We start from the raw sequence: 57,671 nt of genomic DNA, 5'->3' as shown, positions 1-57,671 counted from the left end.
GAAAAACGCTGGGTGTGCACCCAGCTGCTGTGCTGGTGGCCGCCCTCATCGCCGCCAGCCTGCTGGGCTTCGTGGGCCTGCTTCTGGCCGCCCCCGTGCTGGCCAGCCTGCAGCTCCTGCTGCGCTTTGCTTTGCGCAAAATGCTCGATCTCAACCCGTGGCCAGAGAAAGAGGTTCCCTTAGCTCCCAGGGACTCCCTGGCACAGCGCTTGCATCAGATCTGGAAGCAGTTGCGCAGCTTGGCGACACGTTGGTACAAAGCCGCGCGCAAACGCATCAAGCAAAGTTAGCCACCCAAACTGGGTAGTTAAAACCAGCCGGGTTTGACTTATACTTACTTGCCCCCCTAGGGGCTATTTTTGACGTCTATGACCAAGCAAGCCATCATTCTGACGCCCAGCAAAGGCTTTGGCGAAATGGTTCGCCAGCTGCTTGCCGATGCGGATAAGCTGCAGCCGCAGCTGTTGTCCTCGCCTGCCCAGGCGTTAGCCGCCGCGGCCAGTGGGTTGGATCTGCTGGTGCTGGATACTGATTTTGCGGATATGGATATTGCCGGCTATCTGGAGCAACTGCGCCAGATTGCCCCTGACTTCAAGCTGATCCTGATACTGACCGAAGATACTCCTGCGGATGGCTGGGAGCATGTGGGCGCGCGGGCTGTGCTTTCGCAGCCCTTCTATTTGCCGGACCTGGTCGCCGCGCTCGAGAAACTCTACGGCCCGCTGCACGCTGCCCAAGCCGCTCCCAAGGCCCAGTATGGCAACGCCCCAGTGGCAGCTAAGCCTACGGAGGCCGCTGCCCACTCTACGCCTGCGTGGCTGGCAGACACCAAGCTGTCTGCCCAGCACTTGGCCCAGCTTTCACTGGAGTCTGCCTCCCAGGCCGCGCTGATCACCCGCGGGGCTGAGCTTTGGGCCTACGCCGGCGAACTGCCGCGCGCCGCCGCCGAAGAGCTGGCCGCCGCCGTCTCCAACGGCGGTGACGCGGGCGCCGACCTGGCCCGCTTTGTACGCCTGGAAGCGACGCAGGCCGACTACATGCTGTATGCCACCCCCATTGGCAGCGAACACAAGCTGGCGCTTGTGTTTGATACCCAGGTGCCTTTTAGTAAAATGCGCAGCCAGGTTGATCGCATGGCCGCCGCCATGGCGGTTACCAGCGAAGCCAGCATGGCTGAAGTGGCTGTTCCGGCGGCACAGGCCGTCAGCCGCGGCCAGCAGGCCGCTGCCCCGGTTGCCCCGACGCCGCCCAGCCCGCCGCAGACAGAACCCGCTCCCGCTCAGCCGCGGGTGCGCTGGCTGCCCGCCGCCCAGGCTGCCGCTGGCGGTAGCGCCTTGCTGAGCTATGCGTATGTATTGGCCCCGCGCCTGCCTGAGCATCGTTTGGAAGGCGACTTGGCGGAGAAGCTGGCCGCCTGGCTACCGCAGCTGTGTGTAGCATTCGCCTGGCGCCTTGAGCATCTCAGCCTTCAGCCCGGCTTTGTGCAATGGATGGTGAGCCTGCCCGCTGAGACCGCGCCGGAGAGCGTTGTGCACACGCTGGAGAACCATTTGTCTGAGCGCATCTTTGACGAGTTCCCGCGCTTGAAGCGCGATAATCCCTCAGGCCAGTTCTTTGCGCCGGGTTTTCTGGTAATGAACGGCGGCCTGCCCACCGATGTGCAGGTCAGCGATTTCATTGCCCATACGCGCAACCGCCAGGGGATTCCAAATCAGTAACAGTTGATTTTTGGGCGGGCATTTTTTCCTGCTCGCTCATGGTTCTTCAGTCTCACACATTCCCTACAGTACAATCCAATAATGCCCCAAACGCTATATCTTATTGATGGCCATGCTCTGGCCTACCGCACCTACTTTGCGCTCACCAGCGCGGGAGCGGGTAGCAGCCGCTGGACCACCAGCGCTGGCGAGCCCACTGCCGGCGTGTTTGGTTTCACTTCGGTGCTGCTGCGCATCCTGGAGCAGGAGCGCCCCGAATACATGGCAGTTGCCTTCGATGTAGGCAAAACCTTCCGCGATAAGCGTTACCCCGACTACAAGGCCACCCGCGAAAAAATGCCGGATGATCTGCGCGTGCAGATGGAGCGTATCCGCGAGATGGTGGATGCGTTCAACTTTCCGCGCCTGGAGCTTGAAGGTTTCGAGGCCGATGATGTCATTGGCAGCATCGCCAAGAAGGTGGCCGGCGAAGGAGTGGGCGTCAAGATCATTACCGGGGATAAAGACCTGCTGCAGCTTGTTGACAAGCGCATCATTGTCAGTCTGCCTGGCAAGCAGTTGGCTGACGGCAAAGATTATGCGCCGCAGGATGTCTTTGAATTCCTGGGAGTGATGCCGGAGCAGGTGGTGGACTTCAAGGCCATGATCGGCGACAAATCTGACAACATCCCCGGCATCCCCGGCATTGGCGAGAAGACCGCGGCTGGCTTGCTGGCGGAGTACAAGACGCTGGAGAACATTTACGCCAATCTCGATAAGCTCAAGCCTTCCCAACGCCAGAAGTTCGAGGACGGGCGCGAGAAAGCGGATCTGAGCCTTGAGCTTTCGCGTATTGTCACTGACCTCGATATAGACTTTCACATCCAACAGGCGCGCACCGATCACATCAAGTCTCAGGATGTTCTCGAGTTGTTTCGCCAGCTTGAGTTCCGCTCGCTGATGAAGCGGCTCAATACCGTGCTGGAGCTGGGCAACATGCCCCAGGACACCAAGCTGGGCCAGCTGGGCATGTTCCCCGAAGAGAACCCGACCCCGCGTGGCCCGGCGGTGGATATTGACGTAGAGGTCGTGGATACGCCCGAGGCACTGGCTGCGCTGGCCAAAACGCTGGCCGCCGCCAAGTACATCTCCTTTGATACTGAGACCAGCAGCACCAACCACATGCAATGTGACCTGGTGGGCATCTCGTTCTCAGTGGAGGAGGGTAAGGGCTATTACATTCCGATCGGACACGAACGCATACTCGGCTCCCAGCTTCCCATTGAGGAGGTAGTGGCTGCCCTGCAAGGCCCGCTGACCGACCCCAAGATCCCCAAGTTTGGCCACAACCTAAGTTTTGATTACGTGGTGTTGGCCCGGCATGGCCTGCGTGTGCAGCCACTCAGCATGGACAGCATGATCGCCGAATGGGTGGCCGACAGCGGCTCACGCAATCTCGGCCTCAAAGGCCTGGTGTGGGTACGCCTGAACAATGAGATGACCGAAATTCAGGATCTGCTGGGCAAGGGTCGCAAGCAGATCACCATGGCCCAGGTGCCGATCCAGCAGGCGGCCGAATATGCCGCCGCGGATGCCGAAGTGGTGCTGCGCCTGCAACCCGTGCTAACCGAACGCATGAAGGCCGTCAGGGGTGAGCAAATCTTTGACCAGATCGAAATGCCGCTGGTACGCGTACTCTCTGATATGGAGATGACGGGCATCATGCTGGACACAAAGTTTTTGGCCGGCATGGGCGCCGAGCTCAATAAGGACTTAGAGCGCATCGGCACAGAGGTGTATCAGCAAGTAGGCGAGGAGTTCAATCTCAGCTCGCCCCAGCAGTTGGCTCATATGTTGTTCGATCGCCTCAAGCTGCCGCCTCCGCCCGGCGTGCGCAAAACCGCCTCGGGCGCATATTCAACCTCGGCGGACATTCTGGAAGCGATGAGCGAGCAGCACCCGATCGTGGACCTGATCCTCGACCATCGCGAACTCTCCAAGCTGAAGACCACCTACGTGGATGCGCTGCCGTTGGAGGTGAACCCGGCAACCAACCGAATACATACCTCGTACAACCAGGCGGGTACAGTGACCGGGCGCATTGCCTCCAGCGAACCAAACCTGCAAAACATCCCCATCCGCACTGAGCTGGGGCGCCGCGTGCGGCGCGCCTTTATCGCAGCCTCTGGGCACAAACTGCTTGCGGTGGACTATTCTCAAGTCGAGCTGCGCATTGTGGCGCACATTGCCCAGGACGAAGCGATGTTGAGCGCCTTCCGCAACAATGAGGACATTCACATTACTACGGCCGCGGCGATCCTGGGCATTGCGCCTGACAAGGTGACCGGTGAGCAACGCCGCAACGCCAAAGCTGTGAACTTTGGCTTGATCTATGGCATGAGCCCTTTTGGACTTACCCGTAGCACGGATCTGACCTTGGCCGAGGCCGAGAACTTTGTCAAGGCGTACTTTGAGAAGTTCCCCGGTGTACGTGCATACATTGATAGTACGAAGAAGAAAGCGGCCGAGCTGGGCTATATCGAAACCCTGCTGGGCCGCCGGCGCCAGTTCCAGGCGCTGAAAGAGGGCACCAACTATGTGCTCAAGAGCCGCCTGGAGCGCGAAGCGATCAACAGCCCCATTCAAGGCACTGCGGCTGACATCATGAAGCTGGCCATGCTGCGCGTAGATGCTGCCCTCCCCAAGGCCAAGCTGGGCGGGCGAATGCTGTTGCAAGTTCACGATGAGCTGGTGCTGGAAGTGCCTGAGGCGGAACTGGACAAGACAGCCGCGCTGGTGCGCGACGAGATGAGCAAGGCCTACCAGCTAAGCGTGCCTCTGCAGACCGAAGTGAAGGTCGGCAAGAACTGGGGCCAGATGGACGTGGTGGGCTAGGGGGCTACTGCCGCACGAACATCAGCCCAAAGCCATCTTCGTATACTAGTTCATAGCCAGGGATTTCGTCCAGCAGCGCACCCCGGTAGAACAGGTGCATGCCGCGCAGGCGGTCAGGGTCGGGGGCGCTGTCAAGATAGTCAGCCGCCCCGTATGCTTCTACGTTCTCACGCTCCAGCAGTAGCACATTCGGCTGCTCGCTGTTGAGCATGTCATGACTAGCCAAATCCCAATCCATGAAAACAGATATGCCAGCTTGGTTAGGGAAGTAGACCTTCCAATCCCGGTAGACGACAACAGGCGCTTCGCCAGCCAGCATGGGCTGAACGCTGCGATAGAACTGCAGGCTGGGCGAGGTATCTTCACGCTGCAGCGTGTGAGTATATTGCCGTACATCCTGTCTTAGGAACAGCCCGGCTTGTACTAAAAGCAGCGCCAGCGCGGCCCACTGCAAAAGCTTCCTGGCGGCCAGTGGCCTTCGGGCTAGATGGTTTAGACGTTCGGGGAGAACAAATACCAACGCGGTGATAACGGGCATCATTAACGGTAGCCAATAGTGGGTGCGGAAGGATGAGGCGCGCAGGACAGCTGCCAGGTTGGGAAATATCCAGGCAGTAAGTAGCAACGCTTGGGTCCGTGTATCTTTTTTGTAAAGTCCAATAATCAGGGAGATGGCAAGTAGCAGCAGGAATAGCCCAGTGCCAAAATTCTCGGTTAGCCAGGTTGGCAACCTCCCATCTTGAAAGAAATCAGGCTGGCTGACAAAGATACCCTCGCTGGCTTCGCGAAGAATGATCTGCTGACGCAGAATGAATTCGCCGCGCTCGGCTGCGAATAGCAATACAGGGTTGCTGACTACAAAGGTAGCCAGCATCAGCGCAACGAAGCCTATCGCTCGCAAGGTGGCCTGCTTCAAACTTTGAGTTGCCATTTGCGTGCCAAGGATCAGATATGTGGGGATAACAAGAACGAACAGTGCACCCAGGAACTTGACTCCAAGGGCCAGTCCCGCCGCGATTGCAGAAAGCCAAAAGAACCTGCCAAACTTAAATCGGTCAAGCCGCAAGAAGAAAAAAACCAGCGAGATGAGTAGTAAACCCGCGCCATCAGGATGCCACCACAGGCTGTTGCCTAACAAGCCGGGAAGCAAAAGCAAGAGGGTGAAGACAACAATGGTTCTCACCCTTGACCTGAATTCGGTGGCTGTATAAGTAAGCAACCAGATGCTGATCAGATTGGGCAGCACGCTGACAAATTGGCGCAATATTAGAACAATTAGCTGAGTTTGCTCAGCCCATTGACCGCCAGCCGCCAAACGCAGCGGAAGCAGACTCAGGCCCGAGAGAAGATAAAAAGGATAACCGTAGTGATAATGTTGGTAGGCCACAAACTTGCGCAGCCCATCCGCAAAGGTTCCTCCACCGCCGGCCATGCGCACAGCATGTTCATATTGCGCATACTCGTCCACTTCAAAGATGGACAGCATGTCGGGGGTTTGGGCGCCGGTGGCGTTGGGGAAGATCAGCAGGACAAAATACAGCGCACTGCAAGCGAGCAGCAGCCAAACTGTACGTGATGGTTTGGACAGCGTATCAGACGTGCTTTTTTTCATAGCATGCCGAGTCAAAGAACTTCCCCTGACTCCGGAAGAAAATGCTGGAGAATTCTATCCCCCGCCTTATTCGATTGTATAGGCAGGGAGTACTATGGCTTGGCGCGGTTGAACAGCAGCAGCCAGGCGCCCCAGGCGGGGTCGCCGGCATCGGTGATGCAGGCGGCTGGCTGCAAGCCCGCCAGCGTTTCGGTGCCTGCGATCGAGAGAATGTACGTGTTCCCTGGGGTCATTTCGTATTCGGCATAGCCCGGCCCGAATTCGGGGCGGGCGCCAGTGAAGAATTCACTGCTCTCTTCGCCATCGTGCATTGCGATGCGAACACCAGCCTGGGCTTGCCCGTTCTCATCGAAGATGAATAGTTTGACCAGCGGCGGTGCCTCGCTGCTTTCGCACAGTAGTTCGCGGCTGCTGAGCGTGTACACGCCGCCCTCATCGGCTACGAAGGGCGTCGGGGCGGCATCCACATCGTCTGGATTAGGCGTGTGGATGGCGACCGAGGTGGACTGGGCGCTGGCCTGGAAGGTATCAAGGTCACGGGCCAGGCTGGCCAGCGCACGCGCCTCGCGCTGCGTGGCGCTGTTGCCCAACGCCAGCTGCGCCTGGGCGCTGAGCGCTCGGGCAGGGTCCGCATCGCCCAGCTGGGCCAGGCGCGCCTGCGCCCGGCTGATGTCGCCGCTGGAGGCGTACGCCAATGCGATCATCAGGCGATACTGGTCTTGATGTTCCTCCGCCAGGTGGCTGGGCCCAACACTGGCAACCTGCAACGGGAAGGCGATGAAGGACAGTATGCAGCCGAGGAGGAGGCCGATCACCAGGCCAGTCAGCAGATACAGCGGCGGCCGCTTGGCCGGCTCTTTGGTCATCATGGGGTGGGCGTATGGGAGAGGCTGGGCACCTGGTCGCGCAGGGCGCCGGCCAGGTTGGCGAGCAGGTTGAGGTCAGCCTGGGAGTAGCCATGCTCCTGCCCGAATTCCATCGCGGCTACCAGAGGGAGCAGAGCATTGTCAGCATTCAGGAGCTCCAAGTGCTCCATAGCGCGGCTCAGGCTACCGTCAGCGGCATAGGCTTCGGCGGCCATCAACGCGTAATCGGCGGCGTAGTCCTCGCGCAGCAGACTGGGGTCAGCGTCGGCCGCAGACAGCGGACGCAGCTCCCAGCCCAGATAAAGGCTGGCGATCAGGCCTAGCAGGATGGTGAGGCCGAAGATGGCGTAACGGGTGACCATTTGCGTATCAGAGTGCAAGAATGCGGCCAGTATTTTGGCCGAGCTTGCAGGCTGCAAGTGTAGCCAGTTTTAGAGCTTGCGACTGCCCGAAAAGCAGCTGGATTGTTAGCTGATGTTGCTGATATAGCTGCCCAGTGCGATCAGTCCAAATCCGCCAAAGAACCATAGCAGGCCCGGCCGGAAGGAGCGCAGAATGTGTGCGAGATCTTTGGGGTTTGGCCCCTCTGGGCCGCGCAGTAGCACCCATGCTCCCAGCACACGCTGCAAGTACCCGCCAGAATGATGGGGATGCCGACTACATTGGCAAAGAAAGCCAGCCATTGTTCGGCGCGCAGCAGTGGCAGTAAGGTCTCATAAAAGATGGATAGGATAATGCTGCTGACCAGCCCAATAGCAATCAGGATAAGCAGGGTGTTGAAAGAGAAGAATCGTTTCACTTACCCTAACTTTTCGCCTACCCACTTTGCGGCCATGGCCAGCGCTTCGTCCAGCTTGCCGTTGTCCACGCCGCCGGCTTGCGCCAGCTCCGGCTTGCCGCCGCCACGGCCATCCAGCACGGAGGCGGCTTGCTTGGCCAGCTCGCCAGCCTGCAGGCCGCGGGCCACTAAGTCTTTTGTGACTGCGGCGATGAGGGTGACGCTGCCATCCGCCACCGCCGCCAGCAGGGCTACGCCGCTGGCATGCTGCTGGCGGAACTTGTCGGCCAGGGCGCGCAGCGCGTCGGCATCGGCGCCGGGCACGGCCGCCGCCAGCACCGGCACGCCAGAAACTTGCGGCAAGTTGGTCAGCAAATCACCTAGGCTCTGTTGTGCTTGAGCGCGGCGGGCGGCGGCCAGCTCTTTGTTGAGCTGGCTCAGCTCGCTCTGCAATGCAGCCGTCTTGGCCGGCACATCGTCTGGGGTGGTCTTGAGGGTGCGGGCTGCCTCTTGCAGTGCGGCGTTGCGCGTCTTGGCCAGCGCGTAGGCCTCGCGGCCGGTGACGGCTTCGATGCGGCGGATGCCAGCGGCGGCGCTGCCCTCGCTGACGATGAGGAACAGGCCAATATCGCCGGTGTGTTCTACGTGCGTGCCGCCGCACAATTCATACGAGAATGGCGCGTCCTCCTGCCCGATGGCAATGGTGCGCACCCTGTCGCCATATTTTTCGCCGAAGAGGGCGGTGGCGCCTTCCTTTTTGGCTTGTTCCAGCGATTTGGTTTCTTTTTCCAACTCGTAATTGTCCAGCACCCAGGCGTTGACCTGATCTTCGATCTGGACGATGGCGTCTTTGCTGACGGCCTCGGGATTGTTGAAGTCAAAACGCAGGCGGTCGGGCGCCACCAGCGAGCCAGCCTGGCGAGCGTGTTCGCCCACGACCTGGTGCAGCGCAGCGTGGAGTAAATGCGTGGCGGTGTGGTTACGCATAATGTCCTGGCGGCGGCGGGCATCCACGCGGGCGATGGCGGCATCACCAACTCTTGGCGCGCCTTCCACCACTTCGCCGATGTGCACGATGGCGCCGGCGGCGGGCTGCTGCATCTCGCTCACACGGATGGCCCAGCTGCCATCGGCAGCCTGGATCACGCCGGTGTCGCTCACCTGACCACCTGCAGCGATGTAGAAGGGTGTCTTGGGCAGGATGATAGCGACGGTGTCGCCGGCGGCGGCCTGCTGCAGCGGCTGGCCGTTTTTCACCAGAGCCAGCACTTCGCCCTTGGTGTCCAATTCGTCCAGATCTTCGTAAGGGTCGTACTTGACGCCCTTGTCGCTCAGTTTGCCGTCGGCCTGCAGTTGCTGCACTACGGAGGCAAAGGCTTCAGCCTGCTCGCCGCCCAGCGCGCCCATGGCCTGGCCCGCTCCGGAGGCGGTGCGGTGCTGCTCCATGGCGGCGTGGAAGCCGGCTTCGTCTACGCCGTAGCCGCGCTCGCGGGCCACGTCACGGGTCAGCTCCAGCGGCAAGCCGTAGGTGGCGTACAGGTCGAAGGCCTGAGCGCCATCCAGTGTGCCGCCCGCGGGCAGCCCGGCGAACAGCGCGTCCAACTTGGCCATGCCGCTTTCAACGGTGCGCTGGAACTGCTCTTCTTCACGCGTCAGGCCATCCAGGATGGCGCTGCGGTTCTTGACCAGCTCAGGATAGGCTTCGCCATAGTGCGCAATGATGGCTTCAGCGACCTGGGCCATGAACGGCTCGGTGAGGCCGAGCTTGGTGCCAAAGCGAGCGGCACGGCGGATGATCATGCGCGCCACGTAGTTGCGGCCCACATTGCCCGGCACGACGCCTTCGGCGATCAAGAAGGTGGCGGCGCGGGCGTGGTCTGCGATCACGCGGTAGGGGGTGAAGTTGGCATCCCGCTCGGCGTCCGTCTGCCCGGCCAGCTCCTGCACTTTCGCGATCAGCGGCGTGAACAGGTCGGTGCGGTAGTTGCCTTTGGCCTGCTGCAATACGGAGACGATGCGTTCCAGGCCCATGCCGGTGTCGACATGCTTGGCGGGCAACGGCTTCAGGTCCTTGGGGCCGGTGCGGTTGTACTGGATGAAGACCAAGTTCCAGATCTCGACAAAGCGCGGGCTGTCGAGGGCGAGTTCGCCATCGGTGTTCTTTTGGATCTCGCCGTACTCCGGCCCAAAGTCGTAATAGATCTCGCTGTTGGGGCCGCAGGGGCCAGTGTCGGCCATCTCCCAGAAGTTGTCCTTGCGGCCGTAATAGACCAGGTGCTCAGGCACGAAGCCGGGCTGGGCCAGCCAGTTATCGGCGGCCTCTTTGTCGGTTTCGATCTCGCCCTGGTCATCCTTGAATACGGAGGCGTACAGGCGGTCTGCCGGCAGGCCCCATGTTTGGGTCAACAGCTCCCAGGCCCAGGCGATGGCTTCTTTTTTGTAATAATCGCCAAAGGACCAGTTGCCCAGCATTTCGAAGAAGGTATGGTGGGTATCGTCTGTGCCCACGTCCTCGAGGTCGTTGTGTTTGCCGGCCACGCGCAGGCACTTTTGCGAATCCACGGCGCGGTTGTAGTCACGCTTGTCGGTGCCGAGGAAGACGTCTTTGAATTGCACCATGCCGGAGTTGGTGAACAGCAGGGTGGCATCGCCGCCGGGCACCAAGGGGGCGGAGGGTACCTCGGTGTGGCCGCGCTGGGTGAAGAAATCTAAGTAATCTTGACGAATCTGGTTGGCAGTTTTGGGCATAGTCTCTCTTCTTAGAGAGGGAATTATACGCAATGAAGAGAACAAAGCTGACCCTAGGACAGCAAGAACATAGACTTGGAGATTGCTTCGTTGCTCAGCGGCTGCGCCGCTTCACGTCCTCGCAATGACGGGAGTGCGGGGATCCAGGCTTCTATGCCAAAAACTCCAGCAGCGCGGCCTGCTCGGTGTGGGTCAGCTCGTGGCCCCCAGGATGCGAGAACGCGTCCACGTCGGCGCCGCCGGCTTGCAGCACGCTGATCACGCGCTGTGCCTCCCCCGATGGCATCAGAGGGTCATGCTCGCCGTAGGTAACGAGGAAGCGTTTGCTCATCAAATTCAGCTGCGGTGGGTCAAAAGGCAGCATGCTGTGCAGCAGGGCCGCGTTGGTGATGACGCTGGGATGGCGGAACAAGGTGGCCAAGATCATGTTGGCACCGTTCGAGTAGCCGACGAAGGTGGCTGACTTGGCATCCGTTTTGTGTTCGGCGTACCAACGGGTCAGGAAGGTGGCCAGCTTATCAGTCTCGCTGGCGATGCTGTCCATGTCGAACACGCCCATGGCCAAGCGGGCAAAGAAGCGCGGCATGCCGCCTTCGGATACATTGCCGCGCAGGCCGACGATGTTGTAGCTCTCGCGCACCGGGTCGACCAGCGGGATGAGGTCGTGCTCATCGCCGCCGGTGCCGTGCAGCAGGAACAGCGTGCGGGCCGCGTTGTGGTCCTGATGGATGTAGATAAATTCGCTCATCGTCAGGGCAGCGGGCGCACGGTGACAGGGGTAAGGCCGGCTTCGATCTGTTCTCGATGCGGCTCCAGGAACGGCGGCAGCGAAAGTTTCTCGCCCAGGGTTTCCAGCGGCTCGTCGGCGGTGAAGCCTGGCCCCATGGTGGCCAGCTCGAACAGGATGCCAGCCGGTGTGCGGAAGTAGACCGACTTGAAATAGAAGCGGTCGATCATCTTGGTCGGATAGAGGCCCATGCCGGCGATGTTTTGGCGCACGGCCTGCTGGGCGGCCTCGTCGGCCACGGAGAAGGCGATGTGGTGCACGGTGCCGGAGGCGTTGAAGCCAGCTGGCTTGCTGGGGTCTTCTTCCAATTCCACAAATTCGGCACGTTGCCGGCCGGGCAGGTGATAGCGGGTCAGGTTGCCTTCGCTGCTCTCGACGGCGTAGCCGAAGGCGAGCAGGATCGGCTCGACCAGGGCTTTGTCGTGCACGCTCAGCAGGGCGGAGTGGAACTGGCGGATGGCATGCTCGGCGCCGACCTGTGGCGTGGTCCATAGATCTTTGTCATCGAAATTGGCCGGGTCTACTTCTACCAGCTCGAGGCGCTGGTCATCGTAGTCGTAGAAGACCAGGCGCTGCCAGCCGAGCTGGGTGGCGATGCCTTCGTGCTTGACGCCCAGCTCATCGAAGCGCTCTTTCCAGAAAGGCAGGGCGCCTGCCGGCATGGCCAGGCTGATGTTGGTGACCAGCCCGTTGCCGCGGCTGCCGGGGGTGGGCGGCATGAAGGTGAAGAAGGTCAGGTCCATGCCCGGGCCGCCCTCGCGGTCACCAAAGAAGAGGTGATAGGCGCTGACGTCATCTTGATTGACGGTCTTCTTGGCCAGGCGCAGGCCGAGGATCTGGGTGTAGAAGTCTACAAGGCGCTGCGGGTCAGAGCCGATGGCGGTAATGTGGTGGATGCCGAGGGTAGAGGTCATGTGTGCTCGCTTTCGTGTACGGATACTGACTAGATGAGTGCGGCGGGCGGGCTCTTACATCAGAGATATGTTAGCAGATGTGAAGTTTGCACCTGGGTTAATACTTTCCCCCGTAAAGTTTGCACTTTTAACTTTCCGACGAATTGGTTAAAACTTTTCGCTTTGTCGGGATTGGATGGAGCAGATGGTGGCATGTGTGCGAATGTAGCAGGAAGTTTGGAGACAGTAAGGAAATGGGTTGGTTTGTCAAGCCGTTAGCGGTGGTGGAATCAGGCTAGACCTTTCTTGCCCTAAAGGATTCCTCTCTCGCTGCATAACTGCTTTGGGAACAGCGCTCCTCGCGAAGCACAGGGATATGCGTAGGCAGGTGAGTCCCGCCCTTACGACCTATGCGAAGGTGACGCCTTCAAGCTTGAGCAGGCTGAGCTTGCGCTGGTCACGCATGCGGCCGCCGTAGCCGCCCAACGTGCCGTCGGAGGCCACCACGCGGTGGCAGGGCACCACGATGGGGATCGGATTGCGACGCAGGGCCTGGCCTACGGCGCGCACCGCCTTCGGATTGCCGATGCTGTTGGCGATCTCGGCATAGGTGCGCACCTGGCCGCGCGGCACGCGGCGGGTCTCTTGCAGGACGCGCTGCTGGAACGGGGTGAGATGGCTGAGATCCACCGGCAGGTCTACGGCGTGGGTGCTGCCGAGCAGGTACATGCGTACTTGCTCGGCGGCGGCAGCCACCCGCTCCGCCGAGCGCACGGGCTGGCCGCCCAGTTTGAGCAAGTAAGCGCGCAGGCTGGCTTCGCTGCTTTCGTATTCGATGGCCACCAGGCCATGCTCGCCCACGGCGACCCATAGCGGGCCGAGCGGTGTGTCTTGCACATAGTCGTAATACATCGGCTGGCCGGTGTTGGCGGCCAGCGCCCGGCGCACGGCGGCCTGCGCCCGCTGGGCGGCGGCTGCCGGTGGCGCGGCGTAGGCCGCGTCGAGGGCGTGTTCGAGTGAAGTGCTGGCGGGGCGACTGGTTTCCAGCCAAGAGTCTGTTTTAGTCATGGTCTTCCTCGCTAAACTGGGCGCGCAGCTTCTTGAGCGCCTGGTAGACATGGGCGCGGGCCGCCGGCTCGCTGCAGCCGAGGGCGGCGGCCACTTCGCCATATTCGAGGCCCTGATATTTGCGCAGCAGCAGGGCAGCCTGCTGCTGGCGCGGCAGGCTGCTAACGGCGGTGCGCACGGCAGCCAGGCTGATACGCTGCTGCACCTGGGTCTCGATGCGCGCTTCACCGGAGTGCAACTCATCGTGCAGCTCGGCCTGCTTGGCCGCATGGCGGCCGTTGCGTTGCTGGCGGGTGCGGGCGGCGTTGGTTGCAATTTTGTACAGCCAGGCGCGCAGGTTGTCATTGCTCGCCCGCGCATAGGCCTTGTAGGCGCGCAGATAGGTATCCTGCAGGCAGTCCTGCGCCTCGGCCTCGTCGCCCAGCAGGCGCCACAGGTAGCCGAACAGCTCGCCGCTGTGGGCTTCGACTAAGGCTTCGAAATCAGGCTTGGTGGCCACGAGCATCACTACCTATAACCATGATAGCGGGGAAATGTGAAATCTACGCTGCAAAGCAACGTACGCTGCTTCGCAGCGTTTGTAGAAGCTATTCGGCTGCGCCGAATAACGCTTCTACGCGTGGAATTAAGGCTGGAAAGTGCACTGCTTCGCAGCGTTTGTAGAAGCTATTCGGCTGCGCCGAATAATGCTTCTACGCGTGGAATTAAGGCTGGAAAGTGCACTGCTTCGCAGCGTTTGTACAAGCTATTCGGCTGCGCCGAATAACGCTTCTACGCGCGTGAGTAATGGACGAAATGGACGCAGCATAGAAGATAAGACTATAAGGATTCTTCCCTGGTCGGGCTTCAGCGGTCTGGTGTGTGGATGCAGAAACCCGGTCAGAATGACACGGGGTTGGCTGGCCGCTGAGCGCTGAAAGCTATAATCCACCCCATGACCCGCCGCTATCTCACCTTCGCCGTATTCGCTTCTGGCCTCACCACGCTCGGCGTCGAACTGACCGCCTCGCGCCTGCTGGGTAACGTATTTGGCACCAGCAACCTGGTGTGGGCCAGCATCATTGGCCTGATTCTTATTTATCTCACGCTGGGCTACTTTATCGGCGGCCGCTGGGCTGATCGCTCGCCGCATTTCGAGACCTTTTACAAGATCCAGATCTGGGCCGGCTTCACGGCCGGCATTGTGCCGCTGGTGGCGCGCCCGGTGCTGCGCGCTGCGGCGGACGCCTTCGACCAGTTGCAGGTGGGCGTGCTGGCCGGCGCGTTGGTCTCGGTGCTGGTGCTGTTCATCGTACCCATCACACTGATGGGCACGGCCTCCCCGTTCGCTATTCGTCTGGCCATCACTGATCAGAAGGAGGCCGGCCGCACCTCGGGTCGCATCTATGCCTTCTCAACCCTCGGCTCGGTGATCGGCACCTTTTTGCCGGTGCTGGTGCTGATCCCGGTCTATGGCAGCACGGTCACCATCCTCATCTTCAGCTTCGCGCTGATGGCGGTAGGGCTGGTGGGGCTGGGGCTCTCGGTCAGCTGGCGCAAAGCGGCCGGCTGGCTGGCGCTGCCGCTGCTATTGGCGGCGCTGGCCGCGGTGTGGGCGCAGGGAAACCTGAAGGCGACCACTGGCCAGATCTATGAAGACGAGACGGCCTACAACTACATCCAGGTGCTGGAGTTCAACGGCGTGCGCTACCTGCGCCTGAACGAAGGGCAGGGTGTGCATTCGATCTATCATCCGGATGTGCTCGATTTCCGCGGGCCGTGGGAGCAATTCCTGGTTGGCCCGTTTTTCAATGCGGGCTACGAGCCTGAGGACATCTCGGCCATCGCCATCATCGGCTTGGCGGCAGGCACCAGCGCCCGCGGCGCCACCGCTGTGCTGGGCGAAGGCGTGCCGATGGATGGCTACGAGATTGACCCCGACATCATCGCGGTGGGGCGCGAGTATTTTGGCATGACGATGCCCAATCTCACCGCATTGGCGGTGGATGGGCGCTGGGGGCTGGAGCATAGTGAGCGCACCTACTCGCTGATCGAGATCGATGCCTACCGCCCGCCGTATATTCCACCGCATCTGACCACTGTGGAATTCTTTAGCCTGTGTCGCCAGCGTCTCACGGACGATGGCGTGCTGGCCATCAATGTGGGCCGCGCCCCGAATGACCGCCGCCTGATCGATGCGCTGGTCGCCACGCTGGGGCAAGTGTTCGCCAGCGTGCACGTGATGGATATTCCCGATACGTTCAATTCGCTGGTGTACGCCACGGTGCAGCCCACCCGTTTTGAAGACCTGCAAGCTAACTATGCGCGCTTAGCGGCGAACCCGGATAGCCATCCACTGTTGTTGGCTGCCATGCAGCGTACGCTGGAGCACCGCCGCGAGACGCCCACCGGCGGCGAGATATTGACGGACGACCGCTCGCCGATCGAATGGATCATCAATAGTATGGTGCTGCGCTTTGTGCTGTCTGGAGAAGTGGAGCAATTGCAATGAAGTTCTTGATCCGCTATGTCGTGCCGCTGCTGGTGCCAGTGGTGATCGTGCTGACTGCCACGCGCCTGCTGCTGACGCCGCTGTTCGTCAACATTGAATACAACATGCCGGGCTTCCCGGCGGACCCGTACGGCATGACCCAGGCCGAGCGCCTGCGCTACGCCCCGCTGGCCTTGGACTATTTGCTGAACGATGAGGACATCTCGTTTTTAGGTGAGCAGACCTTTGACGACGGCACGCCGCTCTACAACGAGCGCGAGCTCAGCCACATGCACGACGTCAAGATGCTGACCCAGCAAGCGCTCAAGGTGTGGGTGGGCGCGCTGATGGCGCTGGCGGGCATCAGCATCGCCGCCTGGCGCCTGGGCCTGCAGGCGCAGCTGCGGGCGGCCCTGGCGCAAGGCGGAGCGCTGACCGTTGCGCTCATTCTGGCGCTGCTGGTGCTGATCGCGTTGAGCTTTGACTGGCTGTTCACCGAATTTCACGGCGTGTTCTTTGAAGGCGATAGCTGGCTGTTCTTGTACTCAGACACGCTCATCCGCCTCTTCCCCATGCGCTTCTGGCAGGATGTGTTCCTGGCGCTGGGCGGGCTGTCGCTGCTGGGTGGGATTGGGTTGTGGCGCGGGTTTGGACGGAGATAAATGCAGAACAGTAACCAAGTCAATATACAAAATCGAGGAAAGCCGTCGCGAACTTTGAGTGCTCTTCGCAATAGCAGATTTTCCGCGATGGTTAGTTTTGCGTCTGTGCCCCATGCATTTCTTGTTAATCTTCGTATTTGCTCTCTCGTCTTCCAAAGCTTGATTTGAACGTAAGCCATATTGACTGTAAAGGATTCAGGACATCAAATTCAGGATGCTCCTGTTCTCCTTTTTCGATTATCTTCACCCAGATCGGGAGAGGGCTGGCTGTTGGGGAAGTTATCTTGACTCTCACATAGAATTCCTTGTCAAGTATCTTAAATTCTGGGCGGAATGGGTCAAACTTTTTAGTTCGCCTTATATAACTGTCATAGCTGAATACATGTAAACCTTTCTGACCAATCTCGCGTGAGATTAGGCATAGTCCTACGAAACTGCCGTTTGCGGCTATGACTACGGGTGGGCCTTTAGGAAAATCACGTGAAGCCGGAGGGCCGTCGAACCAAAATGGTTTTTCGTGACTAATCCCCTTCCGCGGCCTTAAGTCTGTTGAAAAATAATCAATATGGACATGCAAAGGTTTAGTGTCCTCTACTGGCAAAACGTTCGCATGTTTCTGAGCAACAGAAAGTACCTGGCAACCCAGTACACGCGATGACCAGTGTCAATATCGAACGGCGGCTCTAGATTAGGATTTACACCATCAGCAACTATATTTGGTTGTTGAACTCTCTCAACTGTAAGCCAAAAACAAGCCCAACCAAGTGCCGCTATTACGTGGTTGTGATTTTGGGACTGTAAGTCAGGGCCAACTCGTCTGGCCAATTCTAAAATGGTGAAGGCCACTGGAGCATAGATAAACAGCGTACGGACTAGCCTTGCCATATCAAACACCCCCAAAAATAAAAAGAAATTCTAAGCCTCATGTCCGTATCCATTCCCACTTTAGTCTATTCGCTGTTTGCTAGGTACTACGCCCCGAATTTTTCCAGTCGGCCGGCATGAGCCAGGGCCAGAGCCATCAGTTCGGTGGCCGGGATGGTGCCCAGGCCGCCCTGCATGCAAGCGCGTTCGCCGAAGCGGGTCTGCTCATCCGGCAGGCCGCGCTCCGGCGCCCAGAACAGTAGCGGCACCGGATGCCACGAGTGGGCGCGCATCTTCACCGGTGTGCTGTGGTCGCCCGTGACCATGAGCACGTCTGGCTTGAGCGCCAGCAGGACGGGCAACGCCTGGTCCACGCTTTCGATCACCTTGACCTTGCCATCAAAGTTGCCGTCCTCGCCCATGCTGTCGGTCTTCTTGATGTGGATGAAGAGAAAGTCATAGTCGTCCCAGACCTTGGCGGCCGCGGCGAACTCGTCGGCCGGGCTTTCACCGTCGAACAGGATGGTTTGCATGCCCACCAGCTTGGAAACGCCGCGATACATCGGGTACACCGCCACGCAGGCGGCCTTAAGGCCGTAGGCGTCCTGATAGCTGGGTAGCTGTGGGTCGCCGCCGAAGCCGCGCAGGGTAATGCCATTGGCTTTGGGCTGGCCGGCCATCACTTTGTGCGCCTCGCTTACCCATTGATTGAACAGTTCGGCCGTTTTAGCAGAGCCGGCCTCGCGCGCCACCGCTGGCAGCGGCTTGACGCCGGTCACCTGCGGGTCGGTATCGTCGATCTCGCCCTGCAGGCCATCGCCGTGAATGACCACCGCGAAGCGGTACTCCTTGACGTGGCGCACTTCGATTTTCACGCCGGGGATCGCGATCGTCTTGAGTTGCTCCACGATGGGCGCGGCTTCTTCGGAGGAGATGCGCCCGGCGCGGCGGTCCGTGATGTTGCCGTCGGCGTCCAGCGTGCAGAAGTTGCCGCGGGCCGCCACCGCGCCCGGGCCAACTTCCAGGCCCACGCCCAGCGCTTCCATCACGCCGCGGCCCACGGGGTAGTGCAGCGGGTCGTAGCCGAACAGGGCCAGGTGGGCCGGGCCGGAGCCGGGGGTGATGCCGTGGCGCACCGGGATGGTGCGGCCCAGGGTGCCCTCGGCGGCGAGCTTATCCAGATTGGGAGTCTGCGCCGCCTCGAGCGTAGTGGGGCCGCCGGGCACCAGCGGCAGGCCGCCGAGCCCGTCCAATATCAGCAAGACGATCTTGCTGGTGGATTTTACAAGCAGGTCAGGGACGTAATCGTAAGGCATAAAGAATTCCTCTTGTTTTTACCAAGTGTTGTTGCCAACAAAAAAGGCGTAATGCGCAAAGCGCATTACGCCTTTTGTATCACAAATGATACAGCTTACCGGATGGCCTGCTCGGTTTCCTTGTCGAACAGGTGCAGGTTGCTGGTGTTGAACACCACCTGGGCCTTGTCGCCCACCTTGTACTCGGAGCGGGGGTCAACGCGGGCCACGAAGTCTGTGTCGGCTGCTTTGAGGTAGGCCACGATCTCGTTACCCATCAGCTCGACGATATCCACCTTGGCTTCCACCTGGGCCGGGGTGATGTCGGCCGGGGTGAACTTGGCGTTGTGGATGTCTTCTGGGCGGATGCCCAGGGTCACGGCTTTGCCGGCATACGCCTCAGCGGCCTTGTTGCCCTTGGGCGCTTCCACCTGGAATGCGCCTGCATCGGCCACCAGCTTGCCGCCATCTTTCACCAGCTTGGCGTCAAAGAAGTTCATCGCGGGCGAACCGATGAAGCCGGCCACGAACTTGTTGGCCGGGCGCTCGTACAGGTTGTGGGGGGTGTCGATCTGCTGCAGCACGCCGTGGTTCATCACCGCGATGCGAGTGGCCATGGTCATGGCCTCCACCTGGTCATGGGTCACGTAAATGAAGGTGGTCTGCAGGTCCTGGTGCAGCTTGCTGATCTGGGCGCGGGTTTGCACGCGCAGCTTGGCATCCAGGTTGGAGAGCGGCTCGTCGAGCAGGAAGACGTTGGGCTCACGCACGATGGCGCGGCCCACGGCCACACGCTGGCGCTGGCCGCCGGAGAGCTGGCGCGGCTTGCGCTGCAGCAGCTCCTGGATGCCCAGGATGGCGGCGGCGTTGTCTACCCGGCGCTTGATCTCGGCTTTTTCCATCTTACGGAGGCGCAGACCAAAGGCCATGTTGTCAAAGACCGACATGTGCGGATACAGTGCATAGGATTGGAACACCATGGCGATGTCACGGTCTTTGGGCGCCAGGTCATTGACTACCCGGTCACCGATGCGGATCTCGCCGGAGGAGATCTCCTCCAGGCCGGCCAACAGGCGCAGGGCGGTGGACTTGCCACAGCCGGATGGGCCCACCAGCACCAAAAATTCTTTGTCCTCTACGTGAATATTCAAGTCGTTTACAGCGAGGACATCTCCGAAACGCTTTACTACATGGTCATACGTTACGCTTGCCATTGTCTGAACCTCCGTTTCTCAAGAATATAGTGATCGGATTATAAGGCTTTTTCCGCAGGTGAACCCAGATGCTCAGAGTGATGAATCGGTTTCGATATCTGGGCTTAGCTGTGGACTGCTTTCAACGGTTAGAATTTCGCCCATGAGCAGCGAAGGCTCGCTGAACGAGAACATCACCCCGGTACGCCAGCAATATCTGGATATCAAGCGCCAGCACCCTGGGGCGATTTTGTTCTTCCGCCTGGGCGATTTTTACGAGACCTTTGACGAAGATGCTGAGCTGGTGGCGCGCGAGCTGGACATTGTGCTCACCTCGCGCAATGTCGCCAAAGGGGCGCGTGTGCCGATGGCCGGCGTGCCCCACCACGCCGCCGAGAGCTACCTGGCCCGCCTGATCGAGCGCGGTCACCATGTGGCCATCTGTGAGCAGGTGGGGACAGAACCCATCAAGGGCCTGATGCCGCGCGAAGTCGTCCGCATCGTCACCCCCGGCACCGTGGTGGAGCCTGGTTTGCTGCCTGGCGATGGCAACAATTACCTGGCCGCCGCCCTGGTGCATGAGGGTCGCGCCGGCCTGGCCTATGCTGACCTGACCACCGGCGAGTTCGCCGCCACCGAGCTGGACGCGGCCACCCTGCGCGCCGAATTGGGCCGCCTGGCGCCTGCTGAGATCTTACATATTGAGAATGGGCTCGACCTGGCCGGCTTGCCCGGCCATGGCAGCCCCTGGCCCGGCTACCGCTTTGAGCCGGCTCGCGCCCAGGATTCGCTGCTGGCTCATTTCAAAGCAAAGAGCCTGAAGAGCTATGGGCTGGAGGAGCGCCCGCTGGCGGCGCGTGCTGCCGGGGCGTTGCTGCAATATGTGCAGGAGACGCAACCCGCCAGCCTGAGCCTGCTCAGCAGCTTACGCGCTTATACGCTGGACGAATTCATGAACCTGGACGCCTCGGCGCGGCGCAATCTGGAGCTGACTGAGACCCTGCGCGGCGAGCTGGCCGGCTCGCTGCTGGGCACGCTGGACCGTGCCATCACGCCGATGGGGCGCCGTCTGCTGCGCCAATGGGTGGGCAAGCCGCTCTTGGACCTGGATTCCATCCACGCCCGCCAGGAGGGCGTAGCCTGGCTGCATGGCGACGGCATGCGCCGCGCCGAGCTGCGCACGGCGCTCAAGCCACTGGGTGACCTGGAGCGTTTGGTCAACCGTATGTTGGGCGGCACAGCCCAGCCGCGCGACCTGGCCGCCATGCGCAGCACGTTGGAAGCACTGCCGGCGGTGCTGAAGCTGGTTGGCTCTAAATCGCCCGCGGCGAGTTTATTGCAAGGCTTGTCTGAATGCGCCGCAGAGTTGAAGCTTCTCCAGTCCGCCCTGGCTGACGAACCGCCGGCCGTGCTCGGCCACATGGGTGTCATCCGGGCAGGCTACGCCGCTGAGTTGGACGAACTGATGGCCGCCACCAGCCATGCGCGTGATTGGATCGCCAACCTGGAAGCCGCCGAGCGCGAGCGGACTGGCATCAAGTCGCTCAAGGTGGGCTACAACAAAGTGCACGGCTATTACATTGAAGTCACCAAGGCCAAGGATGATGGCAATCTGCCGGCAGAGTACATCCGCAAGCAGACGTTGGTCAATGCTGAGCGCTATATCACTCCGGAAATGAAAGACGTTGAAACGCAAGTGCTCAATGCCGAGGAGCGCATCCTTGCGGTGGAGGCGCGCTTGTTCAAGGAGCTGTGCAGCCAGTTGGCCGCCAGTGCCGCGCCCCTGCTGGTCAGCGCGCGTGCGCTGGCCACGCTGGATGTGCTGGCTGCGCTGGCCGAGGTGGCCGCGCTGATGGGCTATGTGCGCCCGGTCGTTGAAGACAGCCGGGTGTTGGAAATTACCGCCGGGCGCCATCCGGTGGTGGAGCGCCTGCTGCCCGCTCAGGAACGCTTTGTGCCCAATGACACTGTCTTCGAGGATGGCGAGTGCGTGCGCCTGATCACCGGCCCCAACATGAGCGGCAAATCAACCTATCTGCGCCAGGGGGCCCTGATCGTGCTGCTGGCCCAGATGGGCAGCTTTGTGCCTGCCGAGAGCGCTCGCATCGGCCTGGTGGACCGCATCTTCACCCGCATCGGCGCACAGGACGAGATCCACGCCGGGCATTCCACCTTCATGGTCGAGATGGTCGAGACCGCCAGCATCCTCAACCATGCCACCGCGCGCAGCCTGCTCATTCTGGATGAGATCGGGCGCGGCACCAGCACCTACGATGGGCTTTCCATTGCCTGGGCAGTCATCGAGCATATCCACAGCGAGCCGCGGCTTAAAGCGCGCACGCTGTTCGCTACGCATTATCATGAGCTGACCGCGCTGGCCGCCAGCCTGCCCGGCGTGCGCAATTACAACGTGGCAGTCAGTGAAGGGGAGGGTACTGTGGTTTTTCTACACAAGATCATCCCGGGCGGGGCTGACCGTTCGTACGGGATCCATGTGGGCGAGCTGGCCGGGCTGCCACGTCCCGTGCTGCAGCGCGCGCAGCAGATCCTGGCCGAGCTGGAGTCGAATGGGCAGCAGCCGACGGCTGGGCTGCAGGCTAGCGAACAGCAGGCGCCGCTGTTCGCCCTCGAGCATCCGTTAGTGGAGGAGCTCAAGAAGCTGGACGTGGACGGCCTTTCGCCGATCGAGGCGTTGAACAAGCTTTCGGAGTGGAAAGGGAGGCTTGATACAAGAAACACCTAAGATTTTTTGCTGAGCCATTCAATCTTCTCCATCTGCGCTATGCAAGTTTTGCTTCTTTGTTCTCCTTCTTCAAATCCGTAAACGTTATCAAACGTCTGAATTGTTGCGGATAAACAGAAGTTCAATGAAAAAGAATCGTTATAAGCTGATTTGCAATATTCTTTTCAAATAATTCTAAGTCGCGAGTAGGCTCTTTATTAGGCTGTGTCAGTCCCAGCATGTATAAACTACCAAACAAAATTCCATGTATTATCTCTGAAGAATGTCGATAAGTATGAACCTTGCAGAATGAAGCTTTGCCATGTTATATGGATTTGTTCGGACAGGAGATTTCCTAGCAGTTTAATATCTTCATGGCCGCGAGGAGATTGATCTTTACTCTTTGACATCTAGTACCTCCTGCTCCACACGCCAGTAAATTCCGGCACGCGGCGCCAGTCGTTGGCACGCACGCGCTCGGCCAACTCCTCGCCGAAGAAGAAACTGCACAGCTCCGCAGCGCGTTCCACGCTACCAAAGTCGTAGTCGGTGGCAACGGTGGTGCGCACGAAGCCGTGCTCGTTCTCCAGCCAGGCGTAGTAGGCAGCCAGGCCCGCATGCGGGGGAGCAGGCTCCAGCACGCCAGTGCCCAGCGTTTCCATGATGATCAGCGTGCCCCCTGGCTTGGCCAGGCGTTGCATTTCGGCTATGGCGCGGCCGGCGTGCTGCTGCCAGGCGTCCGCATACCAGCCCACCAGGTGACCGAAGGCCCAGCCAGCGGTCACCATATCCGCCCAACCTCTGGCGAAGGACGTAGCGCGGCCATCGGCCTGCACCAAAGCCCAGTTTCCGTTCACCAATCGCATCTGCTCCTTCTGCTCAAGCAGCATGGCGTGATGCAGGTCAGATGCGATGATCTTACAGCCCAGGCCGCGCAGAAGCAGCGGAATGCGCCCGCTGCCGCTACCTAGATCCAACACACGGGCACCTGCCAGCGGCGCGATGGCTTGCAGCGTGGGCAACAGATTGCCGTCGGCATCCTCGGCGGCAATCAGCTCATGGTACGCGGCGGCTTTGTTTGTGTAGACGTTGCGGAAGTGGTCCATATGTATTTTTATCCACAGATAAACACAGATGCAAAGTTTTTATCGGCGTTTATCCGCGTTCATCTGCGGTGATCAATCCTTTTAAATGAGCGATGTGCTCTGGCGTGGTGCCGCAACAGCCGCCGATGATCTTGGCGCCATCGGCCAGCCATTGGCGCGCAAACTCGGCGTAGCCTTCGGGCTGCTCAGCGGCGGTCGGGTCCCAGTTCACATAATCCTCAGTTTCGCTGGGGTTGGCGTAAGCGCAGATAGGCAGGCTGGTAGCGGCGCGCAACTCGCGCAGCGCGTTGTGCAGGTAAGGGGCGGCGGTGCAATTGATGCCCACGAAGGCCGGGCCGTGCGGCTCAATGGCGCGCACCGCATCGGCAATGCTCTCGCCGGAGAACAAGCGGCCGTCCAGCTTGCAGATGAAACTCACGCCGTAGGGCAGGCCGGTCGCCTTCGCGGCTTCGGCAGCGGCTTCGGTCTCGGCAATGTCCTTCATGGTCTCGAGCAGCAGCAGGTCTACACCGGCGGCGGCTAGCGTGCGGGCGATCTCGCCGTGCTCCTGCAGGTACACGGCCCGCGGCAGCGGGGCCATCGTGTAGCTGTCCTCCAGCGGCGCAATGCCGCCGGCCACATAGGCGGGCTTGCCGCTGGCGCGCACCGCCGCCTGGGCAATCGCTACTGCCAGGGTGGTCAAGCGGGCGGCTTCCTCGCCCAGGCCGACCTGCTCCAGGTTTCGCCGGTGAGTGCGGAAGGTGTTGGTGATAATGATCTCGGCGCCAGCTTCCAGATAATCACGGTGGACTTGCTCCACCAGCTTGGGTGACTCCAGCAGGGCCAGCGCGCTCCAGATCGGTGTGCCGGTGTCAATGCCGCGGTGCTGCAGCTCGGTGCCGGTGGCGCCATCCAGTAGGATCGGGCGCGGTTCGGCCAGGCGCTGTAAGAAACGGTTCATCGTTGGATTCTAACCACAGATGAACAAAGATAAACACAGATGCATCTGTGTTTATCTGTGGTGATTCTCCTCGCTTTATAATTCTTGCCATGTTCAAACGTCTGCTCTCCCGCGAGAACTTCTACGCGTTGTTGCTATGCCTTATTGCGATCTTGCTACTGATCATGACCAGCGACAGCGCGCCGTTATGGATCTATCAGGGTTTCTAGGTTGACCCTTCAACAGATCTTCGTCTTCGCCGCGCTGGGCCTGTTGGCGGGCCGCCTGTATAGCCGCATCAGCCGGCCCCGGCTGCTGTTCGCTGCCTCGGCGCTGGCCGTGTTCTGGCTGCAGCCCGCCGCCCTGGTGCGCGGCTTTGACTTCTGGCTGCCCGCCGCCAGTCTGAGCCTGGCCGCTCTCGTGTGGGCGCTGACCCTGCCCGCCGGCGCCAGCATGAGCCGTGAGAACAAGCTGGCGGCCGCGGCCTTGGCGCTAGGCGGCCTGCTGCTGGCGGCTACGCGCTATCTCAACACGCCACTGCTCACCGCCAGCCGCCCACCGCAGGTGGAACTAGTGGCCGCCTTGGTGGCCGTGCTGGCTGGGCTGGCCTGGCTGGCCGCTCGTAGCCTGCGCGGGCGGGCCGCCGTGTTGGGCGCTGCCAGCATTGCCATCCTCGCTGTCCTCATAGCGCTCAAGGCCGAGCCGCTGGCGCGCGGCCTCAGCGCCTGGCTGCGCAGCCTGGGCGGGCAGGACCCGGCGCTGGCCACGGCGCTCGACATAAACTGGCTGGGCTTCTCCTATATCGCCTTCCGCCTGGTGCACACGTTGCGTGACCGGGCGGCTGGCCGCCTGCCGCAGCTGGGCCTGCGTGACTTTGTGACCTATATCGTCTTCTTTCCAGCATTGACCGCTGGCCCGATTGAGCGCGTCGAGCGCTTTGTGCCCCAGTTGCATGAACGCTTCCTGCTCGGCGCAGCCGAGCTGCAGGCCGCCGGCCAACGCCTGGTGACGGGCCTGTTCATGAAATTTGTGCTGGCGGATGCGCTGGCCTATTTTGCGCTCAATCCCACCCTCGGCGCGCAGACCCACTCGACGGTGTGGATGTGGGTGCTCCTCATCGCCTATGCCTGGCGCATCTTCTTCGATTTTGCCGGCTACACTCACATCGCCATTGGCCTGGGTTTGCTGTTCGGCGTGCGCCTGCCAGAGAACTTTGCGCGCCCATACAGCCAGCCCAACTTGACCGCGTTCTGGAACAGCTGGCACATCACGCTGGCCCAATGGTTCCGCGCTTATTTCTTCAATCCGTTGACGCGCTTCTTGCGCACGCACAATTGGCCGGTGTGGGCTGTCATTCTGGTGGGGCAGGTCAGCACGATGGCCTTGATCGGTCTGTGGCACGGCGTCACCCTCAACTTTCTGATCTGGGGCCTGTGGCATGGCGTTGGTTTGTTCCTGCACAGCCAGTTTGCCGCAGCACGCAAAGGGAGGCCGGCACCGGCCCGTTGGCAGCATGCCCTCTCCGTTGCAGGCACTTTCCTTTATGTGGCATTGGGCTGGGTATGGTTCGTGCTGCCGCAGCCGGCCCAGGCTTTGCATGTGCTGCGCGTACTGTTTGGATCGGGCTAGTGATGGATACGCAAACCATTTCCCCGTTGCGCCTGTTGGCCAAGGCCGCCGTTCTGTTCCTAGCGCTTAACCTGCTCTTCGGCGCCATCAACCCGCTGCCGGCGCTGGTCCAGATCAGCTTGTACAACACGTTGCTGCCCGGCCGCCAGCGCCTGCCGTACGGTGACGACCCGCAGCGCGCCTACAACCTGAACCTATATAGCGTGGAGGCGATGTTTGCCAGCCATGTCCTCACGGCCGCGCCCAAGCCCCCTGATGAGTTCCGCGTCTTTGTCATCGGCGACTCCTCGGTATGGGGTTTCCTGCTGGAGAACAAAGATACGCTGACCGCCGCGCTCAATTCCGCCAACTTGCACAGCGCCGATGGACGCCAGGTCGTCTTCTACAATCTCGGCCATCCCACCATCTCGCTCACCAAAGACCTGATGCTGCTGGACGAGGCGATGCAGTATGAACCTGATCTCATCCTTTGGCCCACAACGCTGGAAGCTTTCCCGTGGGATAAGCAGCTTGCCTCGCCCCTGGTGCAAAACAACCCGCAGCGCGTTTCTATCCTGGTTAGCAATTATCAGTTACCAATAATCACTGACCAATTGCCCTCCCAATCTCCACTCTCCAATCCCTTCTTTGTTTCCCAGCGCCGCAACCTGGCCGACCTGCTGCGCTTGCAGCTCTACGGCTTCGCCTGGGCCGCTACGGGCATAGACGTGCACATCCCCGACGAATACGAAAGCCACGCAATAGACCTGGAAGCCGATGAAAGCTACGGCGGCCTGGAACGGGAACTGGAGCGCGGCGAGCTGGCCTTCGAAGTCCTCGCCGCCGGCGTGCAGCGGGCTGGCGGCGTGCCGGTGCTGATCATCAACGAGCCCATCTTCGCCAGCGACGGCGCCAACAGCCACCTGCGCTACAACTCCTTCTATCCCCGCTGGGCCTACGACGGCTACCGCAGCCTGTTGGCTGCCGAAGCCGAGGCGCAAGGCTGGCACTATGCCGACCTATGGCAAGCCGCCAGCAATGCCGAGTTCACCAACACGCCCATCCACCTCACCCCGCGGGGTACGCTACAATTCGCGGATGCGATCATCGAAGCCCTTTCCGCTCAGTTTGACCTCAACCCTTAAATTCGCTCTCGTCGCAATGCTGCTGGCAGCCTGCTCTGGCGGCGCGGCCGGTTCCCCCCAGGCCGCCGTCGAGGGTTACCTGCAGGCGCTCGTCTCGGTAGATGAGGTCGGCGCGGTCAATGCCGCCTGCTCCGCCTGGGAAGCCCAGGCCCGCCTGGAAGCGGCCGCCTATCAGGGCGTGCAGACCGAGCTGGAGAACCTGGAATGCAGCCTGCTGGCCCAGGATGGCGAGTCGGCTTTGGTGAGCTGCACCGGCCAGGTGCGTTACAGCTATGCCGGCGGCGAAGACCAGCTGGACGAGCTGGGTGGCCGCGTCTTCAGCGCGGTGGTGGATGGCGGCGAGTGGAAGATGTGCGGCCTGGCCAGCAATTCGCAGGTCGCCGAGGCGCAGGCCACGGCGACCGCCCTGCCTGACGAAGCAGCCAGCAGCACGCCCGTGCCCGCCACGGCCACCCCAGACCATACCCCAACGCCGGATACGCGCGCGCTGCCCGCCGATTGGCGCGCCTGGCCCATCATCCCCACGCCCAGCCAGTGGCTGGCGCAGGTCTATGCCGATGGGCTGGCGCAGGGCAACAACCCGCAGCACTTTTCAGTAGCCGGTGATTGCCAGAACATTCCCGAAGCTTTCATGGGCGTATATGACATTCCCGCCCGCTTCTCTTTCCCTCCTAACGAGCAATATCTACTTCAGACCGTGGAGCACTTCACCGGCTCTTTCAATCGCGATGGCCTGGCTGTGGATGGCGGCTATAACTTCCCCGCCATCTTCACCGCCCTGCGGGCCGACCCGGGCCAGTGCGACAATGGCGAGACCCCGCTCGCCTGCGAGATCCGCACCTGGCAGCCTTCCTTCATCTTCATCTCGATGGAGTTTGTATACGAGGGCCGCACTGCCGAGAACTATGAGCAGTACCTGCGCCAGGCGGTGGACTATGCGCTGGAGCACAAGGTCATTCCCATCCTGCTTACCAAGGCAGACAATGTGGAAGGCGGCCACGCCATCAATGAGGCCACGGCGCGGGTCGCGTATGAATACGACATCCCGCTGATCAACTGGTGGCGTGCCGCCCAGCCGCTGCCCAATCACGGCTTGGACCTGGACCGCGACAAGAATTTGCAGCCGCCAGACTTTCACATCACTTACGAGGCCTGGAGTGTGCGCTCCTACGTTGGCCTCAAGACCCTCGATACCCTGCGCCAGTCTTTGATAGACTGGGGCGTGGAGAAACCATGACCGACAAGAATGAAATCATTGCCAAACTGAACGACTACATCACCAAGGAAGTCCTCAAGCGCCCGGATAAAACCATTGGCGCCGACGAACCGTTGATCTCGGGCGGTCTGATCGATTCTTTCTCGCTGGTGGACCTGGCCCTCTTTGCTGAGCAAAGCTGGGGCGCGCGCATTGATGACACCGAGCTCAACGCGCAGACCTTTGACTCGCTCAACCAGCTGGCTGACCTCATCGCCGCCCGCGCCAAGTAGCTTGTCCACCCTCGTATCCACCCTCACCGCCCGCGCCGCCGAAGCCCCGCAGCGGCCAGCGCTCACCTTCATTGAGCGCGGCGGCGAGCAGACCATTACCCGCGGCGAGTTCTTGCGATCCGCTCAGGCCTACAGCGGCCGCCTGGCCGCCGCGGGCCTGGGGGCGGGAGACCTGGTCGTCCTGGTGTTGCAGCACTCGCTGGATCTGGTCTACGCCTTCTGGGGCGCCGCCCTCATCGGCGCGGTGCCGTCCATCTTTCCCTTTCTGACCGAGAAGCTCGATCCCGACCTGTACCGCCAGCGCATCAAAACGCTGGTCGAGCACTCAGGCGCCAAAGTGGTCATCACCTATCCGGAGTTTTATGACTCGCTGCGTGAGTTGTTGGCGGGGCTCGATTGTGCCGTGCTGAGCGTGGCACAGGCCGCTGAAAGCAGCCTGCCTACCGCGCCCGCCATTGACCCCGATGCCATCGCGCTGCTGCAGCACAGCAGCGGCAGCACGGGCTTGCAAAAGGGCGTAGCCCTTTCGCACCGCGCCGTGCTGCGCCAGGTGGAAGCGTATGGCAAGGCCATCCAGTTGGATCCGCACACAGACGTCATCGTGAGCTGGCTGCCGCTGTATCACGATATGGGCCTCATCGCGGGCTTCGTCATCCCCATTCTCACTGGTACGCACCTGGTGCTAATGTCGCCATTTGAGTGGGTGCGCCAGCCCACCAGCCTGCTGGAGGCTATTGACCGCCATCGCGGCACGCTGTGCTGGCTGCCCAACTTTGCCTATAAGCTCATCGCTCGTAGCGTGCGCCCCGGCGCCGAGTTCGACCTGACCTCGTGGCGCGGCGTGATCAACTGCTCCGAGCCGGTCTACGACGAAAGCCATCAGATATTTGCCGAGAAACTGGCCCCGTTTGGCTTCTCAGCCAATGCGCTGGGCGTCAGCTACGCCATGGCTGAGAACACCTTTGCCGTCACGCATACCGCGATGGGCCAGCCGCCTAGGGTGGATGTGGTCGAGATCGGCGCGCTGCAGGAGCGCGGCGAAGCCATCCCCGCCGCCGAGGGCAAGCGCGTGGTGAGCTGTGGCGCGCCGATCGAGAGTGTGGAGCTGGGTATCTTTGATGCACAGCGCAATCTGCTAGCGGAGCGCAGGGTGGGGGAGATCGGCCTGCGCTCGGAGTTCATGCTCAGCGGCTACTACAAGCGGCCTGACCTGAGCGCCGAGGCCATCACCGCCGATGGCTGGTACCTGACCGGCGACATGGGCTACCTGGCTGACGGGGATCTGTATATCAGTGGTCGCAAGAAAGACCTGCTGATCGTTGGTGGCAAGAACATCTATCCACAAGACCTGGAAGACATCGCCAACCGCACCGCCGGCGTGTACCCCGGCCGCGCTGTGGCCTTCGGTGTACTGGACGAGCGCCTTGGCTCCGAGAAAGTCGTCATCATCTGCGAAACACAGGAGGGCGCCGACCTGGCCGCCGCCGAGCAGGAGCTGCGCGCCAAGGTGGTGCAGGAGACCGAGGTGACCGTGGGCGACCTGCGCTTTGTGCCGCGCGGCTGGATCCTGAAGACCTCCAGCGGCAAGCATGCCCGTACGGATAATCGGGAGAAGTACCTGCGCGAATTTGAGGGATAAGGAATCGGGAGTTCAGCACAGGGTATATAGGGCTTAGCATGCTCGCCCCTATGTGGTCTGAGTGAAAGTATCAGGAGAAGACGCAAGACCAACTTGCTCAGCTTGCAATGACCTAAAGGATTCCTCCCCCTCGCTTCGCTCGGGTTCGGAATGACGGTGTATTTTTGCACTCCTGTCATTCCGAGGCGGCGTTTTTGACTTTATCTCAGCGCGCAAGATCGTACAGCCGAGGAATCCTTTAGGTCAAGAAAGACCCAGTTGGCCGCAATGCGCTTAAAGCATTGCTCTCCTCGCTTTGAATAGCATAGAGAAACAAAAAGGCCAGGCGAATGCCTGGCCTTCTTTTATGCGTTGGCTGCTACTTGGCGCTGCGGCCGTTGGTAGCGCCGACGAACACCGGGGTACCGCCGACACGCTTGCTGGCGGCGGGCATCAGCTTCTCGAACTCGTCGCGGGAGAGCGTTTCGACTTCAACCAGCTTCTCGGCGATCTTCTTCAGCTCCTTGCGGTACTTGGTGAGGATCTTCTTGGCGTGGGCATAAGCATTAGTGACCAGCTTGAGCACCTCACGGTCGATCTCTTCAGCAATGGCTTCAGAGTAGTCCTTCTGCTCAGAGATCTCGCGGCCCAGGAACACCAGCTCTTCCTTCTGGCCGTAGACACGCGTGCCCAGCTTCTCGCTCATGCCCAGGCGCATCACCATCTGGCGGGCGATCTGGGTCACGGTTTGGATGTCGCTGGAGGCGCCGGAAGTGATGTCGTCAAACACCAGCTCTTCGGCGGCGCGGCCGCCGAGGGCCACCACCATGCGCTCGATCAGCTTGTTGCGGCTGACCATGTCGCGGTCTTCGTCGGGCAGGGCCAGCACGTAGCCGCCGGCCTGGCCGCGCGGCACGATGGTGATCTTGTGGATCGGGTCTGCATTCGGCAGCACGTGGCCCACAATGGCGTGGCCGGCCTCATGGTAGGCCACGATCAGCTTCTCTTCCGGGCTGATGATCTTGCTGCGCCGCTCAGGGCCGCCCAGCATGACGCGCTCGACCGATTCCTCCAGCTCCTGTTGCCCGATGGTCTTCTTGTTGCGGCGGGCGGAGAGGATGGCGGCTTCGTTGACCAGGTTCTCAAGGTCAGCGCCGACAAAGCCAGGGGTGGCGCGGGCCAGGGTAGGCAACTTGACTTCCTTGGCCAGCGGCTTGCCGCGCACATGCACCTTGAGGATGGCTTCACGGCCCTTCACATCGGGCGGGTCCATCGTTACGCGCCGGTCAAAGCGACCGGGGCGTAGCAGGGCCGGGTCCAGAATGTCGGGGCGGTTGGTGGCAGCGATCATGATGATGTTGGTGTCGGTGTCGAAACCGTCCATCTCAACCAGCATCTGGTTAAGGGTCTGCTCACGTTCGTCGTGGCTTCCGCCCAGGCCGGCGCCGCGTTGGCGGCCCACGGCGTCAATTTCGTCAATGAAGATGATGCAGGGGGAATGGCGCTTGGCCTGATCGAACAGGTCGCGCACGCGGCTGGCGCCGACGCCCACGAACATCTCAACGAATTCGGAGCCGGAGATGGAGAAGAACGGCACGCCGGCTTCGCCCGAGACGGCTTTGGCCATCAGGGTCTTGCCGGTGCCGGGCTGGCCCACCAGCAGCACGCCTTTGGGGATACGCGCACCGAGGGCAATGAACTTCTCAGGTTCTTTGAGGAATTCAACAATTTCCTGCAGGTCCACCTTGGCTTCGTCGGCGCCGGCCACGTCATTGAAAGTGACGGTGGGGTTCTCACCAGAGAACATGCGGGCGCGGGATTTGCCAAACGACATGGCGGCGTTGTTGCTGCCCTGGGCCTGGCGCATGACAAACCAGAAGATGAGGCCAACAAAGATCAGCGGTCCCAGGTAGGTGAGCACGGTGAGGATGCCGAACCACGCGCTGGGCGGGCGCACCTCGAGCTCGATGCTCTGGACGCTCAGCTCCTCTGCGGTGACACCCAGATCCAGCAGCTGCTGGACGGTGGTCTGGCCGGGTTCGCGCAGGGCGGTACGTTCGGTGCCGTCCTGGTAGACCAGGCGCAGGGTCTCATCATCGGTAACCAGGCGGCTTACCTGCCCGGCCTTGATGTCTGCGGCGACCTGGTTAAGGGTCAGGATCTCTTGTGCGCCGGATTGCTGCTGGAAGCTGAACACTAAAAAGAAGGCCAGCGCGGCGATAAAGAGGATATAGATAAGGGATACACGACTACGAGGGCTGTTCAAACTGGGCCTCCGGAAAGTAGAACAATCGCGGGATTATACCAACCCTGCCCCCTCTTGTTCAACGTGGGCCTACTTCTTACACATCTCTTACGGTTGAAGCCTGGTAATTGAGCATGAAGATATTATTGCTGGAATCAGGGAGGGGGTCAAAAGTTATTACTAACAACTTTTGCCTTCCCGGGTGTGGTGGTTGGTCATGCTGGCCTTATAGCACAGGCTGGGCGCTCATCAAGAGTGCCAGGCGTTTTGTCAAGTCATTGCGAGGCTTGCCGGCACGAAGCAATCTGCCCACGGCACGGACTGAACCCAGATCTCCACGCGCGCAAACCGCAGAGCGGTCTGCGTGCGGCGGCACTCTATGACTCAGGCAGCGCGCCGGCGGGGCGGGCGGCGGGGCGTTGGTGGCGCAACCTGGCCAGGGCGCGGCGCAGGGGCGGGATGCGCATTGCGAGCAGGATCGCCAGCAGGATGAGATAGAGCCATATCTCAGTGGCAGCTTCCGGTTGCTGCATGGCTACAAACTTGTGCCCGGTTTCCAACAGCCCGTGCAACAAGCCCAGGATGCCGGCGGCGTAGACGCTTTTGTGCAGCCGCTTCCACCATTTGCCCAGCTGCCGCTGGGCGGCATTGGTGGAAGTGAGCGCCAGTGCGGCCAGAATTAGCAGCGCCACAAGGCCCAGGCCAGCGTTCAGATTGGGGATGGGGTTCATAAGCCAGTTGCGCAGATTGTCCAGCACGTAGTAGGCGAAGTGCAGGGTGGCAAAGGCAAAGGTCCACAAGCCGGCGGTGCGCCGCAGCGGCAGCAGGCTGCGCCAGCCGAAGAGGGTGTTGAGCGGCGTGATGGCGAGGGTGATGAGCAGCAGGCGCGCCGCCCATATGCCGGCGGCGATCATGGGCTCGCTTACGCCCAGGAATTCACTGCTGCTCGACAGGCTGAGGGTGCTGGCCAGCGCGGCCAGGCAGGCTGCGTGGAGCAGCGCACCGCGCCAGTGGGTACGTATCCAGGTTTGCATCGAAGCCTCTGTGATAGATACACCTGCAGTGTTGGTAAGGTTCCATGCCGCCAGCCATCCATGCCATCGTGCATCCCGAGCGCAGCGAGGGATCCTTGCTACGCGTATGAGCAACTGAGGCCCTACACAGAAGGCATGCCTGCGAGGGTCCTTCGCTGGGCCGGCCTCTGCGTCCTGATGTTGGCCAATTCACCCGCTCAGGATGTACGCGGCGTAGCGGTAGGGGCGGGGTTTCAAAACCCGCCCCTACAGTTTGCGAGTTGGCAGAGCGGGAGCAGTGGCCTACGGATATAGGTTGTGGCTCGCATGACGGTGCAAGAAAATAAAACACGCTGCCGAAGGCAGCGTGTTTTGGTTTCGTGTTTGGGCAAGCTATCAGCCTCGGCGGCCCCAGAGCAGGCCTTCGATGCGGCGCCAGATGCGGCGCATGAGCGAACGCAGCCAGGCGAAGCGGGTGTAGCGACGGATGCGAATGGGCTCGGCTTGCTCGAAGGGCCCGGTCCATTGCAGGGCCAGCGAGCCCCAGGTGAGGCCGGCGCCGAAGCCAACCAGGACGGAGTTGTCGCCTTTGGTCAGCAGACCCTCTTCCACCGCTTCACAGACCGCGATGGGGATCGAGGCGGTGGAAGTATTACCGTAGCGCTCAATGTTGACCATGAAGCGCTCCATGGGCAGCTTGAGGCCGCGAGCAGCGGCCTGGATGATGCGCAGGTTGGCCTGGTGCGGCACGATGAGGGCCACGTCTTCCACGTTCAGATTGGCCTTGTCCATCGCCTCTTTTGAGGCGGCGGCCATGACCCGTGTGGCGAAGCGAAAGACTTCGTTGCCGTTCATGTGGATGAAGTGCAGGCCCGCGTCAATGGTGGCCTGCGAGGCGGGCTTGGCGCTGCCACCTGCCGGGATGGTGAGCAAATCACCGCCCGAGCCGTCGGAGCGCAGCACGGAAGACAGCACACCGCCCGGCGTTTCGGAGGCTTGCAGCACAAAGGCGCCGGCGCCGTCGCCGAACAGGATGCAGGTCGTGCGGTCGCTCCAGTCCACCAGGCGCGAGAGAGTCTCCGAGCCAATGATGAGGGCGCTTTTGATGGCGCCGGCGCGGATGGACTGCGAGGCCATGCTGACCGCGTAGATGAATCCGGTGCAGGCGGCCGAAAGGTCAAATGCGCCAGCGTGGTCTGCGCCGATGCGGTCTTGCACCAGGCTGGCCGTCGAAGGGAACAGATGCTCGGGCGAGGAAGTGGCGACGATGATGAGGTCGAGCTCGTTGGGCGGCAGCTTGGCCACGCGCAGGGCGTTGATGGCCGCCTCGGTGGCCAGCGAGGCGGTGGTCTGCCCCTTGGCGGCGATGCGGCGCTCGGCGATGCCGGTGCGCTCGCGGATCCAGGCGTCGTTGGTCTCTACGATCTTGGCCAGGTCGTCATTGGTCATGACCTTTTCTGGCACGGACATTCCCCAGCCGGTGACGTGTGCGTAGGGCATCAGGCGGCCGCTTTCACATCCTCGGCGGAGCCCAGGATGATGGTTGCATTGTGTCCGCCAAAACCAAAGGAGTTCGACATGATGGTCTTCATTTCTTTGCGGGCGGCCGTGTTGGGCGTGTAGTTCAGGTCACACTCCGGGTCGGGCACTTCGTAGTTGATGGTGGGGGGCACTATACCGTCACGCATGGCGAGCAGCGAGAATACCGCTTCCAGTGCGCCGCCGGCACCCATCAGGTGGCCGGTCATAGACTTGGTGGAGGAGATGGCCATGTCGTAGGCGCGCTCGCCGAAGACGGATTTGATGGCGGCGGTCTCGCTCTTGTCGTTCAGCGGCGTGCTGGTGCCGTGGGCGTTGATGTAATCGATCTCGCCGGGCTGCACGCCAGCGTCGTTGAGCGCCATACGCATGCAGTCGGCTGCGCCGCGCCCGTTCTCAGACGGAGCGGAGATGTGGAAGGCGTCGTTGGTGCTGCCGTAGCCTAGCACCTCGCCCAGGATGCGGGCGCCACGCTTGAGGGCATGCTCCAGCGATTCGAGCACCAACACCGCGGCACCTTCGCCCATCACGAAACCGTCGCGCTCTTTGTCGAAGGGGCGCGAGGCGTGCTGAGGGTCATCGTTGCGGGTGCTGAGGGCGGTCATGTTACCCAGGCCGGCCACCGAGGGCTGCACGATGGCGGCCTCAGAGCCGCCGGCCAGCATCACATCGGCCTGGCCGCGGCGGATCACCTCGGCGGCTTCGCCGAGGGCGTTGGTGCCGGTGGCACAGGCGGTGACCACGGCGAAGTTGGGGCCCTGGATCTGCATATGGATGGCGATCATGCCGCCGACGGTGTCGGCCAGCATCATTGGCACCATGAATGGGCTGACGCGGTCGGGGCCTTTTTCCACCAGAGTCTTAATCTGTTCATAGAGGGTGTGGGCGCCGCCGATGCCGGTGCCCACAATGGCGCCGATGCGCAGGCGGTTCTCATCGGTGACCTTGAGATCAGCGTCCTGCACGGCTTGCTGCGCGGCGGCTACGCCGAGCTGGGTGAAACGGTCCATGCGGCGGGCCTCACGCGTGCCGTACAGTGCCGCGCCGTCGAAGCCCTTAACCTCGCAGGCGATCTGGGTCTTGTAGCCCGTAGGGTCGTAGTGGGTGATGCGGCTTGCGCCGGAGACGCCGGCTACGGCGTTCTTCCAGGAGCTGGCTACATCATTGCCAAGCGGGCTTAGGCAGCCTAAGCCGGTAATTACGATGCGTTTTTTCATATTTTGTGGCCCTTCGTGGAGCTTTGAACTCTATAACCCAGCCTGATAGGCAGGGATACGGGCTAATTCGGCTGGGTTTTGGCAGCCTGCCGGGTTCTAGGCTTCCACTGCACCAATACTGTACCCGCTGCGGCGAGTAGCAGGCCGAGACCCTGGAGCGGGGAGATGCGCTCGCCGAGGAAGACCCAGGCCAAGATGGCGATCTGGATCAGCATGGTGTTGTTGATCACGCCGGATTCGGCGGCGGTCAGGGTGCGCAGGGAATGGTTCCATAGCGTGAATGCGAAGGCGGTGTTGACCGCGGCCAGCCATAAGATGATGAGCCATTCGCGCCCGCTGAGCGTGGGCCACGGTTCGGTCAGCAGGCCTAGCACCAGTAGGGCTGCCGAGCCTACGCCAATGCTCACTCCGGTGACGGTGAGGGCAGAGAGCTTGGCCTGCCGGTTGAGCGCCCGGCCCTGGATGGCTCCGATGGAAGTGGCCAGCAGGTTGAGCACGCCGACCGCCAGCCCAAACGTGGAGACCGTGCCAAGGCGGCCGAAGTAAATGAGGGCGCCGATCAGCGTGACGGCCACGCCCATCCACTGGCGGCCGCGCAAACTCTCGCCCAGGAACATTACGCCGAGGAAGGCGATGGACAAAGTGCTGAGGCTGAGCAGCAGGCTGAGGGTATGGGCGGGTATATGCGCCAGCGCAATGAACTGGGCGCCTTGCGTGATGGCGATGATCACAAGGCCCAGCAAAGCCAGGGCCACGAGGTCATTGCGCTGCAGGCCAGCCAGCTCGCGCCGGCTGGCGGGGCGCAGCAGCCATGGCAGCATGATCACGAAGGCCAGGCCGTAGCGCAGCCCGGCGAACAGCAGAGGCGGGATCTGGCCAAGGCCGATCTTGATCAGCACCCACGAGGTAGACCACAGGAAGGTGACGAATAAGGCGAGCCATATGGCGCGGGTGTGAGTTTGCGCGTGCTGCTCACGCGCGTTGGAGTTGCTATTCGACTTCGCCGAATCACGCAACTCCACTAGTGATTTTTTCTTTGACATTATTCGGTTTCTGGCCCGACCACGAACACGCGGGGCAGCGGATGGCACTGTTGCGTGGCTTCGCCACGCGTTGGTGTTACTACTCGGCTGCGCCGAGTAACGTAACACCAGCTCATTCGGGTCCTACCACGAAGACTGGCGGCAACGGATGACACTGACCACAACCTAATCGCGGCTCCTCGACGGTGCACTGGCACTGGCTGCACTCAGCGGTGACTTGCACGGATGGCTTCATGAAGAAGAGCGGCTTGCTGATGCGCGGCACCAGCGACTGGTGCTCGCAGGCGTTGGCGGCCAGGATGTCGGGCACGGGGCACTCGGTGCACATGCTTGGCTCCCACTGCAGGCGGTGGGCGTCCAACAGGCGGCAGCGCTCAATGTTGCGGCCGCGGAAGTAGTCGCCGTGGAAATGGCGGCACTCGCGGCCAGCGGGGGTGATCATCGCGGAATTTTAACCGCACATGAACACAGTGTGTTATCTGCGTTCATCTGCGGAAATTTCTTACACTCGCGTGACGTATTCGCCGGTGCGGGTGTCTACGCGGATGGTGTCGCCCTGGTTGACGAAGGCGGGCACCTGCACCTGCAGGCCGGTCTCGGTGGTGACCAGCTTGTTCACGCCGGTGGCGGTGTCGCCGCGCACGGCGGTCTCGGCCTGGGTCACTTCCAGGTCCACCGTGGTGGGCAGTTCCACGTCCAGCGGCTCGTCGCCGTAGAAGGTCAGTTTGGCGTCCATGCCGGCCTTCAGGTAGGGGGCCGAGTCGCCCAGCACTTCGGAGGGCAGGGCGGGCTGCTCAAAGGTCTCGTGGTCCATGAAAATGTAATTGTCGCCGTCTTTGTAGAGGAACTGGACATTGTGGAAGTCGAGGCGCACGTCTTGCACGCGCATGCCTGAGTTCCAGGTGCGTTCAGTGATGGAGCCGGTGCGCAGGTTGCGGGCCTTAATGCGGATGGTGGCGCTGCCGCGGCCGGGCTTGTTGTGCGAATATTCCAGTACTTTGAACAGGTGACCGTCTTCCTCGAAGGTCACCCCCTTGCGCAGGTCATTGACATCGATCATCTAGTGGTTCTCCTCTAATGCGCCAGTAAATTGGCGCTGGGCATTATAGCGCAGATAGTTGGCGGGAAGGATTCGTAGTTGCCGCAGCGCAGCCCGCACAAACCAGAAAATTACTGCTTGCTAATTATTTCCTTCTCTTACTATCGTACTACTGAGCCCTAATGTGCCGCGTGGTAAACTTTTTTGAATCATCATGGCAGATCAGCAACCCCGCAAGGTAGTGTGTGTAGAGGACGAGCAGGAGATGATCGATCTCATCCGGCTCATTCTGGGCCGGCGTGGCTTTGAGGTGCTGGGTGCCAACGGCGGCGTGCGCGGGCTGGAGCTCATCCGCGCCGAGCTGCCCGACATTGTGCTGCTGGACCTGATGATGCCCGAGATGGATGGCTGGCAGGTGTACCAACAACTGAAGGCCGACCCGGCCACCGAGCACATCCCCGTGGTGGTGGTGACCGCCAAGGCCCAGAACATTGACAAGGTGCTGGGCCTGCATATTGCCAAGGTGGATGACTATATTTCCAAACCGTTCAGCCTGCAGGAGCTGGTGGACCGCGTAGAAGCGGTGCTGGAGCGCCAGGGCCAGGCGGCTGAGACCGGCAACTAGCCTATACTGGCCCGTAGCGGCCACCCGTTTGATGCGCCAAGTAATCATCCAAAACAAGACCCGCCCCTTACAAAGCCCGCTGCAAGCGGGCTTTGCTGATGGCTTCGTTGACAAGCTGCGCGGCCTGGCTTTTCGGCGAGGGCTGGGTGCGCACGAGGGGCTGGTGCTGGCCGAGGCGGTGGAAAGCCGCCTCGGCGCCAGCATTCATATGCTGGGCATGGCCTTCGACCTGTGCGTAGTGTGGCTGGATAGCGATCTGAAGGTCGTAGACCTTCAGATCGCACGGCGCTGGCGCAGCGTGCTGCTGCCGGGCAAGCCGGCCCGCTATGTGATAGAGTGTGCGCCGAGCCGCTATGCCGAATTCCAACCGGGTGACCAGCTTGCTTTCGAAGATATCCCTGACTAGCCGCGTGGCTTATCGCGCTGCTTTGGCCGCGGCGCTCACGCTGGTGTTCGCCGCGGGCGCTGTGAGCGTCGCTTTCGCCCAGCAGGAAGAGGAAGAGGGTGTGCGCTACACGGTGCAGCCGGGCGACACCCTCTCCAGCATTGCCTTGCGCTTCAACGTACCCATCAACGACATCATTGCCGCCAGTGACCTGGCCAACCCCAATGCCCTCAACGTGGGCGACGTGCTGGTGATCCCCGGCATTGACTGGGTGGAGGGCACGCTCTTCTTTCAAAATGTGGCCCTGGGCGACAACTATCTCAGTCTCAAACGTCGTTACCTGCTCGGCGACGAGGGCATGGCCCGCCTGAACCAGCTCACCAGCCCAGACCAGATGTATTACGGCTTCCCCGCCATGCTGGCCAGCGACCATGGCGAGCTGACCGGCAGCGCCCGCGCTGTGGTGAACCCCGGCCAGTCCCTGTGGGAGCTGGCGGCTGCCAGTGGCGACAACCCCTGGGCGCTGATGGCCTACAACCAGCTGGCTGGGCCATGGGCCATCCCGGGCGATGTGCTCTTCACCCCCGGCCGCCAGGCGCCTGGCCCGGGCGGCCTGCCCAGCGGTGTGCAGTTCGTCGAGGCAGAGGGGATCGGCTTTGTGCAGGGCCGCACGCTGGTGATCAACGCCGTGACCGACCCTGGCATCCAGATGGGCGGCGAGTTCTTTGGCTTCCCGCTCAATTTCTTCCCGGAGACGGACAGCCAGCAGGTGGCCCTGCAGGGTATTCCTTTGTATGCCGAGACAGGCACCTTTGACCTGACGCTGGCGGGCACGCTGGCGGACGGCAGCGCCTTCACCTTTACGCAGCCGGTGCGGATTGCCAGCGGCGGCTATGAGAGCGAGACCTTGACCGTGAACGACCCGGCGCTGCTGAACCCGGAGCTCTCGGAGCGCGAAGCCCAGCAGGTGTATGACATGGTGACCGAGGCCACACCCGAAAAACGCTGGGCGGGCTATTGGCGCGCGCCGCACCCGTATCACAATGTGATCAATTCCAGCTTCGGCATCCACCGCAATTACAACAACGGCGAATACGAGAACTACCACTACGGCGTGGATTTTGGCGGCGGGGTAGGCATCGAGATCTGGGCGCCGGCGCCCGGCACGGTGATCTTCGCCGGCCCGCTGGATGTGCGCGGCAATGTGACCATTATTGACCACGGCTGGGGCGTGTACACCGGCTACTTCCACCAGTCGCAGATCCAGGTGAATGTGGGTGATCAGGTGCAGACGGGCCAGGTGATCGGCCTGGTGGGGGCCACTGGCCGCATCACCGGCGCGCACTTGCATTGGGAAGTGTGGGTGGGCGGCGTCTCGGTGGAGCCGATGGACTGGCTCAATCGGGTTTATCCGTAGGGATAGCTCGCTACGCAAATTGCGTAGCGCAGATGTTGTTTGCTTTGCGTGTGGGGGTGCTGCGCCGCTTTGCGGCGCGGTGAGTTGTGCGCCTTCGGCGCGACAACTCTGGTGGGCAGATGTTGTTTGTTTTGCGTGTGGGGGTGCTGCGCCGCTTTGCGGCGCGGTGAGTTGTGCGCCTTCGGCGCGACAACTCTGGTGGGCAGATGTTGTTTGTTTTGCGTGTGGGGGTGGGGGGTGCAACTGAAAAGATATCTGGAAGCCGCATCCCCTATAGTCAGGCATGCAGACGGTATACCAATAATTGCGGCCAGACTGCGTGATTGGAGCAGGGCGTCAAGGTGTTGGACATTAAACAGTCCAAGTAACAGTTTAACTCGCCTGGTTGAATCCGCTGATTACTTCTACAAGCTCTTCGGCCTGTTGAAAAGAAAATACGCCATCTAACCCCAGCTCATGAAGGTCAGTGTAAGGCTGATCATAAAGCAGCTGCAACTCAAAACGACCATTCGCGGATAGATGCTGAATAATCCAGTTGACAAATTGGATTTGATTTGCGCTATAGGTTCTTGTGTCCAGAAAGCGGCCAAAGGCTTTAAGCACTGCCTGGCGATCCAACCCAATCAAACTTCGAATGAAAGGTACTAGCTCTTGATTGGGATACGCCCGGTAGAAGTCTGATTTTGAGCCTATATCTGTTGCATGAAAGAAGAAATCTTCAAGTGCATCCAACTCAATCTGTAGCAAAGGTTGTGCTGAGCGGATTTTCTGGATCAACGGTTTGTCCAAGTTCTGTTTAATGAAATGCTCGACCTTCTTTTTATATTGGCTTAGGTTTACGCCTGTGGACCCATACTGGGTCGGAATTTCATGCAACCCGTCTAGGGTGTCCTCAAAATCCGTGTATAGGGGCTGTCGCGAACGGCTTTCAAGAAAGATCATGAGGCCACGCAGGGTTAAGCGAATCAGCTCGAACCGCTCTTGACCCAAGCGCGACCAATTATCTGGTTCCTGCAGGGCGCTTAAGAGCTCTCGATGCTCCTGAACTTGAGGCACATTTACGCTGAACAGCCGCTCGGCAAGCTCAATAACCGAGTCCCTAAGTGCAGCGAATTTGGGGGCGCCATCCATCTGTGCAATCTGCAATTGCAGCATCAGGTAGTCAAAACGTTTGACTTCTTCAGGGTCCTCGTCCAGCTCGGTTGGCAGGCCAGCTAGCTCAAGGGAAAGATCGGCCAGATCGCCCTGGCTTAGCTGCTCCCAGCGCTCCCGAGCGGCGAATCGGTCTACCCATCTTTGCTTTGGCCGCACAAGGAAGTTGGCAGGGTTCATGCCGGCCACTTGGCCGTGCAATAAGTCTTTTAATTTCTTTGAGAGCTTTTCAATTTCCTGGGCTTCGTCTGGCCTGGCAAACATTGCAGCCGGGTACTTCTCTAGAAGTTCTACGCGCAATTTAAAGATGCGTTTCCCAAGTGGCTCTGCGGGAGTAGGGCGAGACCCCTCAGGGTTCAAGGCAAAGAATTCAAAGTTACGACATACATCAAAGATAAAAAACTCTGTTTTATCCTGGCCGGGACCAAACAAGTCTTCGCACAAACGCGTGCCGCGGCCGATCATTTGCCAGAATTTGGTTTTGGAGTGTACCGGTTTAAAGAAGACAAGATTTACTACTTCTGGGATATCTATGCCGGTGTCTAGCATATCCACAGAAATAGCGATTTGTGGATCCTTGTTCGTTATTTCGAAACCTTCGATCAGCGTGTGAGCATATGAGTCGTAGGTGTCGATCACCCTGGCAAACTTGCCGGTGAGGTGGGGGTAGTTGGCGTTGAAGCGCTCCTCGATAAAAAGCGCGTGCTCGTGGTTTCTGGCAAAGATGATTGTCTTCCCAAGACGATCGCCCCCGGCCACATGTATTCCTTCGCGCACCAGCACTTCCAACACTTTGTCTACGGTGTCTTGATTAAAAAGCCAAGAATTGACCGCCGAAGAACTTATCTGCTGTGGGATTCCCTGATCTTCACCCCAGTCCAGCAGCTCCCAGTCGAGCTTCTCTTGATCAGAGAGGTCGTCATATGTGATGCCTTGTTGCGGGAAATGCAGGTCAATTGAAAATGCCCGGTACGGAACGAGATACCCATCGGCTATGGCCTGATCCAGCTCGTAATTGAAAGTAGGCACGCCGTCGGGAAGCTCGAAAAGGCGATAAGTGTTGCGCTCTACTTCGTCTTTAGGTGTGGCGGTGAGGCCAAGTAGCAAGCTGTCGAAGTATTCAAAAATTGCCCCAAACTTCTGATACACAGAGCGATGGGCTTCGTCAATAATCACTAAGTCGAAATGCCCGGGGCCGAGGTGGCGGCGGCCTTCCGCGTCCATCTCGTCGACAAGGCTCATCATGGTTTGGTAGGTAGAGACCACTACGCGGTTCTCGCCAGCTTCTTCTAACGGGTCTTCTGCTCTAAGCAGATTGACTACCGAGCCGCCCGGCAACAGCTTGCTGAAGTTTGTGGCAGTTTGCTTTACCAGGGCTTTGCGGTCTGCCAGGAACAGCACGTTCTTGACCCAATGGGCGCGCATGAGCACATCCACCAGAGCGATGGCTACGCGGGTTTTACCGCTGCCGGTTGCCATGACCAGCAAGCCTTTACGGAAGCTCCGCGATAGATGGCTGGTCATGGCGCGGATAGCTTCTTCCTGATAGCTACGCCCGGCGATATTGCGATCGGTGGCAACCGTATCCAGAGGCTGCAGGATCTGGCGGCGTTGGATGAGTAGTTCGAGTTGTTCGCGTGTGTAGAAGCCTTGTACCTGGCGCTCTGGGTAGCGCTCGTCATCCCATAGCCATATCTGGTAGCCGTTGGTGTAGAAAATAACAGGACGCTGGCCGTGCATTTGCTCCAAGCAATCTGCGTATAACTTGGCCTGCTGCTTGCCGCGCTTGGGGTCTTTGGACGTGCGTTTGGCTTCAATGAGGCCCAGTGGAAGGCCATTGGCGCCCCAGAGCACATAATCCACCCAACCTTCGTCGCCCGGGTTGGGCATACCGGTCACGGGATACTCAGCCACGTTTTCGGCGACCGGGTCCCAACCCGCTTCGCGCAGCAGCAGGTCAATGATCAGCTCGCGGGTATCGGCCTCGCTGTAGTCGTGGTCAAGCGGGATGCGCTCGTTAGTCTGGCGGTTGTGGGTGAACTGTACTTGGAGCTGTTGCAGTTCAAGCTGATAACCCTCAATCGCTTCGCGCTGGCGAGTCAGTTGTTCATCTTGCTCAGCCAGCTTGCGGGTCAACTCCTCAACCTCTTTGCGCGTGCTCTGGGTGTCCTTCTCTGCGGGGGGAAGCAAGGTTTCATCAAAGCGCTGCGGGACAGTTTTGGGATCCCCTCCGGTGTATGTGCTGGCCAGCCAGAATAAAACGTGGAAGAGCTCGCGCAGGGCGGCGACTGATTGCTGGGTGGTCACCTTGGGTCCGCCGTGGACAGCTTTGTTGGCGAGCTTGCGCAGGATGTGCGCCTTGGCGCGCACGGGTTCTGGCACATGCGCCTCGAACTCCGGCGTGGTGATGAGGGTCATCAGGGCATCGTCGTACGGATAGACGAGGCGACTGTCGTGCCGGTAGAGCCAGACCACTGCCTGCTCCAGGGCGCGGCGGGCGTACAGACAGGCTGCCCGCGGGTCACTGAGCGCATAGCGCTCGGCCTGGTTGGCTTCGGCGTGCGCTTCTGGCCACTCGGCTAGGAGGAAGGCAAAGTTAGACATTTTCTAGTTAGCAGAAAAACTGTTGATTTAAAGATGACGCTAAATCATTAAGTTGGCTTATTGAAAGCTGGTGTTTTACCCTCAACTCCATAGTTGCTTTGTAAATATCATCAAATTTCTTTTGTAAATCTATAGGTGGCAAAGCGAACTTAATTTTTTCAATTCTAAATAAAGCCAATTTGCCAATCGTAACTTGACCAGTTTGAGAAGTAATCTGAGATTTCATGTATGGCGACTGCAGCGCAAAAGATAGAAAATTTGCAGTATATGTATTTGGGCGCTTAGGGGTAAGCTTGGCTGCATTCTCAGTCAGGTTTACCCCATGCAGACTGCGTCCAATAGGCAAGGTTGCCCCAATAGTACCTGCGATACTAATCACGACATCTTCTTCGCTAACTACATACTTGGAGATTTCTGCCTGCGTTTCTGGATACAAGTAGAGCAGCGAATTGGGATTTACAACACCAGTTTTGAAATCCAGAACTCTCAAGTACTTATATGGAGTGGGTTCGGGCGAATAAGAGTACCCTTTGGGTAGTCTTTTACCGCCTTTTACATCACATATCTCCCCGATTGAGACTTCTCTCCATCCATTGTTGGCTGCCAAGTCCCCAAACATCTCGAGGAATACACTCTGCGCCAGGTCATACAGCCGGGCAAGCGCTCGCCGCCGCAAGGCGCGCAGCTCATGCACTTTGTCGAAGATGGCGGCGATGCGGTGCTGCTCGGCCAGGGACGGGAGGGGGATTTGCAGGTCAGCAACAAAACTGGCAGGAAGCCTTTTTTGTCCTGCGCTCCCTGTCATTCTCTTTGCTCCCACAGCCCTTATCGCATCCTGCTTTAAGAAGTGAAACAAATACTTGGTATCCAATGCACTGGTAGCAGGACGCACAACATGGAATTCGGTTGTTCCGAACCCAAGTTCATGTCTTATATTCGCTATCGCAAGTTTCCCATTCTCAAAAGATGGCGTTATTTTTGCGATAAGGATGTCCCCCTTCCTAAATGGAGTGTATAGTTTCTTAACTTCGTTTAGTTTCCGAGTAACTTCAGCTTCAATTCTTAAAGTGACTTCAGACACGGCACTCATCGGAACAAAGGAGACATCCGTGTCGCTCGGGGCTCCTTGGGAGTCTAGCGCAGGATTAACTCGGGCAACTTCAGACAGAGCGATTTTCGGCGAACTCATTTAACGCGCCTTGCAAGTCTTCTAATCCCTTTACGATATCTTTCTCAAGATCGTTGAGGTTATTCAAAATAGCCCCTGGCGAGTCAACAGCCTGTGTCTTGTAACTAAACTCCTTATAACGGTTGATGCTCAAATCATAATTGTTTGAGAGAAGCCCGGCTTTTGTGACAAAGAAGGATTGCTCGTCCCGTGTCCTTCCCGCTTCGAGGTCTAATTCGCTCCATCGGTTGACTATATCGGGGATATTGTTTTCTTGATGGCTTTGACTAAGAGGAGTCCTTTTGTCATCCAGGCTAAAGCCATCCGCCTGCATCTGGTAGAACCATACTTTTTCCGTACCACCCGCGCCGGTCTTGGTGAAGACAAGCACGGCCGTACTTACGCCTGCATAGGGTTTAAACACGCCCGAGGGCATTGAAATTACGGCTTGCAATTGATGCTCTTCGACAAGGGTTTTGCGGATGGCCTTGTGCGACTTGGAGGAACCAAAAAGCAGGCCTTCTGGCACAATCACAGCTGCGCGGCCGCCTGGCTTGAGCAAACGTAAAAACAGGGCCAGAAAGAGAAGTTCGGTTTTCTTTGTCTTGGCAACCGCTTGTAGATCCTTTGCGGTGCTATCGAAGTCTAGTGAGCCGGTGAAGGGTGGGTTGGCAAGCACAACGCTGTACTGCCCCCCATTTGTCATAGCGTCTTCGGATAAGCTGTCCTGATTGCGGATAACTGGGTTGTCGATGCCGTGCAAGAGCATGTTCATGGTAGCAATACGCAGCATGGTGCTATCAAAATCGAAGCCGTGGAACATATCGCCTTCGTAGCGCTGGCGTAACGCTGCTTTTTGAAGGATCTCTGGGTGGTTATCTTTAAGATACTCGGCGGCAGCAACCAGAAAGCCGGCTGTGCCGCAGGCAGGGTCGCAGATGGTGTCTTCGGGCGTGGGCTTCACCAACTCAACCATCATCTTGATTATGTGGCGTGGCGTAAGGAATTGACCGTTTTGACCGGAGGTTTTTAGTTTGCTCAATAGATATTCGTATACGTCGCCCTTGGTGTCGCGGTCTGTCATGGGGACGTTGTCAAGCATGCCCACAACCTTTGTAAGCAGGTTGGCTTTCTCGGGAGGCAGGGTGAAGCGGGCATCTTTCATGTGGGTAACATAATCGCCATTGCCGAGAGTGCGGATGAATGGAAAAACTTCATCCACAATCACCGTATATAGTTCTTCGGCGGGCAAGTTGCGAAAATGTGACCAGCGCAAGTGCTGTTTGTCTTTAGCAAAAAGCACTTTAGTTCGTTTTTCTTTCAGACGGTTTGCTTTGGCTTCTTCTAGTGTTTCAATTTCATCTAGACGCTTGATAAAGAGCAGGTATGTCAACTGCTCAATCACTTCCATTGGATTGGCAATTCCCCCGGTCCAAAACACTTCCCAAATGCGGTCAATCTGGTTGCGTATCTCTCCCGTTAGCATTTGAGGATTATAAGGCTACTAGCTATTTCCCAATCACCTCGTCCACTAGCGCCTTGGCCGCTTGTTCATGCTCGGCGGCCACGTAAAGCTCAATCTCGCTCATGCTGCCGACGAAGGTTCCATACACCTGGGCGGCGGCTTCCTTGGTGAGCAGCACCTGCATGCCCTGCGCCTCCAGCATGCCGCGCAGAACCTCGGCCTGCGCCGGGTCGTGCAGGGTGACAAGTTTGACGAAGCGGTTCTCGCTGTTCATACAAGAGAGTATAGCCTACGACTTCGCTGTTCACTCTTCACCGCGTATGATGTATAATCTCGCCGCTGTTTCATAATGCTTGTAAGTACAGACCCCATCGACTGGCAAAACTTCTCCATCGAAGACGCAGATCTCGAGTTTCTGTCTGCATACCTGCTGGAGCATGAGACTCCGCTTGGGCCCGAGGCGTTGGCGGTGCAGCTCATCGCCAACCGCATCACCAACCCGCGCCCGCAGCCGAAGGATGGCGAGAGTGAGAAGGCCTACCTGCCCAAAGAGCCGTATGCGGCCGGGGACAAGGTCTACTTTCCCGCGCTGAAGAATATTGGCGGGCGGGTCAGCGCGGTGCGCCCCGCCAGCGTGATCGGCAGCGAAGGGTTTGACGTCATCAGCGTGGCCATGGAAGATGGCACCACGCGTGAATTTGCGGCCCGCCTGGCCCAGCATGCCCTCAACGACCCGCCCAAACAGGAAAGCTCTGCTGTGGATGCGATGGCCGAGGGCAGGCAGCATGCCAAAGAGATCATGCCGGTGCTGGTGGAAGCGTTGCAATCCAGCCCGGAGTTTGTGTACATTGCCGGCCGCTGGTTCCCCAAGGCCCTGATCGTGGACGTGGACCCGGGCCAGCTTAACGTGGCCGAGGCGATCCTGGATATGGCTGGCGGCGGGCCGCTGCCCACCAGCCAACTGCTGGGCGAGGTCGAGCTGCCGGATGGGGTGAACCTCAAGCTGGCCGAGTTCTCGCTGGATCTGGCGCTGCAGCACGATGACCGCTTCGACGAAGTGGGTTCTACTGGTGAGGTGGCCTGGTTCCTGCGCCGCCTGGAGCCGGAGGCCGTGCAGAAAGTGCCCGTCTACCTGCGCTATACCCCGGTGGGGTTTGACCCCAGCCCGCTGACCGAAGACATGCGCGACCTTGTGCGCTCTTTGGACGATGAACTGTCCTTCCATAATTTACTGGACGACAATGCCCCCGAAGTGGTGGACGTGGCGCTGATCTTCCCGCATTGGCGGGTGGGCAGCCTGCCGCTGACGCCCAAGATGGCCAAGCTGTTCCCCAGCGCCATCGAGTCGCCACGGGTGCGATTCACTTTTGTGGATGAGAAGAGCGGCGAAACCTTCCCTGGTTGGGTGGTGCGCCAGCAGCGCTATATCTACGGCCTGCGCGGATGGCTGGACAAACACGGCCTGATGCCAGGCAGCCTGGTGCGCCTGCGCCGCGGCGAGAAGCCGGGCGAGATCGTTATTTCCAGCGAGGCCCATCGCTCCAGCAAGGAGTGGGTGCGCACCGCGCTGGTGGGAGCAGACGGCGGTGTGGTGTATGCCACGCTCAAGCAGCAGGTCAGCGGCGCGTTCGACGAGCGCATGATGATCTATCTGCCCGGCGAGCTGGCCGCAATCGATGCCATTTGGGAGAAGCGAGCCGGACAGGACACCAGCCAGCAAGCCGGCCTCGAAAGCATTGTGGACAAGGCTCTGCACGAGCTGGCCAAGCTGAGCCTGCAGGGCAATGTGCACGCCGCCGAGATCTACTCGGCGGTGAACCTGACCCTGCGCTGCCCGCCGGGCCGCATTGTGGCCACGCTGGCCGGCAACCCGCGCTACGAGCATGTGGGCCATCTGCATTTCCGCCTGGCGGAGGCGGCCGAATGAGCCTGATCAAACCGATGGCCGATACGCCGTTCCAGATCGATTTCGACTGGTGGCGTGAGAACGACCGTGAGTGGCGCGTCTACCTGCGCGGCCTGCTGGGCAGCGAACAGGAAGCCGCCCTGGCTGACATCAGCGGCGAGGAGCAGGTGGACTGGGTGGACCCGGCCACCGCCGAAGTCAAGCGCGTCAATATTCTGCAATTCCTGCTGATGGGTCACTATGCCCGCCAGGGCGCTGAAGACGGCGTCTCGCTGGTCGAAAGCATCTTCCGCGCCTTCCTGATGAACGGCAACCAGCCGCTCAGCTCCGAAGAGCTGGGCGAGCTGCTGGGCCGCCCGGCCCAGACGATCCTGCGCACCATCTCCGGCGCGCGGGTCTACCGCGGCATCCGCCCGGTCGTGCCGGCTGAATAGTACGCTGCGGCAACGCCGCAGCGTTTGGAGTTGCTGCGCAACTCCTTGTACACAGACCATTGATTTCTAAAATCTGCAATTGGGGACTAGCGGAAGTTTTGCCTGGAACCCCTTGATCGTGAGCCATCGATAGCGCCCCCGGCAGGATTCGAACCTGCGACCTACGGATTAGAAGTCCGTTGCTCTATCCAGCTGAGCTACGGGAGCGTGCAGTGATTATACAGACCAATCCACTGAACTGACTAAGCGACTGCGTTGACTTTCCAGCGCCTGCATAGATCCTCGGCCGCGGCGGGCCAGTGGGGATACTGGAACTCGAAGCCTTCAGCCAGCAGGCGACCAGGCAAAACATAGCGGCTCTTGAGAATTAATTCTGTTTCCGTTTGCATGAAGAATGAAGCGATCTCCAGCATCCAGCGTGTGGAGGGCAGGCCGATGGGTATGCCCCAGGCACGGCGCAGGGCGCGCATGAAATCGTCCATCGGCAGCGGGTTGGGCGCGGCCAGGTTGATGATGCCGCTCATGTGCTCGTTGGCGATGAGCCAGTCCACCGCGGCGATGTAGTCGGCGTCGTGCAGCCAGGAGACCATCTGGCGGCCGCTGGCCACCCGGCCGCCCAGGCCGCGGCGCACCAAGCCGAGCAGGGTATCGAAGATGCCGCCTCGGTCTGGGCTGAGGGTCAGCACCGTGCGGGTGATCACTTTGCGGGTGAGCGGCGTCTCGGTTTCGTTGGCGGCCTGCTCCCAGGCTTTGGCGACATCAATACTGAAGCGCCAAGCGTGTGGCGCGTCAGGCTCCTCGCCGCCCAGGATGCCGTCTTCGTTGTTGGGGCGACTATAGCTGTGGCCGTAGATGGTGGCGGTGCTGGCCTGGATCCAGACCTGGGGTGCATTCTTCGCCTGGGCGATGGCCTGGCTCAGGATGCGCGTAGAATTCACGCGTGAATCCATGATGAGGCGCTTGTTCTCGGGCGTGTAGCGGCAGTTGACGCTGCGCCCGGCCAGACCGAAGACGGCATCGGCGCCTTCGAGCTGCTGCGTCCAGTCGCCGAGCGTCTGCGCGTCCCAGTGAGTGGTGCGCCACGCTTGTGGAGTGGGGCGGCGGCTGAGTACGACGACGTCGTGGCCCTGAGCATGATAATGGCGTGCCAGCAGCGTGCCGACCTGGCCGCTGCCGCCTGCCAGAACGATCTTAGCTGGGCGGCGAGCTGACCTTTGATGCGCTGTGGTTGTCATTGGCCGTCTTCCATTTTGAGGAAGAACTTCACAATCTCAGGGTCAAAGTGAGATCCAGCCTGTTCTGCTATGTAGTTAAGCGCTTTTTTCCTTGACCATGCTTTCCGGTAGGGCCGATCACTGGTGAGCGCGTCGTATACGTCTGCTACGGCAAAGATGCGCGCGGCATATGGGATCTCCTCGCCGCTGAGGCCGCGTGGATAGCCGCTGCCATCCCATTTTTCGTGATGAGAGTACGGGATTGCGAGCGCATCCCTAAGATAGGCAATAGGAGTAAGCATACGGTGGGCCAACGTTGGATGCTGCTTCATTAGTTGCCATTCCTCAGCATCCAGCTTGTCTGGTTTACGTAGTATTCGATCGGGGATGCCCATCTTGCCTATGTCATGTAGCAGGGCGCCTCTGCGAATATGTACGAGCTCTTCATCTGACAAATCCAATGAGCGCGCCAAATCAAGCGTGAGGTTGGTTACGCGCTGGGTGTGGCCCTCCGTTTCATGATCGCGCAGTTCCAGGGCGCGAGACCAGCCTTCTATGGTTGCGTCATATCCCAGGACGAGATCGTTGTTGGCGCGTTGTAAACCATTGAGCAGCAGATTGTTCTCGATGGCAATTGCGGCCTGGCTGGCCAGGGTTTCAAGATATTCAAGCCACTCGGGATCAGTTTTCAGGATCTTTCGGCTGAAGGTTTCCAGAACACCAAGGGCTTTCCCCTTGGCAATCAGCGGCACACAATGGAATTCCTCAAAACCTTCAAGGTGAAAGTGAGGATCGTCTTGAAAATGTGAGTTTTCCTGTTTGCTCAGGCCGGAGAGAAAGACGGGTTTGCGTTCTAAAATAACCCGGCCAGCGTACGGCTGGCCAAGGCGAATATTGACGTTCTGAACGGCGGATGTCCGGAATCCCTGGCCCGCCAAATAATTCAGTGTATGTGTGGTTTCGTTGTAGATCAGGATATCCGCTGCATCTACCCCGAGTTCCTTGATCGCCTGGGCCACGATAATTTCAAGAGTGAACTTAAGATCGAGGCTGTTGATGATAGCCTTATCGATAGTGCGGAGACTGGCGGTTCTGCCAAGGCGGCGCTGAGATTCCTGGAGCAGGATGAGATTGTGTTCCTCAGTGGCGCGCAACTGGCGCAAGGAGTTATTGCGTTCAGTAATATCAATGAATGTGCTAAGTGCACAATGGATACCATTCACTTCAAGCAGCGTGACTGAGGCCAACACCTCTTTTAAATCTCCGTTGCGAATGCGAACGCTGACTTCAAGGTTCTGAACTGCCCCTGTTTGGTTGATCTGATCTGTTATCTTCTGCAGATTGTCTTGATCCAGGAGACCGAGCTGGGACGCGCTAATGCCGATTATTTCGTTGCGCGAAAAACCTGAAAAAGCGCAGAACACTTCATTGACATCAATTACTTCTTGTGTGGCCAGGTTTGTGAGCACCATAGGAGCAGGACTGAGCCGGAAAGTGGCCGTGAACTGCTCTTCGCTGGCGCGCAGATCTTGCTCCGCTCGCTTACGCTCTGAAATGTCACGAAGAATGACCGAATAAAAACGTTTGCCTTTGATCTCGGTAGACGAGATTGAGGCTTCCAGGGGAAATTCCTCGCCATCTGCGCGTTGGCCAAAAATCTCGCCGAGAGCGCCCTTCCGCCTTGAAGTCGCGCCGCTTTGGCCGAATTTTTCGACATACTGGTTATGGGTATCCTTGAAGCGCGCGGGGATGAGGCGATTGATAGGCTGGCCGATCATCTCGGCGTTCGAGTAGCCAAAGAGCGCCTCGGCAGCTGGATTGAAGAGTATGATCTTTTGCTTATCATCAATCGTGATGATCGCATCCATGGCTGTGTCTAATAAGCCGGCCAGCCGTTGGCTGCTGGTCTCAGCTTTTAGCTGAGCCATTTTGCTTTCTACGGCAATGGCGGTTTGTCCGGCCAGCGCCTCGAAGAACGAAAGCCATTCGGGCGGAGATTCCAGGCGTTGGCGAGTGAAGCATTCAAGGATGCCAATCACGCGGTCATTAGAGATCACTGGAGTGCCAACGTAGCTTACGAAGCCTTCGCGCTGGGCCATCTTGCGCCTCAAAAAGCCTGGCTCGCTTTCCAGCTCAGGAATAAAAAGCGTGGCCCTGTTGTCCATGGCGCGCTTGTCTATGCCCTTTCCGCGGAAGCTCACCAAATCTGCGGCGGACTCGGGCTGGAAGCCTTTATAAAAGATCTCGCTGCCAGATGTTAGGTCAGGCTCGAAAAGCAGCATGTCAACTGCATCCGCTGTAGTGCTGGCAAGCACCAAGTCAAGGATGCGGTCACTGACTGCGGCCAGGTCGGCGTGGGAACTGATGGCCAAATCCACCTGGCGCAGAGTCTGCAATTGGTGCTTCTGAACTTCAAATTGCCGTTCTGTCGTCTGGCTTTGAGTCACCTCCCATGAGAAGATCATCAAGCCGCCGCGCCAGGCTTGCACGCTGAGCTCAAACCATCCCTGTTGAGCATCCGGATAGCTGAAATCGGTTTTAAAGCGTTCTGGCCTGCCTGACTGCATCACTTTCTGCAAAGTGGCGAACAGCGCGGTCGCCTCAATGCCCGGATAACAGTCCATCATTGTTTTTCCGAGTAACTGAGAGCGGCTGCGGTGCGCCTGGGCCACGGCCGCATCATTTAGATATGAATAACGCCATTCGGAATCGATAACCTGGCAGCCTTCAACCAGGCTATCCAGAATGGCCCGTTCGCCCTCAGAGATTACTGACGGCGAGTTCACTTCCTTGCTCCGGAGCCTCGGTGGTTTGGTGAAGAAGGAGCATTGTGCGCCACTTCGTTGACGTCCATATTCCCCTGCGGTACTTGATTGTAGTACCCATGTGGGGGCCGGCCTACTAACAGAACTGTAAGCCTCCTGCTGCGGCCTCCCCCAAGGCTTGTGGTATAGTGGTCTGACCAACAAACCGCAAAAGAGCCACGCGCATGACCAATTCGATCACCCGTAAATCCGTTCCCGAACTTATTGCTGGCCGCATTGCGGCCAGCCTGTTGAAGGGCCAGTACGCCGGCGGCAGCCAACTGCCGGCTGAGCGTGACCTCATCAAGGAGCTCGGGGTCGGGCGCTCCTCGCTGCGCGAGGCGCTGCGCATCCTTTCCGAGGCGGGCCTGCTGGATGCTCAGCAAGGCGTTGGCTGGTTCGTGAACGAGCTCAACTCGGCGCGCATGCTCAAGGCGCGCCAGCTGGCGGCCGAGGCGGCGCCGCCCGCGGTGCCCAAGCGGGCACAGAAGAGCAAGGCGGCCGATGGCCCCAAACGGCTGCCGGTGGCCAAAGAGAAGCCGCTGCACATCCCCAACCTGAAGTCTGACCGCTTGGGTACGTTTGAGTTCATTAGCTGGTGGGAGCGCGAGAAGGTGCAGAACGCGCGCGTGATGGTGGTGGGGGCAGGGGCGCTCGGCAACGAGGTTATCAAGAACCTGACCCTGATGGGTATCGGCAATCTCTACATTGTGGATTTTGACAAGGTGGAAGCGGCCAACCTGAGCCGCAGCATCCTGTTCCGCGAGAAGGACCGCGGGCGCGAGAAGGCGCAGTTGGCCGCGGCGCGTGCGGTGGACATCAACCCGGATGTACGCGTGCAATACCTGCACGGCGACGTCACGACCGACATTGGCCTGGGCGTGTTCCGCCGCATGGACGTCATCATCGGCTGCCTGGACAACCGCGAGGCGCGCCTGGCGGTCAATCGCTTCGCCCATTGGATGAACAAGCCATGGGTGGACGGCGCCATCCAGGAACTGCTGGGGCTGGCGCGCGTGTTCGTGCCGGGCGAGGGCGCCTGCTTTGAATGCACGCTGACCGAGCAGGCTCGCCGAGATCTGGCCATGCGCTACTCCTGCCCTCTGCTGGCGCGCCAGAACATTTTGCTGGGCAAGGTGCCGACTACGCCCACTATCGCTTCCATTATCGGCGCCATGCAGTCGCAGGAGGCGCTCAAGCTGATCCACAACATGCCGGTGGAGCCGGGCAAGGTGCTGCACTACAACGGCTACACCAACTTCATGCACACCACGGCCTACTTGCCGGACGCGGAGTGCGAGAGCCACTGGATCTACGGCGATGTGACCGAGCTGCCGCTGCGTGCCGAGACCAACACGCTGGCCGAGCTGCTGGCGATCGCCCGCGGTGACCTGGGGGCGGACACGGTGCTGGAGCTGGACCAGGAGCTGGTGCTGGCGCTCAACTGCGCGGCGTGCAACACGGTGGAGCGTGTGCTCAAGCCGCTCTCGGATGTGAGCTTTGAAGCCGGGCACTGCCCCAGCTGCGGCGAAATGCGTGAGGTGGACCTGACCCATACCATTACTGGTCAGGAGGACTTCCTGGAGCGCACGCTGCTGAGTGTGGGTGTGCCGCCGCTACATATTTTGCGGGCAACAAACGGCGCTGAGTTTCGTTTCTACGAACTGAGCGGCGATCTGCCGGCTGCGCTGCACTTCAACGACTTTGACGAGGCCGTGCCCGGCCTGCATGCCCCGCGCGTGCGCCTGGGGGAGGCAGTGCAGGGCGAGGCCCCGGCCAGCGGCCGAGTGCACTTGATTGATTAGCATGACACATGCGATAGCGATGAGACGATTTTTATTGGGAGATGAAAGCAGGTTCGTGGAAAGCGCGCTTGGGCGTATCACCTTGTGCGTGCTGTTCGCTACCCTGGTGGGGCTGGGGCTGACCCTACTGTTTGTGCTGCCGACTGCCTTTTCGCCATTTCTGCTCAAGTTCGTCGTCATTATCGGCATCGGCCTGGCGGCCAGTTTCATGAGCCGCCGCGTACTGGCCGGGCGTAGCCCGGCCTTGCGGGCGGCGGCCGCCGCGTTTGCCGGCGTGATCGCTCTGGCGGTGCTGAGCCCGATCACCTTGGGCTTCGTTGGCCTGAATTTGCTGCGCAGCTATGCGATCGCCACGCCGCTGGATGCCGCCATCCAGCTAACGGTGTTGGGCCTGGCGGTGGCCGCAGGCCAGGTCGCCTGGGCGCCCCGCCGCCGCACCGTCATGGTGGAACCACGTGAAGAAGTGGAAGTGAACGTGGCACCGCCACGATCGGCGCCTGCGCGGCCGGAGCCGCGAGCCGCACAAGGGCCGCGAGTGAGCGTGGCGGCTGCCACGCCGCATCCGCGGCGCAGCCAGCCGGCGCCTTCATTTCTGACGCGGGCGCGTGCCAGCGTGTCACGCTTTTTTACACCCGCCCCGTCCACGCGCAAGCTGCGCTCAGCGCGGCCGGCCCGCAAGCGAACGCGCGGCAGCGGCATCACACTCAGCGCGCAGGAGCGGCATGTGTGTCCGTATTGCCTGGAGCCGGTGACCAAGCGGGATGCGCGCGGGATCAAGATCTGTAAGGTCTGCAAGACTTGGCACCACGCAGACTGCTGGGAGATCACGGGCGTGTGCCAAGTGCCGCACGCCTTCCAGAATTGAGTTGAGGAGAGCATTGTATGGCTGACATTGAAGTGACCATCATCCTGCCCAACGGCGGCGCCCGCAAAGCCGAGCTGCCCGATGACGCCCCCGTGCGTGAACTGGTGGTCGAGCTGATTTCGCTATTGGGCCTGCCCACAGTGGGGCCGGATGGCCGCCCGATGGGCTACCGCCTGGACAGCAAGGCCCTGGGCCGCGAGCTGAAGGAGACCGAAACGCTGGCGTCCGCTGAGGTGCCGGCGGAAGACCGTCTGATCCTCACCGCCGACATCACCGCCGGCGCGGTCAAGCTGGGCGAAAGCCCGCGCATGCGCCGCCTGAAGGCTGATTTGCAGCGCATGCAGGAGCTGGCCGCGCAGAGCGACTTGATCGAGTTCAAGGCGATCTCGGCCAATCCCAAAATGCCGCCCGAGACCTACATCGTCACCTACAAGTGCAAGGGCGTCATCGCGGTCAATCACAAGGGCGAGCCCATGCTGGGCGACAAGCACCAGGTCGAGATCTATCTGCACAACCAATATCCGCAGCGCTGGCCGGGCATGAAGTGGCTGACGCCGGTGTGGCACCCCAACATCAACCACCTGAACGGCACGGTGTGTGTGGACGCGGCCTGGTGGACGGCCAGCCGTTCGCTGGACCGCCTGGTGCTGATGATCGGTGAGATGGTGCAGTACAAGAATTTTCACGATGACCCCACCAAGCCACCGTTCCCGTGGGACGCGGAAGCGGCGCGCTGGAGCCGGGCCTACCGTAAAAAGAATCCCAAATTTTTCCCTGTGGATACGCGTGAGCTGCTGCGCCCCGAGCGTGTGCATCTGAAGAAAGCTGCGCCCGCCAAGCAGAAGCCACGCATCAAACTGAAGTGAATCCAAATTCGCATATTTGCAAAAGGAGATTAAGACATGCCTGACATTCCTGTAACCGTAGTTCTGCCGTCTGGGGGCAGCCGCACCGCCGAGGTGCCCAATGATGTGGAAGTGAAGGAACTCATCCCGGAGCTGGCCACCACGTTGGAGCTGCCTACCACCGGCCCTGACGGCCGCCCGATGGGCTACCGCCTGGACAGCAAGGCCCTGGGCCGCGAGCTGAAAGAGGACGAGACCCTGGAAGCGGCTGGTGTGCCCGCCGACGACCGCCTAATGATCACGGCTGACGTCACCGCCGGGTAAATGCTGCTGTCGGGTGGTCATGTTGCATTCGCAACATGGCCACCCGGACAGCGCAAGGCCAACGCCATGAGCACATCCACCTCCACTCCCAATAAGCCCGGCGGACTCCAAAGCCCGCTAGGCGCCCC

At 60.1% G+C, this 57,671-nt stretch carries 46 protein-coding genes and 1 tRNA gene (2 of these 47 cut by a window edge); 21 read left to right on the top strand and 26 right to left on the bottom strand.

Translation table 11 applies throughout. The features are described 5' to 3' along the window. The 3 genes from KIT08_02150 to polA all read left to right on the top strand — a co-directional run. Window positions 1-290: the end of an AI-2E family transporter gene (locus KIT08_02150; GenBank protein UYN90050.1), read on the top strand. It extends 994 nt beyond the left edge of the window; the window shows 290 of its 1,284 coding nt (coding positions 995-1,284); its start codon lies beyond the left edge, outside the window; the stop codon is at window positions 288-290. A gap of 78 nt (window positions 291-368) precedes the next feature. Beyond that, window positions 369-1,718, top strand: a complete 1,350-nt coding sequence (locus tag KIT08_02145) for a transposase (GenBank protein UYN90049.1) — start codon at window positions 369-371, stop codon at window positions 1,716-1,718. Window positions 1,719-1,799: 81 nt separating this feature from the next. Beyond that, window positions 1,800-4,592 (top strand): DNA polymerase I, encoded by a 2,793-nt coding sequence (polA, locus tag KIT08_02140; protein ID UYN90048.1) that lies wholly within the window; start codon window positions 1,800-1,802, stop codon window positions 4,590-4,592. Between the two features lie 4 nt (window positions 4,593-4,596). Here polA and KIT08_02135 read toward each other — a convergent pair whose 3' ends face one another. From KIT08_02135 to KIT08_02100, 8 genes are all read right to left on the bottom strand, one after another. After that, window positions 4,597-6,078, bottom strand: a complete 1,482-nt coding sequence (locus tag KIT08_02135; protein UYN90047.1) for a hypothetical protein — start codon at window positions 6,076-6,078, stop codon at window positions 4,597-4,599. Between the two features lie 218 nt (window positions 6,079-6,296). Further along, the gene (locus KIT08_02130; protein UYN90046.1) at window positions 6,297-7,073 is read right to left on the bottom strand and encodes a hypothetical protein; all 777 of its coding nucleotides are present in this window, start codon (window positions 7,071-7,073) and stop codon (window positions 6,297-6,299) included. Then, a complete protein-coding gene (locus KIT08_02125; GenBank protein UYN90045.1) occupies window positions 7,070-7,432 on the bottom strand; it encodes a hypothetical protein in 363 nt (120 codons plus the stop codon). Before KIT08_02125 ends, KIT08_02130 begins: the two co-directional genes overlap by 4 nt. 437 nt (window positions 7,433-7,869) lie before the next feature. Continuing rightward, window positions 7,870-10,596 (bottom strand): alanine--tRNA ligase, encoded by a 2,727-nt coding sequence (alaS, locus tag KIT08_02120; protein ID UYN90044.1) that lies wholly within the window; start codon window positions 10,594-10,596, stop codon window positions 7,870-7,872. A 151-nt stretch (window positions 10,597-10,747) separates the two neighbouring features. Then, the gene (locus KIT08_02115) at window positions 10,748-11,344 is read right to left on the bottom strand and encodes an alpha/beta hydrolase (GenBank protein ID UYN90043.1); all 597 of its coding nucleotides are present in this window, start codon (window positions 11,342-11,344) and stop codon (window positions 10,748-10,750) included. A 2-nt stretch (window positions 11,345-11,346) separates the two neighbouring features. After that, the gene (locus KIT08_02110; protein UYN90042.1) at window positions 11,347-12,297 is read right to left on the bottom strand and encodes a ring-cleaving dioxygenase; all 951 of its coding nucleotides are present in this window, start codon (window positions 12,295-12,297) and stop codon (window positions 11,347-11,349) included. 387 nt (window positions 12,298-12,684) lie between these two features. After that, entirely contained in the window at window positions 12,685-13,344 is a 660-nt protein-coding gene (locus KIT08_02105) for a methylated-DNA--[protein]-cysteine S-methyltransferase (GenBank protein UYN90041.1), read from the bottom strand. Next, window positions 13,337-13,852: an RNA polymerase sigma factor gene (locus KIT08_02100; GenBank protein ID UYN90040.1), complete on the bottom strand. Its 516-nt coding sequence runs from the start codon at window positions 13,850-13,852 to the stop codon at window positions 13,337-13,339. Before KIT08_02100 ends, KIT08_02105 begins: the two co-directional genes overlap by 8 nt. A gap of 426 nt (window positions 13,853-14,278) precedes the next feature. Between KIT08_02100 and KIT08_02095 the strand changes: the two genes are divergently transcribed. Together KIT08_02095 and KIT08_02090 are read left to right on the top strand one after the other, a co-directional pair. After that, window positions 14,279-15,835 (top strand): fused MFS/spermidine synthase, encoded by a 1,557-nt coding sequence (locus tag KIT08_02095; GenBank protein ID UYN90039.1) that lies wholly within the window; start codon window positions 14,279-14,281, stop codon window positions 15,833-15,835. Next, complete coding sequence (locus KIT08_02090; GenBank protein UYN90038.1) at window positions 15,832-16,476, top strand: TIGR01906 family membrane protein; 645 nt, start codon at window positions 15,832-15,834, stop codon at window positions 16,474-16,476. The genes KIT08_02095 and KIT08_02090 overlap by 4 nt, the downstream gene beginning before the upstream one ends. Before the next feature lie 971 nt (window positions 16,477-17,447). Here the strand turns inward: KIT08_02090 and KIT08_02085 are convergent. Both KIT08_02085 and ugpC read right to left on the bottom strand, forming a co-directional pair. Further along, window positions 17,448-18,656 (bottom strand): 2,3-bisphosphoglycerate-independent phosphoglycerate mutase, encoded by a 1,209-nt coding sequence (locus tag KIT08_02085; GenBank protein UYN90037.1) that lies wholly within the window; start codon window positions 18,654-18,656, stop codon window positions 17,448-17,450. Between the two features lie 95 nt (window positions 18,657-18,751). Then, window positions 18,752-19,849 carry a sn-glycerol-3-phosphate ABC transporter ATP-binding protein UgpC gene (gene ugpC / locus KIT08_02080; protein UYN90036.1) on the bottom strand — a complete coding sequence of 366 codons (1,098 nt, stop codon included), beginning with the start codon at window positions 19,847-19,849 and terminating at the stop codon, window positions 18,752-18,754. A gap of 160 nt (window positions 19,850-20,009) precedes the next feature. Here ugpC and mutS point away from each other — a divergent pair, with 160 nt between their 5' ends. Then, entirely contained in the window at window positions 20,010-22,571 is a 2,562-nt protein-coding gene (mutS, locus tag KIT08_02075; GenBank protein ID UYN90773.1) for a DNA mismatch repair protein MutS, read from the top strand. Window positions 22,572-22,960: 389 nt separating this feature from the next. Here mutS and KIT08_02070 read toward each other — a convergent pair whose 3' ends face one another. Then, window positions 22,961-23,656, bottom strand: coding sequence for a class I SAM-dependent methyltransferase (locus KIT08_02070; protein ID UYN90035.1), 696 nt, complete (start codon window positions 23,654-23,656; stop codon window positions 22,961-22,963). Between the two features lie 49 nt (window positions 23,657-23,705). Next, window positions 23,706-24,596 (bottom strand): homocysteine S-methyltransferase family protein, encoded by an 891-nt coding sequence (locus KIT08_02065; GenBank protein UYN90034.1) that lies wholly within the window; start codon window positions 24,594-24,596, stop codon window positions 23,706-23,708. A 210-nt stretch (window positions 24,597-24,806) separates the two neighbouring features. Here KIT08_02065 and KIT08_02060 point away from each other — a divergent pair, with 210 nt between their 5' ends. Genes KIT08_02060 through KIT08_02040 form a run of 5 tightly spaced genes read left to right on the top strand, consistent with a single transcriptional unit; the run spans window position 24,807 to window position 30,455 of the window. Next, entirely contained in the window at window positions 24,807-26,204 is a 1,398-nt protein-coding gene (locus KIT08_02060; protein UYN90033.1) for an MBOAT family protein, read from the top strand. A 2-nt stretch (window positions 26,205-26,206) separates the two neighbouring features. Beyond that, on the top strand, window positions 26,207-27,328 hold the full coding sequence (locus tag KIT08_02055; GenBank protein UYN90032.1) for a hypothetical protein: 1,122 nt from the start codon (window positions 26,207-26,209) through the stop codon (window positions 27,326-27,328). After that, window positions 27,282-28,565, top strand: coding sequence for a hypothetical protein (locus tag KIT08_02050; GenBank protein UYN90031.1), 1,284 nt, complete (start codon window positions 27,282-27,284; stop codon window positions 28,563-28,565). The genes KIT08_02055 and KIT08_02050 overlap by 47 nt, the downstream gene beginning before the upstream one ends. After that, window positions 28,562-28,816, top strand: a complete 255-nt coding sequence (locus KIT08_02045) for an acyl carrier protein (GenBank protein ID UYN90030.1) — start codon at window positions 28,562-28,564, stop codon at window positions 28,814-28,816. Before KIT08_02050 ends, KIT08_02045 begins: the two co-directional genes overlap by 4 nt. Beyond that, window positions 28,767-30,455 carry an AMP-binding protein gene (locus KIT08_02040; protein UYN90029.1) on the top strand — a complete coding sequence of 563 codons (1,689 nt, stop codon included), beginning with the start codon at window positions 28,767-28,769 and terminating at the stop codon, window positions 30,453-30,455. Before KIT08_02045 ends, KIT08_02040 begins: the two co-directional genes overlap by 50 nt. 358 nt (window positions 30,456-30,813) lie before the next feature. Here the strand turns inward: KIT08_02040 and ftsH are convergent, their stop codons facing one another. From ftsH to efp, 7 genes are all read right to left on the bottom strand, one after another. After that, window positions 30,814-32,700, bottom strand: coding sequence for an ATP-dependent zinc metalloprotease FtsH (ftsH, locus tag KIT08_02035; GenBank protein ID UYN90028.1), 1,887 nt, complete (start codon window positions 32,698-32,700; stop codon window positions 30,814-30,816). A gap of 356 nt (window positions 32,701-33,056) precedes the next feature. After that, window positions 33,057-33,713: a ferric reductase-like transmembrane domain-containing protein gene (locus KIT08_02030; GenBank protein ID UYN90027.1), complete on the bottom strand. Its 657-nt coding sequence runs from the start codon at window positions 33,711-33,713 to the stop codon at window positions 33,057-33,059. Between the two features lie 375 nt (window positions 33,714-34,088). Beyond that, window positions 34,089-35,192: a ketoacyl-ACP synthase III gene (locus tag KIT08_02025; protein UYN90026.1), complete on the bottom strand. Its 1,104-nt coding sequence runs from the start codon at window positions 35,190-35,192 to the stop codon at window positions 34,089-34,091. Further along, entirely contained in the window at window positions 35,192-36,448 is a 1,257-nt protein-coding gene (fabF, locus tag KIT08_02020; protein UYN90025.1) for a beta-ketoacyl-ACP synthase II, read from the bottom strand. The genes KIT08_02025 and fabF overlap by 1 nt, the downstream gene beginning before the upstream one ends. Before the next feature lie 62 nt (window positions 36,449-36,510). Beyond that, on the bottom strand, window positions 36,511-37,491 hold the full coding sequence (locus KIT08_02015) for an EamA family transporter (GenBank protein UYN90024.1): 981 nt from the start codon (window positions 37,489-37,491) through the stop codon (window positions 36,511-36,513). Window positions 37,492-37,603: 112 nt separating this feature from the next. After that, window positions 37,604-37,933: a hypothetical protein gene (locus tag KIT08_02010; protein UYN90023.1), complete on the bottom strand. Its 330-nt coding sequence runs from the start codon at window positions 37,931-37,933 to the stop codon at window positions 37,604-37,606. Between the two features lie 60 nt (window positions 37,934-37,993). After that, on the bottom strand, window positions 37,994-38,551 hold the full coding sequence (gene efp, locus KIT08_02005; GenBank protein ID UYN90022.1) for an elongation factor P: 558 nt from the start codon (window positions 38,549-38,551) through the stop codon (window positions 37,994-37,996). Between the two features lie 193 nt (window positions 38,552-38,744). Here efp and KIT08_02000 point away from each other — a divergent pair, with 193 nt between their 5' ends. Genes KIT08_02000 through KIT08_01990 form a run of 3 tightly spaced genes read left to right on the top strand, consistent with a single transcriptional unit; the run spans window position 38,745 to window position 40,957 of the window. Next, window positions 38,745-39,155, top strand: coding sequence for a response regulator (locus tag KIT08_02000; protein ID UYN90021.1), 411 nt, complete (start codon window positions 38,745-38,747; stop codon window positions 39,153-39,155). A gap of 31 nt (window positions 39,156-39,186) precedes the next feature. Beyond that, window positions 39,187-39,561, top strand: a complete 375-nt coding sequence (locus tag KIT08_01995) for a DUF192 domain-containing protein (GenBank protein UYN90020.1) — start codon at window positions 39,187-39,189, stop codon at window positions 39,559-39,561. Between the two features lie 4 nt (window positions 39,562-39,565). Then, complete coding sequence (locus KIT08_01990) at window positions 39,566-40,957, top strand: peptidoglycan DD-metalloendopeptidase family protein (GenBank protein UYN90019.1); 1,392 nt, start codon at window positions 39,566-39,568, stop codon at window positions 40,955-40,957. Between the two features lie 372 nt (window positions 40,958-41,329). Here KIT08_01990 and KIT08_01985 read toward each other — a convergent pair whose 3' ends face one another. The 4 genes from KIT08_01985 to KIT08_01970 all read right to left on the bottom strand — a co-directional run bounded on the left by KIT08_01985 (window position 41,330) and on the right by KIT08_01970 (window position 47,620). Beyond that, window positions 41,330-44,713, bottom strand: a complete 3,384-nt coding sequence (locus tag KIT08_01985; protein ID UYN90018.1) for a DEAD/DEAH box helicase family protein — start codon at window positions 44,711-44,713, stop codon at window positions 41,330-41,332. 7 nt (window positions 44,714-44,720) lie between these two features. Beyond that, window positions 44,721-45,794, bottom strand: a complete 1,074-nt coding sequence (locus KIT08_01980) for a restriction endonuclease subunit S (GenBank protein ID UYN90017.1) — start codon at window positions 45,792-45,794, stop codon at window positions 44,721-44,723. A 79-nt stretch (window positions 45,795-45,873) separates the two neighbouring features. Continuing rightward, the gene (locus KIT08_01975) at window positions 45,874-47,367 is read right to left on the bottom strand and encodes an SAM-dependent DNA methyltransferase (GenBank protein UYN90016.1); all 1,494 of its coding nucleotides are present in this window, start codon (window positions 47,365-47,367) and stop codon (window positions 45,874-45,876) included. A gap of 22 nt (window positions 47,368-47,389) precedes the next feature. Then, window positions 47,390-47,620: a DUF2007 domain-containing protein gene (locus KIT08_01970; GenBank protein UYN90015.1), complete on the bottom strand. Its 231-nt coding sequence runs from the start codon at window positions 47,618-47,620 to the stop codon at window positions 47,390-47,392. 75 nt (window positions 47,621-47,695) lie between these two features. Here KIT08_01970 and KIT08_01965 point away from each other — a divergent pair, with 75 nt between their 5' ends. After that, window positions 47,696-49,273 (top strand): hypothetical protein, encoded by a 1,578-nt coding sequence (locus tag KIT08_01965; GenBank protein UYN90014.1) that lies wholly within the window; start codon window positions 47,696-47,698, stop codon window positions 49,271-49,273. Then, window positions 49,270-49,686, top strand: a complete 417-nt coding sequence (locus tag KIT08_01960) for a hypothetical protein (GenBank protein UYN90013.1) — start codon at window positions 49,270-49,272, stop codon at window positions 49,684-49,686. Before KIT08_01965 ends, KIT08_01960 begins: the two co-directional genes overlap by 4 nt. Before the next feature lie 133 nt (window positions 49,687-49,819). On the opposite strand, the gene KIT08_01955 is transcribed toward KIT08_01960, so the two are convergent. The 3 genes from KIT08_01955 to KIT08_01945 all read right to left on the bottom strand — a co-directional run bounded on the left by KIT08_01955 (window position 49,820) and on the right by KIT08_01945 (window position 53,686). Further along, window positions 49,820-49,893, bottom strand: a tRNA-Arg gene (locus KIT08_01955). A gap of 35 nt (window positions 49,894-49,928) precedes the next feature. After that, window positions 49,929-50,921 carry a TIGR01777 family oxidoreductase gene (locus KIT08_01950; GenBank protein UYN90012.1) on the bottom strand — a complete coding sequence of 331 codons (993 nt, stop codon included), beginning with the start codon at window positions 50,919-50,921 and terminating at the stop codon, window positions 49,929-49,931. After that, the gene (locus tag KIT08_01945; protein ID UYN90011.1) at window positions 50,918-53,686 is read right to left on the bottom strand and encodes a PAS domain S-box protein; all 2,769 of its coding nucleotides are present in this window, start codon (window positions 53,684-53,686) and stop codon (window positions 50,918-50,920) included. Before KIT08_01945 ends, KIT08_01950 begins: the two co-directional genes overlap by 4 nt. A gap of 203 nt (window positions 53,687-53,889) precedes the next feature. Here KIT08_01945 and KIT08_01940 point away from each other — a divergent pair, with 203 nt between their 5' ends. From KIT08_01940 to KIT08_01920, 5 genes are all read left to right on the top strand, one after another. Beyond that, window positions 53,890-55,509: a ThiF family adenylyltransferase gene (locus KIT08_01940; GenBank protein ID UYN90010.1), complete on the top strand. Its 1,620-nt coding sequence runs from the start codon at window positions 53,890-53,892 to the stop codon at window positions 55,507-55,509. A 55-nt stretch (window positions 55,510-55,564) separates the two neighbouring features. Then, complete coding sequence (locus KIT08_01935) at window positions 55,565-56,374, top strand: hypothetical protein (GenBank protein UYN90009.1); 810 nt, start codon at window positions 55,565-55,567, stop codon at window positions 56,372-56,374. A gap of 17 nt (window positions 56,375-56,391) precedes the next feature. Continuing rightward, on the top strand, window positions 56,392-57,240 hold the full coding sequence (locus KIT08_01930; GenBank protein UYN90008.1) for a hypothetical protein: 849 nt from the start codon (window positions 56,392-56,394) through the stop codon (window positions 57,238-57,240). A 36-nt stretch (window positions 57,241-57,276) separates the two neighbouring features. Further along, window positions 57,277-57,543 carry an EsaB/YukD family protein gene (locus KIT08_01925; GenBank protein ID UYN90007.1) on the top strand — a complete coding sequence of 89 codons (267 nt, stop codon included), beginning with the start codon at window positions 57,277-57,279 and terminating at the stop codon, window positions 57,541-57,543. A gap of 66 nt (window positions 57,544-57,609) precedes the next feature. Next, a protein-coding gene (locus KIT08_01920; GenBank protein ID UYN90006.1) for a Mov34/MPN/PAD-1 family protein crosses the window boundary here: on the top strand, window positions 57,610-57,671 show its 5' end (the start). Its footprint extends 859 nt past the window's final position; the window shows 62 of its 921 coding nt (coding positions 1-62); the start codon lies at window positions 57,610-57,612; the stop codon falls past the right edge of the window.

It is taken from the genome of Anaerolineales bacterium, from assembly GCA_025808555.1.
Classification (GTDB): Bacteria; Chloroflexota; Anaerolineae; order Anaerolineales; family UBA11579; genus JAMCZK01.
Note: the sequence above shows the minus strand (reverse complement) of the source record. Positions and strands in the feature narration are given on the sequence as shown.

What these genes read in the sequence shown, in the direction of transcription:
- KIT08_02045 (UYN90030.1), top strand. Translation starts at nt 28,562, where the DNA reads ATGACCGACAAGAATGAAATCATTGCCAAACTGAACGACTACATCACC.
- KIT08_02110 (UYN90042.1), bottom strand. Translation starts at nt 12,297, where the DNA reads ATGACCTCTACCCTCGGCATCCACCACATTACCGCCATCGGCTCTGAC.
- KIT08_02145 (UYN90049.1), top strand. Translation starts at nt 369, where the DNA reads ATGACCAAGCAAGCCATCATTCTGACGCCCAGCAAAGGCTTTGGCGAA.
- KIT08_01995 (UYN90020.1), top strand. Translation starts at nt 39,187, where the DNA reads ATGCGCCAAGTAATCATCCAAAACAAGACCCGCCCCTTACAAAGCCCG.
- KIT08_02105 (UYN90041.1), bottom strand. Translation starts at nt 13,344, where the DNA reads ATGACTAAAACAGACTCTTGGCTGGAAACCAGTCGCCCCGCCAGCACT.
- KIT08_02050 (UYN90031.1), top strand. Translation starts at nt 27,282, where the DNA reads ATGCGATCATCGAAGCCCTTTCCGCTCAGTTTGACCTCAACCCTTAAA.
- KIT08_01975 (UYN90016.1), bottom strand. Translation starts at nt 47,367, where the DNA reads ATGCTAACGGGAGAGATACGCAACCAGATTGACCGCATTTGGGAAGTG.
- KIT08_01940 (UYN90010.1), top strand. Translation starts at nt 53,890, where the DNA reads ATGACCAATTCGATCACCCGTAAATCCGTTCCCGAACTTATTGCTGGC.
- KIT08_01930 (UYN90008.1), top strand. Translation starts at nt 56,392, where the DNA reads ATGGCTGACATTGAAGTGACCATCATCCTGCCCAACGGCGGCGCCCGC.
- KIT08_02135 (UYN90047.1), bottom strand. Translation starts at nt 6,078, where the DNA reads ATGCTGTCCATCTTTGAAGTGGACGAGTATGCGCAATATGAACATGCT.
- KIT08_02095 (UYN90039.1), top strand. Translation starts at nt 14,279, where the DNA reads ATGACCCGCCGCTATCTCACCTTCGCCGTATTCGCTTCTGGCCTCACC.
- KIT08_01950 (UYN90012.1), bottom strand. Translation starts at nt 50,921, where the DNA reads ATGACAACCACAGCGCATCAAAGGTCAGCTCGCCGCCCAGCTAAGATC.
- efp (UYN90022.1), bottom strand. Translation starts at nt 38,551, where the DNA reads ATGATCGATGTCAATGACCTGCGCAAGGGGGTGACCTTCGAGGAAGAC.
- KIT08_02130 (UYN90046.1), bottom strand. Translation starts at nt 7,073, where the DNA reads ATGATGACCAAAGAGCCGGCCAAGCGGCCGCCGCTGTATCTGCTGACT.
- KIT08_01970 (UYN90015.1), bottom strand. Translation starts at nt 47,620, where the DNA reads ATGAACAGCGAGAACCGCTTCGTCAAACTTGTCACCCTGCACGACCCG.
- KIT08_02115 (UYN90043.1), bottom strand. Translation starts at nt 11,344, where the DNA reads ATGAGCGAATTTATCTACATCCATCAGGACCACAACGCGGCCCGCACG.
- KIT08_02030 (UYN90027.1), bottom strand. Translation starts at nt 33,713, where the DNA reads ATGCAAACCTGGATACGTACCCACTGGCGCGGTGCGCTGCTCCACGCA.
- KIT08_02090 (UYN90038.1), top strand. Translation starts at nt 15,832, where the DNA reads ATGAAGTTCTTGATCCGCTATGTCGTGCCGCTGCTGGTGCCAGTGGTG.
- KIT08_02055 (UYN90032.1), top strand. Translation starts at nt 26,207, where the DNA reads ATGGATACGCAAACCATTTCCCCGTTGCGCCTGTTGGCCAAGGCCGCC.
- KIT08_01985 (UYN90018.1), bottom strand. Translation starts at nt 44,713, where the DNA reads ATGTCTAACTTTGCCTTCCTCCTAGCCGAGTGGCCAGAAGCGCACGCC.
- KIT08_01960 (UYN90013.1), top strand. Translation starts at nt 49,270, where the DNA reads ATGAGCCTGATCAAACCGATGGCCGATACGCCGTTCCAGATCGATTTC.
- KIT08_02000 (UYN90021.1), top strand. Translation starts at nt 38,745, where the DNA reads ATGGCAGATCAGCAACCCCGCAAGGTAGTGTGTGTAGAGGACGAGCAG.
- KIT08_02085 (UYN90037.1), bottom strand. Translation starts at nt 18,656, where the DNA reads ATGCCTTACGATTACGTCCCTGACCTGCTTGTAAAATCCACCAGCAAG.
- KIT08_02065 (UYN90034.1), bottom strand. Translation starts at nt 24,596, where the DNA reads ATGAACCGTTTCTTACAGCGCCTGGCCGAACCGCGCCCGATCCTACTG.
- KIT08_02010 (UYN90023.1), bottom strand. Translation starts at nt 37,933, where the DNA reads ATGATCACCCCCGCTGGCCGCGAGTGCCGCCATTTCCACGGCGACTAC.
- alaS (UYN90044.1), bottom strand. Translation starts at nt 10,596, where the DNA reads ATGCCCAAAACTGCCAACCAGATTCGTCAAGATTACTTAGATTTCTTC.
- fabF (UYN90025.1), bottom strand. Translation starts at nt 36,448, where the DNA reads ATGAAAAAACGCATCGTAATTACCGGCTTAGGCTGCCTAAGCCCGCTT.
- ugpC (UYN90036.1), bottom strand. Translation starts at nt 19,849, where the DNA reads ATGGCAAGCGTAACGTATGACCATGTAGTAAAGCGTTTCGGAGATGTC.
- KIT08_02015 (UYN90024.1), bottom strand. Translation starts at nt 37,491, where the DNA reads ATGTCAAAGAAAAAATCACTAGTGGAGTTGCGTGATTCGGCGAAGTCG.
- KIT08_02125 (UYN90045.1), bottom strand. Translation starts at nt 7,432, where the DNA reads ATGGTCACCCGTTACGCCATCTTCGGCCTCACCATCCTGCTAGGCCTG.
- KIT08_02070 (UYN90035.1), bottom strand. Translation starts at nt 23,656, where the DNA reads ATGGACCACTTCCGCAACGTCTACACAAACAAAGCCGCCGCGTACCAT.
- KIT08_01925 (UYN90007.1), top strand. Translation starts at nt 57,277, where the DNA reads ATGCCTGACATTCCTGTAACCGTAGTTCTGCCGTCTGGGGGCAGCCGC.
- KIT08_02025 (UYN90026.1), bottom strand. Translation starts at nt 35,192, where the DNA reads ATGCCCTACGCACACGTCACCGGCTGGGGAATGTCCGTGCCAGAAAAG.
- polA (UYN90048.1), top strand. Translation starts at nt 1,800, where the DNA reads ATGCCCCAAACGCTATATCTTATTGATGGCCATGCTCTGGCCTACCGC.
- KIT08_01965 (UYN90014.1), top strand. Translation starts at nt 47,696, where the DNA reads ATGCTTGTAAGTACAGACCCCATCGACTGGCAAAACTTCTCCATCGAA.